The organism is Parasphingopyxis sp., assembly GCF_028279465.1.
GTDB lineage: Bacteria > Pseudomonadota > Alphaproteobacteria > Sphingomonadales > Sphingomonadaceae > Parasphingopyxis.
Genome location: NZ_JANQNS010000018.1, coordinates 115344 through 172217, shown reverse-complemented (window position 1 = coordinate 172217; position 56874 = coordinate 115344). Strand labels below are relative to the sequence as shown.

Here is a 56874-nt window from a genome sequence, read left to right as displayed (position 1 = left end):
GGCGATCTGCGCCGCGAAACCGCGATGAACGTCAAGCGGCTGATGGACCTCGCCTGCTATCGCGGGCTGCGCCATCGCAAGGGCCTGCCGGTCCGCGGCCAGCGCACGCACACCAACGCGCGCACCCGCAAGGGCAAGGCCAAGCCGATCGCCGGCAAGAAGAAGTAAGAAACAGTCCGGGGGACTGTTTCGGCTTTTTCTCCGCCGGAGGCAGCCCTCAGTTAGCGAGCCCTCAGAGGCTTCCGCTCAACGCATAGAGGTTAGGAAAGATACATGGCACGCGAACCGCAACGGGTTAAGCGCCGTCAGCGCAAGAACATCACATCGGGCGTCGCCCATGTGAATGCGACGTTCAACAACACGCTCGTCACGATCACGGACGCGCAGGGCAACGCCATCAGCTGGTCTTCGGCCGGCATGATGGGCTTCAAGGGTAGCCGCAAGTCGACGCCCTATGCCGCCCAGGTCGCCGCCGAAGATGCCGGCCGCAAGGCGCAGGAGCACGGCGTGCGTACGTTGGAAGTCGAAGTGAAGGGCCCGGGTTCGGGTCGGGAATCGGCACTGCGCGCACTGCAGGCCGTCGGCTTCACGATCACTTCGATCCGCGACGTGACCTCCATTCCGCATAACGGCGTCCGGCCGGCCAAGCGCCGCCGCGTCTGAGTGCGCAACGGGAGGCGGTGGGCTCCGCTCTCCCGAACAGATTTTGTTTTACAGGCAGAGGCCAGCCCCGCCTCCGCCGCACCGCCAAGGGGAATACCGTGTCCGTTAACATGAAAAACTGGCAAGAACTGAAGAAGCCCAATGGTCTGGAAAAGAAGCCGGGTGGCGATGCGTCGCGCAAGGTGACCTTCGTTGCAGAACCGCTCGAGCGCGGTTTCGGCCTCACGCTCGGCAACGCGCTGCGCCGGACGCTGCTGTCCTCGCTGCAGGGCGCCGCGATCACCTCGATCAAGATCGAGAATGTCCTGCACGAATTTTCCTCGCTCGCCGGCGTGCGCGAGGACGTGACTGACATCGTCCTCAACATCAAGCAGGTGGCGATCGCGATGGAATCGGAAGGCACGAAGCGCCTCCAGCTTTCCGCAACCGGCCCCGCCGAAGTGAAAGCCGGCGACATCACGACCTCGGGCGATATCGAAATCCGCAACCCGGATCTCGTTATCTGCCATCTCGACGAGGGCGCGACGCTCAACATGGAGCTGACCGCCAGCACCGGCAAAGGCTATGTGCCGGCCGCGCAGAACCGTCCGGCCGATGCGCCGATCGGCCTGATTCCGGTCGACAGCCTCTATTCGCCGGTCAGCCAGGTCGCCTACAAGGTCGAGAACACCCGCGTCGGGCAGGAGCTCGATTACGACAAGCTGACGCTGACCATCGAAACCGACGGCACGGTGACGCCGGAAGATGCGCTCGCTTATGCGGCGCGCATCCTGCAGGACCAGCTCCAGCTGTTCGTGCATTTCGACGAGGAAATTCCGGCCCCGACGCAGACGATCGGCGAACCGGCCGCGCCGGGCATGCTCGGCGGCGTTGCTGCCGAAGGCGATACGAACCAGCTCAACCGCTACCTGCTCAAAAAGGTCGACGAGCTGGAACTGTCGGTGCGCTCGGCCAACTGCCTCAAGAATGACAACATCATCTATATCGGCGATCTGGTCCAGAAGACCGAAGCCGAGATGCTGCGCACGCCGAATTTCGGCCGCAAGTCGCTCAATGAGATCAAGGAAGTCCTCGCCACCATGGGCCTGCGCCTCGGCATGGACATCCCCGGCTGGCCGCCCGAGAATATCGAGGAAATGGCCAAGAAGCTCGAACAGGAGTTGCTGGGCTAGCCTGATTGGCAAAGGGGCTTCTGGCGGTGGCCTCATCAAGCACCACCTGGATCGGGCTACCTGATACGGGCCCTTTACGAACGAAGGAACGAAGATCATGCGCCACAAAAAGGCCCATCGTAAACTCAACCGCACGTCGAGCCATCGCAAGGCGATGCTCCGCAACTTGGCGGCCGGCCTCATCAAGCATGAGCAGGTCATGACGACCCTGCCCAAGGCGAAGGAACTGCGCCCCTATGTCGAGAAGCTGGTGACGCTCGCGAAGAAGGGCGGTCTTTCGAACCGCCGCCTCGCCATGTCCCGCCTGATGGACGAGACGCAGCTTAAAAAGCTCTTCGACGTGTTGGCCGAGCGCTATGCGGACCGCGAGGGCGGCTATACGCGGATCATCAAGGCCGGCTATCGCGCGTCGGATGCGGCGCCGATGGCCGTCATCGAATTCGTCGATCGCGACGAAGACGCCAAGGGCCAGGATTCCGGTCCGGTCGAATTCGACGAAGATTTCGCGGACGAAGTCGTCGCCTAACGGACTTTGAGCAAACACCGTTTGACTATTTTCCAAGGGGATCGCGGCTGCTAGGCTTGCGGTCCCCTTTGCATTTCGAGGTATCCGATGACCGCTCGCCGCCTGCTTCTCCCGCTCGCCTGTCTCGCCATGCCGGCCATAGCCATCGCTCAAGGATCCGCGCCCATGGAAACGCCGCTCGCCTATCCCGAAACCGAGCGCGGTGATGTGGTCGAGGAACAGTTCGGCGTGGCCGTCACCGACCCCTATCGCTGGCTCGAAAATGACGTCCGGAACGACCAGAATGTCCGCGACTGGGTCACCGCGCAGAATGCGGTGACCGACGCCTATCTCGAAACCCTACCCGGGCGCGACACGATTGCGGCGCGGCTGACCGAGCTGTGGAATTACGAGCGGATCGGCATCCCCGTGAAACGCGGGGACCGCTATTTCTACACGCGCAATGACGGGCTGCAGAACCAGTCCGTGCTCTATATGCGCGAAGGGCTGGACGGCGAGCCGCGGCTGCTGATCGATCCCAATGAATGGTCGGATGACGATGCGACGGCGATGGCGCAATGGGTGCCCTCGCCGGACGGCCGCTATATCGCCTATGGCGTGCAGGATGGCGGGACGGACTGGCGCACGATCCGCGTGCTCGATGTCGAAAGCGGCGAGACGCTGCCCGATACCGTCGAATGGGCGAAGTTCACCAATATCAGCTGGGCCGAAGGCGGTGCCGGCTTCTTCTATTCGCGTTTTCCCGCGCCCGATGCGGAAGGCGAATTCCAGTCGCTGAACACAAACCAGGCCGTCTATTATCACGCCATCGGCACGGAGCAGTCGGCGGATCGGCTCGTCTTTGCGACGCCGGATCGCCCGCAGCTCAACAATTTCGCCGAAGTAACGGACGATAAGCGTTGGCTGCTTATCTATTCGTCCGAGGGCACCGATGCGCGCTACGAGGTGACGCTCGGCGATCTGACGCAAGACGATATCCCGACCCGCACGATCGTTACCGGGTTCGATTATAATTGGGATCTGGCCGGATCGAATGGCGATCAGCTCTATTTCGTGACGAACAACGATGCGCCGCGCGAGCGCATCGTGCGGATGGACGTATCGGGCGACACCCCGACGCTGACCGAGATCGTGCCGGAGGACGAAGCGACGCTCGAAGGCGCATCGCTTGTCGGCGACCGGCTGATCGCCAACTATCTCGTCGATGCGCGCAACGAAGCCCGGGTCTTCGATCGCGACGGCAACCGCGTCGCAACGGTCGAACTGCCCGGTATCGGCAGCACGGGCGGGTTCAGCGGGGAGCTTGGCGATCCGGAGACCTTCTTCTCCTTCACGAGCTTCGCCACCCCGACGGCCATCTATCGCTATGACAGCGCGACCGGCGAAGTTTCGCCCTTCGCGGTGCCCGATGTGCCGTTCAATTCCGAAGACTATACGGTCGCCCAGCGTTTCTACATATCGCGGGACGGCACCCGCGTTCCGATGTTCATCGTGCACCGCGCCGATCTCGATCATTCCGAGCCGCGCCCGACGCTGCTTTATGGCTATGGCGGATTCAACATCTCGATCACGCCCGGCTTCAGCCCGGGACGGCTGCAATGGATGGAGATGGGCGGCGTGTTCGCGCTCGCCAATCTGCGCGGCGGCGGCGAATATGGTGCCGAATGGCATGACGCGGGCCGGCTGCTGAACAAGCAGAATGTGTTCGACGACATGATTGCGGCCGGCGAATATCTGATCGCCGAGGGCATCACGACGGCCGACCAGCTTGCCGTGCAGGGCCGCTCGAACGGGGGAACGCTCGTCGGTGCAGTCGTCAACCAGCGGCCGGATCTGTTCGCGGTCGGCCTGCCGGCCGTCGGCGTGATGGATATGTTGCGGTTCGATCGGTTCACCGCGGGTCGCTATTGGGTCGACGATTATGGCTATCCGAACCGCGAGCCCGATTTCCGCAATCTGCTGGCCTATTCGCCCTATCATAATGTTCCGGACAGCGGCGATTTCCCGGCGATCATGGTCACGACCGCCGATACCGACGACCGCGTCGTGCCCGGCCATAGTTTCAAATATGCGGCCGCGCTCCAGCATGCCGATCTCGGCGATCGGCCGCACCTGATTCGCATCGAAACGCGCGCCGGCCACGGTTCTGGACGCCCGACAAGTCAGCTCATCGCTGAATATGCGGACCTCTGGGCCTTCACCGCCCGATGGACGGGATTGGACGTTCCTGAGGGCGAATAGCCCGGATTTCCGGGATTTTTATCGTTCATGTTAATCGCCTTTTAGATTAACAGCGCCCTACGAACGAGTTCAGCCCCCGCTCAGTGCGGCTCTTCTACATCTGCTTCCGGTTCTTCAGAGAACCGTGTGCAGTAAAGGAGCCGCGAAATGACTATTATCGGAAAAACCCTGATGGGCGCGACCGCTGCGACCGCACTCGCCGTCGCCGCTCCCGCCCAGGCCAGCAACAATGACGGAATCGATGGTGGCGATATTCTCGCCGGCGTGCTCGTCCTCGGTGGCCTCGCCGCCGTGATCGCCGCCGTGTCGGACGATGACGATGATCGCTACGAGCATTATGACCGCCGCTATGACGGGCCCTATGCGCGCAATCATCGCGGCCACTATTATGGCCATGGACGGCTGCGCCCCCGCCAGGCGATCAACCGGTGCGCAATCGCTGCCCAGCAGCGCGCCTCCCGCTACGGCCGGGCGCAGATCACCGAAATCACCGATGTCGATCGCGCACGTGGCGGCTATCGGGTCGAAGGCCGCGTGGTGGTCGAGGAAAACCGCTTTGGCCGGCGCGGCTACTATAGAACAGCCGGGTATGACCGGGGCCGGTTCTCCTGCCGGATCCGTTACGGTCAGATCGATCGGCTGAGAGTGAGCGGGCTCGGCTAAACCGGGACCGTTCGCAGACGAGGGCGCGGAGCAGGCATGGGCTCCGCGCCCTTTTGCTTTTGGGCGCGGCGAGCACCGCCCTGCACTGACCGCTGGACGCAATCCCGGTACGCCATTATCGCTGCCCTATGACGGACCAGCCCACAGATTCGCCGGCGCCTCCGGCCCATTCCGAAACTATCCTGATCGTCGATTTCGGCAGCCAGGTGACGCAGCTTATCGCGCGGCGGGTGCGCGAAGCGGGCGTTTATAGCGAGATCGCGCCGTTCAACAGCGCCGAAGAAGCCTTCGAGCGTTTGCAGCCCAAGGGCGTGATCCTGTCGGGCTCGCCGGCCGGCGTGCCGGAGGAGGGGAGTCCGCGCGCGCCGGACGCGATCTTCGAGAGCGGCCTGCCGATCCTCGGCATCTGTTACGGCCAGCAGGTGATGACGCACCAGCTCGGCGGGGCAGTGGAGTCCGGCGAGAGCGGCGAATTCGGGCGTGCGTTCATCGAGATTTCGGATGAATGCGTGCTGTTCGATGGGCTGTGGAAGGTCGGCGAGACGCATCAGGTCTGGATGAGCCATGGCGACAAGGTGACGCAGTTTGCCGAGGGCTTCCGGATCGTCGCGACGACGGAGGGTGCGCCCTTCGCGCTGATCGCCGACGATGAGCGGCGTTACTATGGCACGCAATTCCACCCCGAGGTCGTCCACACGCCGGACGGGGCGAAGCTGATCGCCAATTTCGTCCGCCATGTCTGCGGCTGCCGCGGCGACTGGACGATGGCCGAGTATCGGGCGACCAAGATCGCCGAGATTCGCGAACAGGTCGGCGATGGGAAGGTCATTTGCGGTCTATCGGGCGGTGTCGACAGCGCGGTCGCGGCGGTGCTGATCCACGAGGCGATCGGCGAGCAGTTGACTTGTGTCTTCGTTGATCACGGGCTGATGCGTTTGGGCGAGGCCGAGCAGGTCGTCGGCCTGTTCAAGGGCCATTACAATATCCCGCTCGTCCATGTTAACGCCGAGACGCTGTTCCTCAACGGCCTCAAGGGCGAGAGCGATCCCGAAAAGAAGCGCAAATTCATCGGCAAGACCTTTATCGACGTGTTCGAGGATGAGGCAAAGAAGATCGGCGGCGCGGATTTCCTCGCCCAGGGCACGCTCTACCCCGATGTGATCGAGAGTGTGAGCTTCACGGGCGGGCCGAGCGTCACGATCAAATCGCACCATAATGTCGGCGGACTGCCGGAACGTATGAACATGCAGCTCGTCGAGCCGCTGCGCGAGCTGTTTAAAGATGAAGTGCGCGAACTCGGCCGCGAACTTGGCCTGCCCGATGCCTTTGTCGGCCGCCACCCGTTCCCTGGCCCCGGCCTCGCCATCCGCATCCCGGGCGAGGTCACCAAGGAACGCTGCGATATCCTGCGCAAGGCCGATGCGATCTACCTCGAGGAAATCCGCAACGCCGGGCTCTACGACGCAATCTGGCAGGCCTTCGCAGTACTCCTCCCGGTGAAAACCGTCGGCGTTATGGGCGACGGGCGGACCTATGACAGCGTCTGCGGCCTGCGCGCGGTGACCTCGACGGACGGCATGACCGCCGACGTCTATCCCTTCGACGCAAGCTTTTTGACGCGCGTGGCAACGCGGATCGTCAACGAGGTGAGGGGGATCAACCGGGTGGTATATGATTATACGTCGAAGCCGCCGGGGACGATTGAGTGGGAGTGAATCGCAGCGGCCTAAAAGTCTTCGCCTAGAGGTTGTCTTTTCGTATCGGTTTTTTATCTTGAAAAAAGAGGGAGAAACGACTGATGCGAAAGATTCATAATGAAGAAATTCATATTGGGCATGGGTGCCCAAAAGGCTGGTACCACCTGGGTCCATGACTATCTGAACGATCACGACAATTCTGAATTCGGATTTGCCAAGGAGTATCATTTTTTCGATCTGTACGCGATCGATAGCTTAAAGCCGAAACAGAAGAGATTGATATCAAGCTCGCTGCGAAAGTTGAACGGTAGCGAGAGCATATCCGAGTCCACAGTATTGCATAAGCTGGCGTGGTTTAACGATCCAAGTTACTATTTTTCGTATTTTGAGAATATTCTGCGCAATCCCGAGACGGCCGTAACCGGCGACCTCACGCCCACGTATTCGGGCCTGCCCGCAAGCGTACTGAACCTCATCCATAAAAATTTTCTCGATCGGGGCATCGAAGTTTGGCCGATATTTCTGATGCGCGATCCGGTCGATCGTCTGAAGTCTCGAGTGAAGATGTATTTTCGGAAGAAAAGAATCACCCCGAGCTACGAAGAAGAGATCAAGCTGATGAAGAAGCTGTGCCGATCTGAAGAGGTGAAGGTCCGAGCATCTTACAGCGACACGTATAAGAATATGAGAGAAGTCTACGGTGAGAATTGCTTCGTCGGGTTCTACGAAACCCTCTTTTCGGATGCGGAAACGAAGCGCCTGTGCGACATTATTGGCATCAACCATCATCAACCGAATTTCGATCGAAAATTGAATGTCAGCGATAGCCCCAACATTCTGTCCGAAAACGACATCGCTTACTTCAAGGACATATATGCCGATCAATATGCGTTTGCAGGGCGAGAATTTGGGTCGGAGTTTATCGGCTCGATTTGGCGCTAGGTCGCTGAGTGAGATAACCTTCTGACCTTTGCGCGCCTACTGCGTTCTGGTAATTGATAACGCAACGGATTCAACAACAAAGGGTTGCCGACGTGATTGCCACTCTCCGCACTGCCATGCCTACCGCGCTCGTTGCCCTTACCGCCTGTTCGCAGGCGCCTGCCGATCCGGCGTCGCTGACTGAAGGGGCCTGGGCACTCGACAACGCGGCGTCCGAACTGTCTTATGTAACGATCAAGGAGGAAGAGGTTGCCGAGCTCAATTCTTTCGAGGAATTGAGCGGCTCGGTGTCGCCCGACGGGGCGGCCAATATCGAGATCGACCTCGCGTCCGTGAACACCGGCGTCGACATTCGCGATGAGCGGATGCGCGATATATTGTTCGTGGTGACGGACCATCCGACGGCGACGGTAACAGCGCAGATCGACCCTGCCTCGTTCGAAACGCTGGGCGTGGGCGAGAGCACTGGGACGACGATTGAGGGGACGCTGTCGCTCACGGGCATCGACGCGCCGGTTCGGGGCGATGTGACCGTGACCCGTATCGGTCCGGACCGCGTGCTTGTTGTCTCCGATGCACCGATCATCGTCGAGGCCCGCCGGTTCGAGCTGCTGGACGGGTTGGCGCAATTGCAGGCTATTGTCGAACTGTCCTCGATCACGCCGGTGGTTCCGGTAAGCTTTTCACTGACATTCGAGCGCTAACCCTACCGTGACGTCGACCGTCACGCATGCGATTGTGCCGCTGGCTGTTGCGGTGGCGCTGGGGCCTCAGCGTATCTCCCCAAAGTTGGCGGTCGCGGGTGCGTTTATGGCGATTGTGCCTGATTTCGACGTGATCGGGTTTTGGTTCGGGATAGAGTATGGCGACGATTGGGGGCATCGCGGGGCGTCGCATTCTTTTCTTTTTGCATTTCTTGGTGCCGGAGTGGTCTCGCTGTTGTGGCGAGAGGCGCGTTCGATCACAGGCTTTCTCTTCCTCGCGCTGGCAATAGCGAGTAACGGGTTGCTCGATGCGGTGACCAATGGCGGGCTCGGCGTGGCGCTGCTGTGGCCGATGGACAATGCGCGCATCTTCGCACCCTACACTCCGGTCCGGGTCTCTCCGATTGGCCTGGATTTCTTTTCAGAAAGAGGGCTGGTGACGCTCTGGTCGGAGATGAAGTGGGTGTGGTTGCCGTGCCTGGCGCTGGCGCTGGGCGGATGGGGATTGCGGCGTGCAGCTCGACCTCGGCCCTGATCCGCGCACGGAAATCCTCCAGCGCACGCATGACCTGCTGATCGCCCATTTCGGCCGCGTCGTCCGTCCGCCGGACAAGCGGCGCGATCCGGTGTGGACTCTGGTCCAGGGCGTTATCGGGGCGCGGACGAAGACGATCCATTCGAACCGTTCGGCCGACGAGATGCTCGCACATTTCGGGACGTGGGAGGCGGTTGCGGCGGCGTCGGAGGCGGAGCTTCTGCCATTCCTCGAAACCGCCACCTTTCCCGAGCTTATGGCCGAGCGGCTCAAGGCGTGCCTGTCGGAGATCGTCGCGCGGCGCGGCGAAGTCGATCTGCGCCATCTCTCCAACCTGCCGACCGAAGAGGCGATGGAATGGCTCGAAAGCCTGCCGGGTGTCGCGCGCAAGGTCAGCGCCGGTGTGATGAACGCGAGCACGTTCAAACGCGCCGCGCTCGTCATCGACACCAATCACCGCCGCGTGATCCAGCGCATGGGGCTCGTGCCCGCCAAAGCCGATACGGCGCGCGCCTATGACACGCTGATGCCGATCCTGCCGGCAGACTGGACGGCGGAGGATGCCGACGAACATCATTTGCTGGTGAAGCGCGTCGGCCAGCGCTTCTGCCGGCCGAAGGAAACGCATTGCGGCATATGTCCGGCGCGCCCGGAGTGCCGCACGGCGCGAAAACGCGAAATCTGAGGCCGCGACCTGTTTTCAAGGCCATGTTCCGGAACCGAAACCGTTCTGCAACATTATTACTGAAACACCGAATGCCATTTCGCTCACAGCATGCACATTCGAAAGGCAGCCAGCTCAGCCTGATCCTGCCGCAATTTCGCATAAGCTGTCGATAATGGCACAGGGGATTGCAAAACAACGCCTTTTCGGCAAACGAACGGCGAATGTTTAGGAGTGTAACGATGAAGAAACTGGTTGCAGCACTTGGCCTGGGCTTGCTGGTCACGCCCGGCACCGCGCTGGCGACAGACGATGATTTCGAATTCTGGCTGAACCCTGCGGTAGGCTTCGATCTCGACGAGGATACCAGCATGGAGTTCGAAACCGCGCAGCGCTTTCGCGATGCGGGCAACGGCCGGCCGGATACCTATTTCTTCCGGCTCTGGGTGAACCAGGCGCTCAGCGATTCCGTCACGATCCAGGGCGCCGTCGAACGCCGCCTCAACGATGGCGGGTCGGATGAGACGCGCGTGATGCAGCAGCTTTCCACGCGCCACGGCATCCTGCGGACGCGCCTGCGTCTCGAGGAGCGCTTCGTAGACAATGCCGACCGGATGGGTCTGCGGATTCGCCCGCGTATCGGCATCGCTGTACCGATCGATCCGGAAGGGCGCTGGAGCTTCGAAACCGATGCCGAGCTGTTTTTCACGCTGCGCAGCAATAATCGGGGCGGGGATACCGGGGCGACGACTTTGCGCACACAGATCGGCTTTGGCTACGATATCAGCGATCGCGTTTCGCTGAGCGTTGCCTATCTGCGCAATCAGGATTTCGAGGACAATGCGCCGGACGAAGTCGGCCATGCGCCGATTATCGGGATCGAATACGCCTTCTGATCGGGAGGTGTATTGCCTGCGCTTCCCTTGTTGGATCGATGGGCATAGCGTGACGCGATATGGTCGTCCGTCCACCCAGTCAGCCGATTAACGTAGAGCCGAAGCCGTTCGAACCGGCGTCTACGCGTCAAGTTTGTCAACTTATTCAGGTTAGATGGCGTTTAAATGAACGAGGCGGGCGGATCCCCCTTGACCCCTGTCAACCAGTGTCAACCGGATCGCTGGCAGGCCAGTGAACGAAACCGGTCTGCTCCCGCCCAAAGATGTCGAAACGGTGTTCCGCCGACTCTCGGAAGCGATGCCGGGCCGCTCGCAGCGCGCCAAGGGGCCGAAGGGCCAGCCGGACGCGTTTCGCTCCTGCATCTCCTGTATGCTCTCGGCCCAGTCGCTGGACAGCAATACAGCCAAGGCGAGCCGCGCACTCTTCGCGCTGGCGCAGACGCCGGCCGAGATGCTGGCTCTCTCCGACGAGGCGATCATCGAAGCGATCAAGCCGGCCGGCCTCTATAACAACAAGGCGCGGGCGATCCGCAAATTCTGCCGCCAACTGCTCGACGAGCATGACGGCGTGGTGCCGAATACGCGCAAGGGGCTACTCGGCATGTACGGGATCGGCCGCAAATGCGCCGATATCGTGCTGAGCTTCACCTTTGGCGAGGATACGATCGCGGTGGATACGCATGTCGGGCGGTCTGCGACCGGATCGGGCTGGCGCGCGGGCCGACCGAGGCAAAGATTGCGGAGGTGCTCGATGATCGCGCGCCGGATTGGGCCAAGGATGAGGGTCACTTCTGGCTGATCCAGCTCGGCAAGCGCATCTGCCGATCGCGCCGCCCGCAATGCGAACGCTGCCCGGTCAGTGATCTGTGCCAATATCGTGCGGAGCCGGACGATGGGTAGCGGGCAACAGGAGTATGCCGTAGCCGCTGCGGCCGACCGCGAGGCCGTGATCGCACTGTGGCAGGCATGCGGGCTGACGCGGCCGTGGAACGATCCCGTAGCCGATTTCGATGCGGCCATCGGCAATGTGACATCCGATATCCTGCTGCTTGCCGAGAACGATGTGCTCATCGCGACTGTCATGGTCGGTTTCGACGGGCATCGCGGCTGGGTCTATTATCTCGCCATCGATCCCGATCGCCGCCGGGAAGGGCTCGGGAAACGGATGATGGATGCGGCCGAGGCGTGGCTGCGCGCACGCGATGCGCCCAAAATCCAGCTTATGGTGCGCAGCGACAATGCGGACGTGATCGCTTTTTACGAGGCGCTGGGGCTGGAGCGGCAGGACGTCGCGACGCTGGGCCGCCGATTGGACGATGACGGGGCTTGAGACGGTCCCGCTGTCCGCGTAATCAGCCGCCATGAAGGTCAAATATCGCGTCGTGCATCAAACCAAATCGATCTGGGAAGCGCTGCTCCGCGGCCGGTCCTGGACCGACTGGTATCTGGCGCAATATAAGGGATTCTGGGGCTGGAAGACGCTCGGCACATACCCGACCGTCGAAGAGGCCGAACAGGCTCTGGCCGACCATGCCGGCGGCGAATTGCTGAATTGTGGCTCCCGCATCGTCTCCGAGTTCGCCGAAAAGGACTAGTATGAGCGCCACCGCGAAGATTTTGCTCCTCGGTTCGGGCGAGCTCGGCAAGGAGTTCGTGATCTCCTGCCAGCGGCTCGGCTGTCATGTCGTCGCCTGCGATTCATACGATGGCGCGCCTGCGATGCAGGTGGCGGATGAACGCGAGGTCTTCTCGATGCTCGATGGCGAAGCGCTGGGTGCGGTGATCGAGAAGCACGCGCCCGATTTCATCGTGCCCGAGATCGAGGCGATCCGGACCGAAGTGCTCGCCGATTACGAGGTGAAGGGCTTTGCCGTCGTGCCCTCGGCCAAGGCCGCGCAGATGACGATGAACCGCGATGCGATCCGCGATCTGGCGGCTGAGGAGCTCGGTCTGACGACGTCCAACTATCTCTATGCTGAGAGCCGGGAAGAGCTGCGCAAGGCGGTCGACGAGATCGGCCTCCCGCTCGTGGTGAAGCCGGTCATGTCCTCGTCGGGCAAGGGGCAGAGCACGGTGAAAGTCGCGGGCGCGATCGACGGCGCCTGGAACTTCGCCGCCGATGGGATGCGCGGCGACCGCAAGCGCGTGATCGCCGAAGCCTTCGTTGATTTCGATTATGAGATCACCTTGCTGACCGTGCGCTCGAAAGACGGGATCCATTTCTGCCCGCCCATCGGGCATCGCCAGGAGCATGGCGATTATCGCGAAAGCTGGCAGCCCGCGGCGATGTCGGACACGGCGCTGGCCGAAGCTCAGGCGATGGCCGCCAAGGTTGTGGACGCGCTCGCCGGCGACGGGCGCGGCTGGGGCATTTTCGGCGTGGAATTTTTCGTGAAGGGCGATGAAGTCATCTTTTCCGAACTGTCCCCGCGTCCGCACGATACCGGCATGGTGACTTTGGTCTCGCAGGATTTGAACGAATTCGATTTGCACGCCCGGGCGATACTCGGGCTTCCGATCCCGACGATAGAAGCGAAAGGCGCGTCCGCCAGCGCCGTGATTCTCGCGGATCGGGCGGCCGAAGACTTCGCCTTCACAGATGTGGACGACGCGCTGGGCAAGGCGGGCGATGACTGCCATAGCGACGTCCGATTGTTCGGCAAGCCGGTTACCCGGCCCGGGCGGCGCATGGGCGTTGCACTGGCGCGGGTCGATAACGGTTCTGTCGAAGATGCGCGCGCGGCGGCGGTCGAGGCTGCGGACTGCGTGAAGATTAGTTACGGAGACGCATGACGATGGACCCGATCCTGTACGGCATTCCCAATTGCGACAGCATCAAGAAAGCGCGCAAATGGCTCGAGCGGCGGGCCGTCAACTATGCCTTTCATGACTATAAAAAGGCCGGGATTACCGAGGAAAAGCTGCGCGAATGGTCGGGCGAAGTCGGCTGGGAAGTGCTGCTCAACAAGCGCGGGACGACATTCCGCGAGCTGCCGGACGAGATGAAGGCCGATGTCGACGAGGATATCGCGGTCGCGCTGATGCTCTCCCATCCCTCGATGATCAAGCGCCCGGTGCTCGAAAGCGAAGGCCCGCTCATCGTCGGCTTCAAGGGCGGCGAATATGAAACGGCGCTGGGGCTGGAGCCGGAATAGGCCGATGCCCCTGGTTTCGCATAGCTGGCCAAGCGCCTGACGGACGGCTAAAACGCCGCCATGTCGACAACCTACACTCTCGATACGAAAACCGATCGCGCGCATCCGACGCCCAAGCCGATGAAGCGGTTGACGGTGCCGGCAATCCGCGGCCGCAAGACCGACGGCGAAAGCGGCGAGCCGTTGGTGATGCTGACCGCCTATACGGTGCGCACGGCACAGCTTCTCGATCCGCATTGCGATATGCTGCTCGTCGGGGATTCGCTCGGGCAGGTGATCTACGGCCTCGATTCGACGATTCCTGTCAGCCTCGACATGATGATCGCGCATGGTTCGGCCGTGGTGCGCGGCAGCTATCACAGCCTTGTCATCGTCGACATGCCGTTCGGCTCCTATGAGCAGAGCCCGGACCATGCGATCCGCTCGGCGACGCGTGTCATGAAGGAAACCGGCGCCGCCGCGATCAAGATGGAAGGCGGCGAGGCGATGGCCGAAACGGTCGCGTTTCTCTCGCAGCGCGGCATTCCCGTGATGGGCCATGTTGGGCTGACCCCACAGGCCGTGAATGTGCTGGGCGGGCATAAGGTCCAGGGCCGCGACGAAGCGACGGCGGCCAAGGTGTTGGCCGATGCCAAAGCGATCGACGAGGCCGGCGCCTTCTCCATCGTCATCGAGGGGGTGATTGAGCCGATCGCAATCGAAACGACCCGGGCCGTATCCTGCCCGACGATCGGCATCGGCGCTTCGGCGGCGTGCGACGGGCAGGTGCTGGTCACCGAAGACATGCTGGGGATGTTCGATCGTGTGCCCCGTTTCGTGAAGAAATATGACGATATGGCCGCGCAGGTCACGCAAGCCGTCGAACGCTATGCCGCCGAAGTCCGTAGCCGGGCCTTCCCCGAAGAGGCGCAAACCTACCAGCCCAAAAAATAGAAAAACCGCGCACCGTCGTGGTTCACAATTACTTTCCCTTGGCAATGCGCGCCGCTAAGGTCGGCCGCCATAACGATCTGGAGACGAACGTTGGCGATTGCGCCGCAAGATAACACCGCATTCATGCGCGAGGTGGACGAGGAAGTCCGCAAGGAACAGGCGGTCTTTTTCTGGGAACGCTGGGGCAAATGGATCGCGGGACTGGTGATCATCGGCCTCGCGGCCTTTGGCGGCTGGCTTTACTGGTCCAACCAGCAGACGGCGGCGGCCGAAGCCGAGACCGAACAGCTTGCCCAGCTGCTCGAAGATCTGAACGAAGGCACGCCCGACGATGTCGACGAAACGCTCGCTGCGCTGGCGGAATCGCGCCGGCCGATCATCCGTGCCGAAGCGATGCTGACTCAGGCGGCGCTCGCGCTTCAGAATGGCGATGAGGAGACCGCGGTCGAGCGGTTTGGCGCCATCGCCGCCGATGACGGGTTGCCGCAGCAGTTTCGCGATCTCGCGCTGATCCGGCAGACGGCCATCGAGTTCGAGGATATGGAGCCGCAGGCGGTTATCGACCGGATGGCGGGCCTCGCCCAGCCCGGCAATCCGTGGTTCGGCAGCGCCGGCGAACTGACGGCCGTCGCCATGATGCGGCAGGGCAATAATGACCAGGCTGGTGCGATGTTCGCGCAAATCGCGAATGACGAAATGGTGCCGCAGACGCTTCGGACACGTGCGGTTCAGATGGCCGGTGTATTGGGCGTGGATGCCGTGCCGGACGAGCCGGTCGAAATGGTAGAGGAACAGGCTGTGACGGACCCGTTAGCGGCGCCGGTTGCAGCGGAGGAAGCGACCCCATGATGCGTATTGTAATTCCCATTTGCGCGGCGCTCGCGCTGAGCGGCTGCGGCCTTTTCCGCGGCGATGGCGATGCGACGCCGACGATCGGCAACCGCACGCCGATCCTCGTGTCCGAGAATGACGTGCAAGCTGATCCGCAGATCGCGACGGTGCCGGTCGTGATACCGGCACCCGCGCCCAATGCCGGCTGGGTCCAGCCCGGCGGCAGTGCCAGCAAGTCGATCGGCCATCTGGCGCTCAGCAGCACGCCGACCCAGGCATGGTCGGTATCGATCGGCGATGGCGGCGGCTCGCGCGCGCGGCTCGCTGCGGCGCCGGTCGTGAGCAACGGTCGCGTCTATACGATTGATACCGAAGCGACGGTCCGCGCCTTCGATGCGCAGACGGGCGGCGAAGTCTGGTCGATGCGGTTCGGGACCGAAATCGACGGCGATTCCGCGCTGTTCGGCGGCGGTGTCAGCGTGTCGGGTGACCGGCTCTACGTCACTAACGGCGTTGGCTATGCCGGTGCGCTCAATATCGCCGACGGCAGCCAGATCTGGAAAGTGCGGCCCGGCGGTCCGCTGCGCGGCTCGCCGACGATCGCCAACAACAATGTCTACGTGCTGACGCAGGACAATCAGATTTTCGCGCTCGACCCGGCCAATGGCGAAACACGCTGGAGCGTATCGGGCACGCTCGAAGTATCCGGCGTGTTCGGCGTCGCCGCGCCCGCTTCGGCGCAGGGCACGCTGGTGGCGGGTTTCTCCTCGGGCGAGCTGATCGCCTATCGCTACGAGAACGGCCAGATCGTCTGGCAGGACGGGCTCAATCGCACGAGCATCTCGACCTCCGTCTCGACCTTGTCTGATATTGACGCCAGCCCGGTGATCGATGGCGGTTTCGTCTATGCGGTGGGCCAGGGCGGGCGCATGGTCGCGCTGCGGCTGATTACCGGCGAACGTCTTTGGGAGCTTAATGCGGGCGGCCTTTCGACCCCGTGGATTGCGGGCGACTGGATGTTCGCCGTGACCGACGATGCGCGGGTGGTAGCCGTCGCGCGGGCCAATGGGCGCATCCGCTGGATCAGCCAGTTGCAGCGCTATCGCGACGAGGAAGACCGCAAGGGCCCGATTTTCTGGCGCGGGCCCGTGCTGGCCGGTGGTCAGCTCATTCTGGCATCGAGCCGCGGCCATCTGGTCTTTATCGATCCGGCAACCGGCGGGGTGAATCGGATCGAAGAGCTCGACGAGGGCGTCGATTTGCCGCCGGTCGTCGCCAATAACACGCTGTATCTGCTCGACAATGACGGCGAGCTGAGCGCCTGGCGCTAACCGCCGGGAAAGGCTCATACGCCATGGAGCGGCTGCCCGTCATCGCGATTATCGGCCGCCCCAATGTCGGCAAGTCGACCCTGTTCAACCGGCTCGTCGGCAAGAAGCTGGCGCTGGTCGATGATCGGCCCGGCGTTACCCGGGACCGGCGTGAGGGCGATGCGCATCTGTTCGGCCTCGATTTCCGGGTCATCGATACGGCCGGCTATGAAGACGAAGACCCGAAAAGCCTGCCCGGGCGCATGCGCCAGCAGACCGAACGGGCGATCGCGGAAGCCGATGCGGCGCTGTTCCTGTTCGATGCGCGCGCGGGCCTGACGCCGCTCGACGAGGAAATCGCCCGCTGGCTCCGCGGTACGGAAACGCCGGTAGTGCTGGTCGGCAACAAGGCTGAGGGCAATGCGGGCGAGGCAGGGCTTTACGAAAGCTATGGCCTTGGCCTGGGCGATCCGGTGGCGCTGAGCGCTGAGCATGGCGAAGGCATGGCCGATCTGTTCGCGCGGCTGCAGCCTTATGTCGAGCGCGAGGCTGGCGCCGAGGCGGACGGCGAACCGGAGGAGGGCGGACCGCTCAAACTGGCGATCGTCGGCCGGCCCAATGCCGGTAAATCGACGCTGATCAACAAGATGTTGGACGACGACCGGCTCATTACCGGGCCCGAGGCGGGCATCACGCGCGATTCCATCGCCGTGCCCTGGGAATGGCAGGGGCGGCCGGTCGAGCTTATCGATACGGCCGGTATGCGCAAGCGTGCGCGAGTGAAGGACAAGCTTGAGAAACTGTCGGTTGCCGATGGGCTGAGAGCGGTCGATTTCGCCGAAGTCGTCGTGCTGCTGCTGGATGCGACAAAGGGTCTGGAACTGCAGGACCTGAAGATCGCCGATCATGTAATTAGCGAGGGCCGCGCGATCATCGTCGCGATCAACAAATGGGATGTCGCGGAAGACAGGAAAGGGCTGTTCGAAGGTATCGAGACCGCGCTTGGCGAGGGGCTGGCGCAGGTGCGCGGCGTACCGCTCGTCTCGATATCGGCGGTGACGGGGAAGGGCATCGATCATCTGATAGAGACCGCCTTTGCGACGCGCGAAGCCTGGTCACGGCGCGTGCCGACGGGCGAACTCAACCGCTGGTTTCGCGATGCGATTGAGCGCAATCCGCCGCCCGCGCCCAAGGGCCGCCGGATCAAGCTGCGTTACATGACGCAGGCGCGCACGCGGCCGCCCAGCTTCGTGCTGTTCGGGACGCGCGTCGATCATTTGCCGAAAAGCTATGAGCGTTATCTGTTGAACGGCATCCGCAACGAGTTGGGCTTCGGCGCCGTGCCGGTGCGGCTGACCGTGCGCGCGCCGAAAAATCCCTATCAGGACGGCAGCGATGGCCGATAGCGGCGGTTCCGATGCCCGCGCGGTCGATATCGATGCGCGCGGGCTGAAATGCCCATGGCCGGCGCTACGTCTCGCTCGCGCCATGCGGCAAACCGATCGCGCGGTAATCGTCGCGGACGACCCCATAGCCCCGGCGGAGATTGCGTCGCTGGCCGGCGAACAGGGCTGGGCGGTGGACGCAATCGAGACGAGGATCGGCCCCGGCTGGCGCGTTTCGCGATAGCAAACCCGTTTTTCGCTCGTTTGGCCGCATAATCGGCCGTCTGCTGCCGTTCAAACCTCCCGATAAACCAGTTGTTTACGCTCGCTCTGTATGGCCTGTACGGGGTATGTGATGAAGGGCGCAGATGGTGTCGTTCGAAAAGGACAATCTGGTCGACTGGACCGAGTTCAACGCGGTTCGCGAACAATTGGGCGCGAATTTCGCGCGCATTCTGCGTTATTTCCGCGAAGACGGCGTCAAATCGGTCGAGGCGATCGAGCAGGCCATGCGCCAGCGTGAAAGCGCGGCGCTCGTCGTGCCGGCCCATACGCTGAAGGGCGAAGCGCTGCAGTTCGGCGCCCGCCCGCTCAGCGAGATCGCCGAAAAGATCGAGATGACGGCGCGCCATCTCGTCGAAATCCAGCAGACCCCGGAAGAGCTTGTACCGGACGCCGCGCAGCTGCGCCCCGTATTCGAAGCGACGATGGCGAGCCTCGAAGAGGCGACGAACCCGCTGGTTCAGCGCCGCCATGCGGAGGAAGAGCCGGCGGTCGCCAATCAGAAGTTCGGCCGGCTCTAGGCCTACCAGCCCGCCAAAGCGCCTAAATCAGCCCTCTTGTGCCGGTTCCGACTGAAGCTGGCAGTAATTCTCGATCCCCATCCGCTCGATCATATCGAACTGCTCCTCAAGCGTGTCGACATGGTCTTCCTCGCTGTCGAGGATCGCTGCGAAGAGATCGCGGCTGACATAGTCGCGCACCTTCTCGCAATGCTCGATCGCATCGCGCAGCAGCGGGATCGCGTCATGTTCGAGCGCAAGATCGGCCTTCAGTATCTCTTCGACGCTCTCGCCGACGCGCAGGCGGCCGAGCAGCTGGAAATTGGGCAGGCCGTCGAGAAACAGGATGCGTTCGGCCAACTGGTCCGCATGCTTCATTTCGTCGATCGATTCATGGCGTTCGAACTCGGCGAGCTTCTTTATGCCCCAATTGTCGAGCATCCGGTAATGCAGCCAATATTGGTTGACCGCGGTGAGTTCGTTCTTCAGCGCCTCGTTGAGGAATTCGATGACCTTTTCGTCACCCTTCATGCCGGATCTCCTTGTTTCGATCCCGGCTATATAGCGATGCAGAAGGCTTTGGAGAAGCCCAAAAACCCCGGTTTTCCAATAGTTTCAGATGATTCTGCTAGGCAGTTGCAGCTTCGGAACGAATAATCTCTCTTGCGAACGACACGCATTGACCACAGCGCGCCTTGCAGCCCATTTGCGCATAGGCGGAGCATGGGGTGGACGCGCCTTTTTTGGCGGCGTCCCGCAGATCTTTTTCGCGAATCGCGTTGCAGATGCAAACAACCATGGGGGTTTGCTACGCCTATTGAGATTAATTCGCAATAGTAAAAATGAACGTCCGGTTATTTCCGGATCGGCTGGATTTCGCGGCGGGCGAGGGTTCGCCAGAGCCATTCGAGCGGCCCGAAGCGGAACCGGTCAAGCCAGGGTTTCGACCAGAGCAGCATCAGCGCCCAGACGCCAAGCACGACGAGATAGAGCGCGGGCCGGCCGAGTTCGCCGAACAGCGCCAGCCCGTATCCGTAGAAGATCGTCGTGCAGACGATGCTGGTACCAAGATAGTTGGTAAATGCCGCTCGCCCAGCAGCTGCAACCCGATCGATCAGCCTGCTTTCGCGAAATGCGCGGATCGCAAGAATGAGCAGCGATGTGTAGCCGATCGCCAGCAACAATCGCGGTAAGGCGGACCAGCCTTGGGTGACGTTCAAGGCCCACACGATGTCGAAACCCTTCGCGTAGACGATGGCGCCCAGCGCCGCGCTGATCGGCAGGCCGATAGCCGTGAACCAAAGGCCAATTTTTCTGTAGCGGGCGGCATCCCATTCGCCGAGCAGAAAGCGGTTCTTGTAGAGCCCCATCCCGATCATCATCAGCGGAATCGTCTCGAGCGGCGCAAGAATGAGATTCTGCAGCGGCATCCACCATCGGTTCTCGATCTTGTCGGCAAGGATTTCGCTATAGCTACCCAGATAGACAGCGATCTCCCGCGCGACGCCGTCGCCGATGATGCCCATATCGGTAAGCACGATGTCATATTCTGCGAGCGCCTCGGCGCTGGCACCCGGCGAGGTCGCTTCCGCCTGCAAGACAAACAGGCTGCTAAGCCCGATTGTCAGAAGAAGACCGCCGATCGCATAGATAATGACACCCCATTTTATCAGCGTCTTTGCCTGCCAGCGGCGGCAGAGAAAGACGATGCATCCGGCGCCCGCATAGAGAAACAGAATGTCGCCCCACCAGAGAAACAGGAAGTGCAGGAGCCCGAACAGGGCGAGCCACGCCATGCGCGAATAATGGATGGCGGCCGGCGATTGCGCATCACGTTCGGCGCGTTCCGCAATCAATGTCATGCTGGCGCCGAACAGCAGCGTGAAAAGCGCCCGCAGCTTGCCGTCGACAAGTATGAAGCCGGCAAGCCAGGCCGCCACGTCGCCGGACGTTTCGCCGCCATACACCGCGGGACTCACGACGGCCATGTCGGGCATGCCGAAGGCTACGATATTGATCAGCAATATGCTCATCACCCCAAAGCCGCGCAGGGCGTCCATCGTGATGTAGCGATCGGCGATCGGAGAAGTCGTGGCCATATATGCCCTAGCGTATTATTGTAGTAATACGCCAAATCACAAATTTGTCCAGCGCTACGGCACTATTTTCGGATCGGCTGTATTTCCCGCCGGGCGAGGGTTCGCCAGAGCCATTCGAGCGGGCCGTAGCGGAACCGGTCGAGCCAGGGCTTCGACCAGAGCAGCATCAGCGCCCAGACGCCGAGCACGACAATGTAGAGCGCGGGCCGGCTCAGCTCGCCATAGAGTCCGAAGCCATAGCCGTAGAAGATCGTCGTGCAGACGATGCTCGTGCCCAGATAGTTGGTGAAGGCGGCCCGCCCGACGGCGGCGACACGGTCCATGAAAGCGCTGCCGGCCGAAGATTTCACCCAATAGAGGATGAGCGCGGCATGGGCGAGGATGATCGCCGGATTGACGAGCACCTGCCCGGTAAAGTCGAGGGCGAAGGCCGTGATCGGGTCGAAACCGCTTGCGATGATACCGAATGCGAGAGCCATCATCAGCGGCAGGCCAATCAGATAGCCGATCTTTATGCAGCGGACATAGGCGGCCCGCTCCCACTGGCCGGTCAGGAAGCCGCTTTTCAGCCCTGCCATGCCGAGCAACATAAGGCCGAGCGTCTCGATAGCGGCGGTAAAATTCGCCATGATCGGTTCGGTGATTCCGGGCCCCAACCGATAGGACAGGATACCGACATAGTCGCCGCGATAGCGCGCAAGATCTTCGGCGAGCTTGTCGGGTGGTATCGGGCCGAACTGCGCCTCGAATTCCGTCCATTGCCGAATGAGTTCTGCATCGGCGCCCGGCGCTGCAGCGGCCTCGCGCAACATCCAGAGCGACCAGGTCAGCAATCCGAACAGGATGGCGTGCATGACGATCAGGATGAGACCCAATACGACCAGCCGGTGCGTTTCCATCTTGCGGAAGAAGAAGGCGATCGATCCGATGATCGCGTAGAGCATCAGGATGTCGCCATGCCAGATCGCATAGGCATGCAGCGCGCCGAAGAAGAGCAGCCAGGACATGCGCGAATAATGGGTCAGAGCCGGGTTTTCGTCCTTCGCCTCGGCGCTTTGGATTACGATTAGCATGGACGCGCCGAACAGCACCGAGAAGAGTCCGCGCATCTTGCCGTCGGAGAAAACGAAATTGGTCGCCCAGACCGCGATATCGGCAGGACTGTCTCCGCCATAGGCGATGGGCGTGAAATAGGCTCCCGGTGGCATCGCGAAGGCGACGATGTTCATGAGCAATATGCCCATGACCGCGATGCCGCGCACGACATCGAGGCTGACAAACCGGCTGTCCATCGGACCTGCGCTGCCCATAGTCTCTCCCTACTGAGCCTATGTGTATTAGTTATATACTACAGCCAGGAACTGATCGCGTCGAGCGGTTTCTTGTTCAGCGCATGGACGGGGACGGTTGCATCCTCCGCCGGTTTTCCAGCGACGACGATCATCATCGGCTTTTCATTAGCCGGCCGTTCGCAGACCTCGTTGAGAAACTTCATCGGGTTGGGCGTATGGGTCAGCGTGGCGAGTCCGGCATCGTGAAGCGCGGCGATCAGGAAGCCGCTGGCGATACCGACCGATTCCGTGACATAATAGTTCTGCTTGTCGTCCCCCGGATTGGGACCGCCGCGCCGCTGCCCGAAGATGACGATCAGCCAGGGTGCGATCTCAAGATAGGGCTTTATCTCGTCGGTGCCGAGCGGGGCGAGCGCTTCGAGCCATTCGTCGCTCGCCTTGGTCTCGTAGAAGGTCTTCTCCTCCGCCTCCGCGGCCGCGCGGATTGCCTTCTTCTTTTCCGGCGAAGAGACGACGGCGAAGTGCCAGGGCTGATGGTTTGCGCCATTGGGCGCGGAGCCCGCCGCGAGGATTGCCTGCTCGATCACTGCGCGCGCCACCGGCGCATCGCTGAACTGGCGGCAGGTTCGCCGGGTCTTGATAGCCGCATAAAAGGCTTCGGCCCGGGCAATCCGCTCGGCCTCGGAATAGTCGGGCAGCTCTGAATAGGGGACGGTGTCATGCTCTGTCATGGCCTCGCGCCTTAGACGCTCGTTTCGGGTCCGCATAGGGGCGGGCCGGATATTGACATAAATGTCAGCAAAGCGCATTTTCACGACATGGCTACGGCACCAGAAACCATCGACATGCCGATCCCGGTACATCCCGATCGGCCAAAGCTGCGCAAGCGGCCGATGAAGGCACTGCATCATTTTCGCGAACTGCTGAAAGACAAGGAAGATACCGAACAGGTTTTCTGGATCTTCGAGGCGCTGCCCCGCCAGTCCTTCCGCGACGATGCCGTGCGGTTCGGTCAGAGCGAAGCGGGACGCGCCATCTATGCCAGCGAACGCTATCTGCCCGCCATTCTCGACGATCATGAGCGGCTGCGCGCCATGCCCGAAGGCAGCGTCGCCCATGCCTATTGCGATTTCATGGAGGCCGAAGGGCTGACCGCCGAAGGGCTTGTCGAAGAGGGCAAGAAGATGGGCAAGCGGCGCTATGACGATCTCGTCCAATGGTATGGCAACCGGAACCGCGACACGCACGACCTGCTGCACGTCCTGACCGGCTATGGCCGCGACGGGCTCGGCGAACAGTGTGTGCTCGCCTTCACCTATGGCCAGGACCCTTCGCTCGCCCATCTATTCATCGCCTATGCGGGCGGCATGAACATGAAGAAGGTGACAGGCACCAAGGCGCCGATCTTCCGGGCCATCAACCAGGCCAAGCGGCATGGCAAGGCCGGCCCGCGCATATGGGAGATGCCGATCACCGACCTTCTCGCCGAACCGCTGGATGCGGCCCGTGAGCGGCTCCATATCGGCGCGCCGACCCATTATCACGAGGCGCATCGCGTTCTGCGCGAAGAGGGACGCGATCCCTATGATATACTCGGCAAGAATGCGGCGCAGAACGGAACCGAAGCCGCGCAGGCCGCCTAGCGCAAATTAGAGATCTTGCATGATGCAATCGCCGCCATCGGTGGCGAGGTGCAGCAGGCAGCCGACGGCCACGGCCCGTATCTTCCAGTTCGGTATCGCCAGCATCGCCAGATAGGCGAAGCCCGCCCACATCGTATGGAGCGGGTGGAAGCCGATGCTGCAGCGATCGGGGTCGTAGATCGGATCGGCGAGCAGGTGATCCGCGTCTATTGCTATCGTCGCCGCCATGATCAGCCCGGCCCGCCACCATCTGTCGCGCCAGAACAACCAGCCCAGGATAAAGGGCGCGATAGCGTGGCCGCTGACATGCAAAAGCGGCTGGAGGAGGTCGAGCATGGGTGAGCGCTCTAGCGGCCCATCAGTTCCGGGAAAAAGCGTTCGTTGGCCGCGCGGAGATCGGCGAGCGGGATATCCGTGCCATTCACGCGGACAGCATCGCCGTCGACAGTGCCGATCTTCGTGAACGGCACCGCGTCGCGGTCGAGCGGCCCATCGGCGGGATAGGTCACCAGATAGCGGGCCTGCGTTTCGTTAAACGCGAATTCCGTGTTCATCGCGTCGAGATCGACGCCGAGATTGCCAGCGAGCGCCATTTCCGCGACCGCGACGAGCAGCCCGCCATCGGAGATATCGTGCACGGCGGTGACCGCGCCCTCATGGATCAGGCGGCGGACGATATCACCGTTAAGCTTTTCGTCCTTCAGGTCCACGCGCGGTGGTGGCCCGTCTTCGCGGCCGTGGATTTCGCGCAGCCAGAGCGACTGCCCGAGCTCCGCATAATTGGCGCCGATCACGGCCAGATGCTCGCCCTCGGCCTTGAATGCGAGCGTCGCCATCTTGTCGATATCGTCAAGCAGGCCGACACCGCCGATGGCGGGCGTCGGCAGTACCGGCGTCGCCTTGCCGTCTGCGCCGGTGGTTTCGTTGTAGAGCGAGACGTTGCCGCTCACGATCGGCATATCGAGCGCCGCGCAGGCTTCGGCCATGCCTTCGATGCACCCGACGAACTGCCCCATGATCTCCGGTTTTTCCGGATTGCCGAAATTCATGCAGTCGGTCGTCGCCAGCGGTTTCGCGCCGACGGCGGTGATATTGCGATAGCATTCGGCGATCGCCTGTTTGCCACCCTCGACCGGATCGGCCTTGCAATAGCGCGGCGTGCAATCGGTGCTGATCGCGAGCGCCTTGTTGGTGCCATGGACACGGACGACCGCCGCATCGCCGCCCGGGCGCTGGACAGTGTCGGCCATCACCATGTGATCATATTGTTCCCAGACCCAGCGGCGCGAGGCGAGGTCGGGGCAGGCCATAAGTTTCAGCAGGTCCGCGCCGATATCGTCACTTTCGGGAATATCGGTCAGCGGCTCGGGCGTGGGTGTGGGGACATGAGGCCGGTCGTAATTGGGCGCATCGGCGGCGAGGGGGCCGAGCGGAATATCGCAGACGGTTTCGCCCTGGAACGTGAGCACCATGTGCCGCGTATCCGTGACCTCGCCGATCACCGCGAAATCGAGCTCCCATTTCTCGAAGATCGCGCGCGCCATGTCCTCGCGGCCGGGTTTGAGCACCATGAGCATCCGCTCTTGGCTCTCGCTCAGCATCATCTCATAGGGCGTCATGCCCTCTTCGCGGCACGGCACCTTGTCCATATCGAGTATGATGCCGACCTCGCCATTGGTCGCCATCTCGACCGAGGAGGAGGTTAGCCCGGCGGCGCCCATATCCTGGATCGCGACGATCGCATCCGACGCCATCAGTTCGAGACACGCCTCGATCAACAGCTTCTCGGTGAACGGATCGCCGACCTGCACGGTCGGGCGCTTCTCTTCGCTATCTTCGCCGAACTCGGCGGAGGCCATGGTCGCGCCGTGGATGCCATCGCGTCCCGTCTTGGAGCCGACATAGACGATCGGATTGCCGACGCCCGAGGCGGCCGAATAGAAGATCTTGTCGGTATCGGCGATGCCCACCGTCATCGCGTTGACGAGAATGTTGGTGTCATAGGCCGAGTGGAAATTCACCTCGCCGCCGACGGTCGGCACGCCGACGCAATTGCCATAGCCGCCGATCCCCGCGACGACTCCCGACACCAGATGCCGCGTCTTGGGATGATCGGGTCGGCCGAAGCGCAGCGCGTTCATATTGGCGACCGGCCGCGCGCCCATGGTGAAGACGTCGCGCAGTATGCCGCCCACGCCCGTCGCCGCGCCCTGATAGGGCTCGATGTATGAGGGGTGGTTATGGCTCTCCATCTTGAAGATCGCGGCCTGCCCGTCGCCGATATCGATGACGCCGGCATTTTCGCCCGGCCCCTGAATGACCTGCGGGCCTTCCGTGGGCAATTTCTTCAGGTGCCGGCGCGAAGATTTGTAGCTGCAATGCTCGGACCACATGACCGAGAAAATGCCGAGCTCGACAAGGTTCGGCTCGCGGTCGAGTGCGGCGAGGATGCGGACATATTCCTCTTCGTTGAGGCCATGCTCCGCGACGATTTCGGGCGTGATTTCGGACATGCGAAGCGCCTTAGCGGTGGCGGCGCATTCCCGCTAGAGTGTTGCGGCCCTTAGCTGGGCATGACCGCGCCGTTTGCGGCCCCGCCCGTCCCAAATCAGTTGATCGTCAGCGTTGACGGCGAGCGCTCCAGCGCATCGCTTGACGTCTGCAAGGCGATCAGCTGGCTGATCAGGCTGATCACTTGGATCGACCGGTCGCCGCCCGGTTCGGGCGATGCGCCGATATACCAGTCCTGCCCGCGATGCTCGACATGGATGGAATGGGTGCCCGGCGATCCGGTCGTCACATCGAAGATCAGACGATTGCGGTCATCCCGCAGGCCGCGCCCCGAGCGCACGATCTCGCCCAGATAATAGATTACGCCTTCCACCGAGCGCAGCTCGTAATCATCGGGCGACAGCCTTGCGCCGCCGCATACGCCGTTGGCACCGGTGGTGACCTGCAGTTCCTGCGGGACGCGTTCGCGGATTTCGAACTGCGCTTCGCCGTCGCTATTCTCGCCAACGGTGACCCGGTAATTGCTGTCGAGATTTTCGAGTACGGCATTGACCGCGCTTGCCTGCGCAGGCGTGAACGTCGCAATCGGCGCATCGTTCGCTTCGCGCGCCGCGCCGGACTGGAAGCCGAGACCGAACACATCGCTCTGCGAGAGAAGGCCGGACTCCGCCGTACCATCGCTCTCATTGCGCAGGTCGTTGGCATATTCGACACCGTTACAGGTTACGCTTTCGATCAGCAGCGCGGCGAGTTGATGCTGGTTCCAGCCCTGGCCGAGAAAGATGGCGACGACATTGGGTTCGATCGGCCGCAAGATGCCACCTGCGAACTGGTTCGTATTGAGCGGCACGATCTGAAAGGATGGCGAGGAGCTGATATTGAGCGAGACCCCGGCATCGGCGTCGATATCGTCGATGATACCGCCCAGATCGGCACTGACTCCACTGCGGATCGAGATATTGCCGCTCACCTGGCTCAGCGTCGAATAATGGGTCGGCTCGCGATAGCGCGCGCGCACGATATTGAGCAAGATCATCTCGTTTCGGGTATCGGCGATCACCCGATTATAATCGGTCGCGAATTCCGTCATCGGCGTCTGCATAGAAGCGCATCCGCCCACCGCGATGATCGAGGCCAGCGCGATTGCCCGGCCCAAAGTCTTTCCCATAGCTGCCCCCTATGTTTCGCCCGGGATCGTATGATGCCGATCCGGGAAAAGGCAAGGTGCACGATAAAAAAGAGCCGGCAGCGTCTGCGCTACCGGCCCTCGTAATTGATGGGATTTGCTTGGCTTAGCTGTCGCAGGTCTGCAGACCGCCGCCGGCGCGGGCGAACTGGATGCTTGCCGCATCGCTTGCGCCAACCAGCGTATAGCCTTCGCCGGAATAGGTGGGCGTGGCGGCCGGTTCGGCTGCTTCTTCGCCTTCGGCCGGTTCAGCCATCGCTTCGTTCGGCAGGATGGTCTGCACCGCGTCCTGCTCCATGGCGACGCCAACCTGGCTGTCGTTCGTGTAGAAGCTCACATAGACGACGCTGTTGTCGTCACAGCGGAAGCTGGCTTCGCGCGTGCGCATCGGCGGCAGCTCCTCCGGAGTGAGTTCTTCGATCTCCTCGGCTTCGGGGTCGGACATTTCGCCGACGACTTCGGGTTCCGGCTCGCTGCAACCAGCGAGAGCGATAAGGGCCGCGAGCGGGGCGACCGCGAGTGGGGATATGGCTTTTTTCATGATGGCGCGGCTTTTCGCGGCTGCAGCATGGTTCGTCAACCGAATTTTTATAATGAAATGATGACAGGTCGAGCCAGTTCGACGAACGGCATCGTACCGGGCCCGTTTCGGGCCGTAATTATCGAGTTGTCCGGACAATATGCGCGATCACCGACCAGCGCGCGCATTTCTCTTCGAACGGCATTGCAGCATAGGCCGGGCTCGACGAGGGCAGGTCGATCAGCCGGTAAGCGTCGCCGGCATCGCCCAGCTGTTTGCGTCCCGTCTTTGCCGACTTCTTTCCGTTGAAAGCTATTGCCGACAGAGCGGGCAGGGAAGTCGCCAGCGCCCGCAGATCGTTTTCGCGTGCGTCGCGGATCGCGCTGTCCAGACTGCCGGACCGATGCGCATCGGCGATCACGTCCCACAGGCCGATATTGTGGTGCAGCAATATGGCGAGCCGATCCGTATAGTCCCGTTCGCGCAGCTCGACGCCCAAGGCGGCGCCGACAAGATCCCAGAAGCGGTTTTGCGGATGGGCGTAATATTGCGCCTGGCGCAGCGATTCCTCGCCGGGCAGGCTGCCGAGGATCAGCAGCCGGACCCGGTCGTCGATGATCGGGGCGAAGGAGGATTTGCGTGTCACGGCTCCCGTCGATAGGCGCGCCGGCCCCATTCCGCCAAGCCCGAGCTTTGCCGCCTCCAAGCCAAGATTGCTTGCCCGGCGAAAGCCCGCTGGGGTAGATGCGCGGCATGACTATAGTTCCCAACCCGCTCGCGCTGATCGGCAATACGCCACTCGTCCGTCTGAAAGGTCCGTCGGAGGACAGCGGCTGCGAGATTCTCGGCAAATGCGAATTCGCAAATCCGGGCGGCTCGGTGAAAGACCGGCCCGCGCTCTACATTGTCGAGGAGGCGGAGGAGCAGGGGCTGCTCAAGCCCGGCGGCACGATCGTCGAGGGCACGGCCGGCAATACCGGCATCGGCCTCGCGCTCGTCGCCAATGCCAAAGGCTACAAGTCGATCATCGTGATGCCGGACACGCAGAGCAAGGAGAAGATGGATACCCTGCGCGCGCTCGGCGCCGAGCTCGTGCTCGTGCCCGCCGCGCCCTATTCGTCGCCCTGCCATTTCGTCCACCAGTCGCGGCGTATTGCCGAAGAAACCGACAACGCACTCTGGGCCAATCAGTTCGACAATATTGCCAACCGCCGCGCGCATATCAAAACGACGGCGAAGGAAATATGGGAGCAGACCGAGGGCAAGGTTGACGGATTTACCTGTGCGGTCGGAACCGGCGGGACGCTCGCCGGGGTCGGCATGGGGCTCAAGGAATTTTCCGAGGATGTCCGGATCGCGCTGAGCGATCCGCATGGTGCCGCGCTCTACGAATATTATGCCAATGGCGAGCTGAAGTCCGAGGGCTCCTCGGTGGCCGAGGGTATCGGTCAGGGCCGGGTCACTGCCAATCTCGAAGACGCTCCCGTCGATACCCAATACCGCATCTCCGATGCCGAGGGTCTGGAATGGGTCCATCGCCTGTTGTCGGAAGAGGGGCTGTGCCTTGGCCTGTCGTCTGGCATCAATGTCGCCGGTGCGATGGCGCTGGCGAAAGAGATGGGCCCAGGCAAGACGATCGTGACGATCCTTTGCGACAGCGGTTTGCGCTATCTTTCGACGCTGTATAATGCCGATTGGCTGGCCGAGAAGGGACTTGCCGTCCCGCCATGGCTGGCCACGGAGAATGACAGTGAACGACGAGCCTGTTGAGACTTTCGACGATACGCGTCAGGAGCACGCGAACCGCGTCCGTATCGGCGCGACGGGTCTTGCATCGATTGTCGTCATCGTGCTGCTGGCGGCAAGCTTCTCGGGCACCGCGAGCAACGAGCCCGAGCTGACGCCGGAAGCGATGGCCGAACAGGCCGAGCAGGCGGACACCGAACTCGCAGCCGAAGAGGAACAGCCCCAGGAACCGCTCGCCGAGCTCGGCGTGGCGCCGGGAACGGGGCCGGTCGAAGAGACCGAAGTCGAACCGGTTCCCGAATTTGACGACGGCGAACCTGCCGAAAACTAGGCGATGTGAATCAGACGGCGCGAATCAGGCCGGTCAAGCCGTTGAGATTCGCCGATTCGGCTTACCAAGCCCCTATCCCGCGTCTGCGCGGGAATTGCACGTCTCTCGCGCGTTCGAAACGCATCGGCAAACAGCTTCAAGACAAAAGAAGAACATCGTTGCTTTTGTGGGCCTTTCGTCTATCCATAAACCGCAAGGTGGGCAAAATTCCCTTAAAATACCCATGAAATGGTATTGATACCCATCGTTAACCTTGATACGCAAATCGTCCTGTAAGGGGCAGGGCGCTCCCGAACACATAAGATTCGACGTTGAATTTTCATGATTCAGCGATGGGCAGCGCTTTGCGCCGAGGGAGAGGATCGGCGTGGAATTTTCAATTCCTTTCGGTGGACAGGCGCTGAACGCGGTAGACGGGAAGGGACGCGTGTCCCTGCCGGCCGATCTGCGCGCCACCGTCGAACGCCGCGCCGCGCAGGCCAAGGCCGCGAACATGCCGGTCGACGACAAGCTACTCTATATCGCTGAAGACGAAGAGCTGCCCTGCCTCACGGGCTTCGACGAGACCGAGTATTTTGCGTTGGCCGGCCAATTGCGGGAGCAGCGCGCCCGCGAAACAGCCCATAGCGGCCGCAAAAGCCTGATCCGGCGCGACGGTGGCGGCACGGAGACCTTCTCGCCGCTCCAGCCGGTGACGTTCGACAAGGCGGGCCGGATGGTGCTGACCAGCTTCCTGCGCAAGGCCGGGGGAATCGAGGATTTCGCCTTCTTCACCGGCAACGGGCCCTATTTCGATATCTGGTCCCCGACCCGTGCCCATGCGCATTGCATGGCGATGGGCGACAAGCGGCTCCTGCGCATCCTCGAACATCTGTGTAGCGAGAAGGGGGTGTCGCTATGAGCGTTGCCGCCGACTCCCGTCCCGATCCACGCCACGAACCCGTGCTGCTCGAAGAGGTCATCGCCGCGCTCGATATCGTGACCGACGAGATTCACGTCGATGCGACGTTCGGTGCGGGCGGTTATTCGCGCGCGATGCTCGCCGAGGGGGCTGAGGTTTACGCCTTCGATCGCGATCCGGACGCCATTGCCGAGGGTGCGGAGCTGGCCGAAGCGAGCGATGGCGGGCTCCATCTCGTGCCGCGCCGCTTCTCCGAAATGCGCGAGGCGCTCAAAGAGCACGGCTTGGATGCTGTGGATGGCGTCGCGATGGATATTGGCGTGTCCTCCATGCAACTCGACCGGGCCGAGCGCGGCTTTTCCTTTCAGGCGGATGGGCCGCTCGATATGCGGATGGAGCAGGACGGCGAAAGCGCCGCCGATTTCGTCAACAGTGCCGATGAAGCGCTGATCGCCGATACGCTCTATGCCTATGGCGAGGAACATCGCTCGCGCCGCATCGCGCGCGCGATCGTCGCGGCGCGGCCGATTGAGACGACTGGCGAACTCGCTGCCGTGGTCCGTAAGGCCGTCGGCCATCGGCCCGGTGCGCCAAAAGACCCGGCGACGAAAACCTTTCAGGCGATCCGCATCCATCTCAATCGCGAGCTGGACGAACTGCGCGACGGGCTGGCGGCAGCAGAGGCCGTGCTCGCTCCGGGCGGGCGGCTGGCCGTCGTCACCTTTCACAGCCTCGAAGACCGGATAGTGAAACAGTTTCTGCGCGAACGGAGCGGCCGCACGCCCGGCGGCTCGCGCCATCTGCCGGACACGGCCGAAACCGCCCCGGCGCCCAGTTTCGACAAGCCCGCCAAACCGCAACGCGCCGATAAGGCAGAAGTCGCGCGCAATCCCCGTTCGCGGTCCGCCACGCTGCGCAGCGCCCGGCGCAACGAAGCGCCGCCCTGGCCCATGGAAAGGAGGGTCACCGCATGACCATCACCCGCAAATTCCGTTCGGTCGCTTGGGCCGCCGCGGTCTCTTCCGCGGCGCTCAGCTGCTATCTGATTTCACACCGCGTTGCCGCCGAACGCAACGCGCTGGAGGCCGTTGAACGCGACATCCAGCTGGCGCGCGAGGACATCCTCTCGCTCAATACCGAGTTCCAGACGCGCAGCCGGATGAGCCAGATCGAAGTCTGGAACCGTCGCGATTTGATACTGTCGGCGCCTGCTCCGGAACAGTTTCTCGCTAGCGAGATCCAGTTAGCCAGCCTGATTGAAGGACCGGCTGCCGAAGCGCCGATCCAGCAGGCGTCGGTGGCTGAAGAGCAGGATGAGAGCAATCTCATAGACGAGGATGTCTTCGACGCGCCTGATACGGAGACGGGCGGCCCACAAATCCAGCAGGTGGCCTATATGGTTCCCGAAGGCCCGGATGGTCAGCCGACGGCCTTTCTCGATGACGAGCTGCGCGGCGCGATCGCCAGCGAAGCCGCGCGCGAAGATGCGGGCGATGCGGGGGACAACGCGGATCGATGAACCCGCCCGTCGCCAAACCGGCTGAAGTGCGCAAGGTAAGCCTGCGGCGGCAAATGCAGCCCATCGTGCAGCAGCGGCTGATGATCGCCATGCTGCTGCTCCTGTTCGGGGTCGTGGCCGTGTCGGTGCGGATCGGCTGGCTGACAGCGTTCAGTGGCGGCGAAGCCTATGCCGCGAGCGGCGATCCCAATCTGCCGCCGCGCGCCGATATCGTCGACCGCAACGGCGTGACGCTTGCGCGCACCATCGACGCCTGGTCGATCGCCGTCCATCCTGACCGGGTCCTCAGCGATCCCGAAGAGCTGGCGCCCCGTCTTCACGAACTCATGCCCGAGCGGACGACGGAAGAATATGTCGAGATTCTGACCTCGGGCCGGACTTTCTCCTATCTGCGCCGCCGCGCGCTGCCCGAACTCGTCGCGCAGGTGAACGCGCTGGGCGAGCCCGCCATGGAATATCTGCGCGAGCCCGAACGGCTTTACCCGCAAACCAATCTCGCCGCCCATGTGCTGGGCTGGGTCAATCTCGACGGCGAAGGCGTGACCGGGATGGAGGCTGTGCTCGAAGAGCGGCTGATGGATCCGGCGCGCCGCAACGAACCCGTGGCGCTCTCGATCGACAGCCGAGTGCAGGCTGCGGTGCAGAGCGAACTTGCCGCCGCGATGCGCCGCTTCAATGCGATCGGCGCGGCCGGGATCGTGCTCGACGCGCATACCGGCGAGTTGCTGGCGCTGACCTCGCTGCCCAATTTCAACCCTAATGCCGCCAACCAGTCGAGCGACCGCGCGCGCTTCAACCAGGCGACGATGGGCTTTTACGAGCTCGGCTCGACCTTCAAGCCGATCACGATGGCCGCCGCGATCGAAGAGGGTGTCGTCACCGATATCTCCCGCCGCTATAATGCCGAGGAACCGCTGCAGATCGGCCGCCACACGATCAACGACGATCACCCGCAGCGCCGCTATCTCAATGTGCCGGAAACGCTGGTCCACAGCTCGAACATCGTCACCGCGCGGATTGCCGACGAACTGGGCGCGGAGCGGATGCAGGCCGTGTTCCGCGATCTGCACTTCGACGATCCGATCGATTTCGAACTGCCTGTGCGCGGCCGCCCGATCTGGCCTGACTATTGGGCACGCACGACGATTATGACCGCGGGCTATGGCCATGGCATCGCCGTGACGCCGCTGCATCTCGCCAACAGCTACGCGACGCTCGTCAATGGCGGGCTCTATCGCCCGCTGACCCTGATGCGGCTGTCGCCCGACGAAGTGCCCGCGGGCGAGCGCGTGTTTAGCGAGGAAACCAGCCGCCAGATGCGCGGGCTGCTGCGTCTGATCGTGCAGGAAGGCACGGGCCGCAATGCCGATGCCGAAGGCTATCGCGTCGGCGGCAAGACCGGCACGGCCGAGAAAGCCGGCGGCGGCGGTTATCGCGAAAACGCGCTGATCACGACATTTGCTGCGGCCTTCCCGATGGACGATCCGCGTTATGTCATCCTCGTCATGCTGGACGAACCGCGCGGCGATGCGGGCACGGGCGGCGCATCGTCTGCCGGCTGGACAGCCGCGCCTGTTGTGCGTCAGGTCGTCGCCCGCATCGGCCCGCTGCTCGGCGTCATTCCAAGCGAAACCGAGGATATCGATACCGCCCATCTGCGCGCCATGCTCTGGCGCGCGCCATCGGAGCGGTCATGAAGCTCGCCGCGCTCCTCGGATCGGACACGCATGACAGTCCTACGGTCACCGGCTTTGCGATCGACCATCGCAAGGTCGCGCCGGGCACCATCTTCGGCGCGTTTCAGGGCGCGCGGTTCAACGGCGAGGACTTCATTCCCGATGCGATTGAGTCCGGCGCTATCGCCATCGTCTCCCGGCCTGAAGCACAAGTCGATGGCGTACCGCGCGTTACCGACGAAGAGCCGCGCCGCGCCTTTGCCCAACTCGCCGCCAAATTCTTCGCGCCCTTTCCCGACATCAGCGTGGCCGTCACCGGCACCAACGGTAAGACATCCACGGTCGAACTGACGCGCCAGCTTTGGCGCATGGCCGGGCATAATGCCGCCTCGATCGGTACGCTCGGCGTGACCACGGCCGACGACCAAACCAAAACAGGCCTGACGACACCCGATATCGTCACCTTCCTTTCCAATGCGGCGGGGTTGAAGCGCGAGGGAGTCACCCATCTCGCCTTCGAAGCCTCAAGCCATGGGCTGTCGCAATATCGCACCGAAGGGCTGCCCGTCGGCGCTGCCGCCTTCACCAATCTCTCGCGCGACCATCTCGATTATCACGGCACGATGGAGGCCTATCTCACGGCCAAGCTGCGGCTCTTTACCGAAGTTGTGGACAAGGACGGCACGGCGATCGTCTGGGCGGACGATCCGGTCAGCGAAAAGGTCGTCGCGGCGATTGAGGGGCGGGGCGTGCGCGGCATGTCGGTCGGTAGAAAAGGCGAGGCGATCCGGCTCACCGGCCGTACGCCGACCCAGTTCGGCCAGACGCTGGAGGTGGAGGCCGAGGACAAAAGTTTCACGATCGAGCTGCCGCTGATCGGCGCCTATCAAGCCAACAATGCGCTCGTCGCGGCGGGTCTGGTCTGGGCGACGGGCGGCGATCTTGCCCAGACGCTCGGCAATCTTTCGCGTGTCCAGCCCGTGCGCGGGCGGCTCGAACGCGCGGTCATCACCAAGGCCGGCGCGCCCGTCTATGTCGATTATGCGCATACGCCCGACGCGCTGGAAGCGGCGATCGACGCGCTGCGCTGGCACGCCAAGGGCCGGCTGATCACGGTCTTCGGCGCGGGCGGCGACCGCGATGCGGGCAAGCGGATGCTGATGGGGGAAGTCGCGGCGAAACTGTCCGACCATGTCATCGTCACCGACGATAATCCGCGTTCGGAGGAACCGGCTGTGATCCGCGCAGCCATCCTCGCCGGCGCGCCCGGTGCGCGGGATATTGGCGGGCGGCGCGAAGCGATTGCGGCCGCCATCGCTGAAGCCGGCGCGGACGATATCATCTTGCTCGCCGGCAAGGGCCATGAGCAGGGTCAGGAAATCGGTGATCGCATGCTGCCGTTCGACGATGTCACAGTCGCGCGGGAGTGTGCGGCATGAGCGCGCTCTGGACCTCGGGCGAGATCGCCGCCGCCATTGACGGAGACGCATCTGGCGATTTTGCCGTAAACGGTGTTGCGTTCGATAGCCGCGAAGTCGGCGCGGGCGATCTTTTTATCGCGCTGAAGGGCGAAACGACCGACGGGCACAAGTTTCTCGACGGGGCATTCGGGAATGGCGCGGCCGGAGCGATCGTTAGTCAGGATTGCGCCCATCCCCATATCCGGGTTCCGGACACGATGGAGGCGCTCAACGCACTCGGCGCGACGTCGCGCGCGCGGACCGATGCGAAGATCGTCGGGGTGACGGGGTCGGTTGGCAAGACGGGCGTGAAAGAAGCGCTGTTTGCCGCGCTCGACCGGTCTGCCCAAGGCTCGGTGCATCGCTCAGTCAAAAGCTATAACAACCATACCGGCGTGCCGCTCAGTCTTGCGCGGATGCCGGCTGCCGCTCGCTACGGCGTGTTCGAAATGGGCATGAACCATGCCGGCGAACTTTCTGCCCTCACCCGGATCGTCCGGCCGCATGTCGCGATGATCACGGCGATTGCGCCCGCGCACATCGAATTCTTCGACAGTATCGAGGGGATCGCCGACGCCAAGGGCGAGATCTTCCAAGGGCTGGAGCCGGGCGGTGTCGCGCTCGTCCCGTTCGACAGCCCGCATCGCGACCGGCTGATCGGCTGGGCAGAGCCCTATGCCGAAACGATCTGGACTTTCGGGAAAGGCGAGGGTGCCGATATCCGTGCCGTCGAGGCTGTGCGCGCGACGACCGGCACGATCGTCAGTGCCGTGCTACCGGAGGGCGAACTGACCTATACCGTTGGCCTACCCGGCGATCATTGGGTGTCGAACTCGCTGGCCGTGATCGGCGCGGTCGAGGCGGTCGGCGCGGATTTGGCGCAAGCCGGGCTCGCGCTCGCCGAACTGGCCGGGCTGCCGGGCCGCGGCGCGCGCTCGGCGATTCCGCTTGAAGACGGCGAAGCGCTGCTGATCGACGAAAGCTACAATGCCAACCCGGTGTCGATGAAGGCGGCGCTGAAAACGCTGGCGGAAGAACCGGTCGAGCGGCGGATCGCGGTGCTCGGCGCGATGGGCGAATTGGGCGAGGATAGCGAACGATATCATGCCGAGCTGGCCGGTCCGATAACCGATGCCGGCGTCGCTTTGGCCGTGCTCGTCGGCGAACCGATGCAGGTGTTGGCAGACGCGCTTGGCAATAGCATCGACATCGTTCATGTGCCCGACGCGGCGGCGGCGCTCGAGAGTCTCGAGGGGAAGATTCGCACGGGCGACGCGCTGCTCGTCAAGGGGAGCAACTATATTGGACTGGCCCGCGTCGTTGAGGCGCTGGCCGGTGGAAAGACGCCATGTTCGAACTGATCGCCGCCTATTTCGACTATGCCGGGCCGCTCAACCTGTTCCGCTATCTGAGTTTTCGCGCAGGCGGCGCGACGGCGACAGCCTTGCTGATCGGCCTGCTGATCGGGCCGCGCTTTATCGGCTGGCTGCGTATCAAGCAGGGCAAGGGCCAGCCGATCCGCGACGATGGCCCGATCACGCATCTCAAAAAAGCCGGCACGCCGACCATGGGCGGGCTGATGATCCTCGCCTCGGTGACCATCTCGCTGCTGCTCTGGATGGACCTGTCGAACAAGCTGGTCTGGGCCTGCCTGTTCGTGACACTCGGTTTCGGTCTGATCGGTTTTCTCGACGACTATGACAAGGTCACCAAGCGCCATCATGCCGGGATATCCGGCAAGCTCCGGCTGTTCGCCGAATTCGCGATCGCGGGTTTCGCCTGCTGGATCATCTTGGGCGAAACCGGCACCGATCTCTATCTGCCCTTCATCAACGGTCCCATCGCCGATATCGGCTATGCCTATTATATCTTCGCGATGCTCGTGATCGTCGGCGCGGGCAACGCGGTGAACCTGACCGACGGGCTGGACGGCCTCGCGACCATGCCGGTCATCATCGCCTCGGTCGCCTTTATGATGATCATCTATCTCGTGGGTCGCGAGGATTATGCCACCTATCTCGGCATTCCGCACGTGCCCGGCGCGGGCGATCTCGCGATCATCTGCGCTGCGATCGTCGGTGCGGGGCTCGCCTTTCTCTGGTTCAACGCACCGCCGGCCGCCGTCTTCATGGGCGATACGGGTAGCCTTGCGCTTGGCGGCGCGCTCGGCGCCATCGCCGTGACCGCGCATCACGAAGTCGTGCTCGGCATCGTCGGCGGGCTGTTCGTGCTCGAAGCGCTATCCGTCATCATCCAGGTCTTCTTCTACAAGCGCACCGGCAAGCGCGTCTTCAAGATGGCGCCGATCCATCATCATTTCGAACAGATGGGCTGGTCCGAACCGACCGTCGTCATCCGCTTCTGGATCATCTCCTTTGTGCTGGCGCTCGCCGGCCTCTCGACGTTGAAGCTGAGATGACGCCTGCCCGCGCCTTTGCCGGAAAACGCTATGCCGTGCTCGGTCTCGCGCGGACCGGCATTTCGGTCGTCGACTATCTGTGGTGTTCGAGCGCGAGCGTGACGGCATGGGACGATCGCGAAGAGGCGCGCGAGCAGGTCGCGAACAAGGCGACGCTGGCCGATCCCCTGGAACTCGAACTCTCCAAATTCGACGGCGTGGTCGTATCGCCGGGCGTCCCGATCAACCGCCACCCGATCGCCGACAGGGCGCGCGAGGCCGAGGTTCCGCTGATCGGCGATATCGAACTGTTTGCTCAGGCAAGGTCCGAACTGCCGTCGCATACCGTTGTCGGCATCACCGGCACCAACGGCAAGTCGACGACGACAGCGCTGATCCATCATATCGTCAAGACGGCCGGTATCCCGACCCGACTCGGCGGCAATATCGGCAAGCCGATCCTCGGTGAGCAGGAGCTCGAAGAGGGCGGCGTCTATGTGCTCGAACTCTCCTCCTTCCAGATCGACCTGACACAGCGTCTCGACTGCGAAGTTGCGGTCCTGCTCAACATCACACCCGACCATCTTGACCGTTACGAAAATTTTGACGCCTATGCGGCGGCCAAGGCACGGCTGTTCGAGATGCAGTCCGCCGATCATGCAAGCATCATAGCGATCGACGACGAGCCGAGCCGGAAGATCGCCAGCGAAACCGATGGCGTCGTCATCCAAGTGTCGGCCGGCGGCTGCATGGATCAGTCGAACTGGCCCTCGCTACAGGGCCCGCACAATGCGCAAAACGCCGTCGCCGCGATGAGCGTGGCGCGCCGGCTGGGCATAGGCGAAGAGGCGATCGAAGAGGGGCTGCGCACTTTTCCCGGCCTGCCGCACCGCATGGAGCGGGTCGCGGACAAAAATGGCGTGCTGTTCGTCAATGACAGCAAGGCGACCAATCCGACATCGACCGCGCCGGCGCTTGCCGCCTATCCGGCGATCCACTGGATATTGGGCGGGCGCGCCAAGTCCGACGATCTCGACGCTTGCGAGCCTTACTTCGGAAACATCCGTGCGGCGTACACAGTCGGCGAAACCGCCGACATGTTCGAAAGCCTGCTCGAACCGTGGATGCCTGTGCGCAATTGCGGAACGATCCGCAAAGCGACCGTGCTGGCGGCAAAGGCCGCGCGGTCGGGCGAGACCGTGCTGCTGTCGCCGGCCTGCGCATCGTTTGATCAGTATCGCGATTTCGAAGAGCGGGGCGACGATTTCCGCGCCGCAGTGGGGAGCCTGTGATGACCATGGAGTCCACGATCGCCAAGACCGCCGCGCCGGCTGCCCAGCGGCGGGCGCTGGGCGATTATATCAGCCGGTCGCACAAGGGGCCGCTCGGCGAATGGTTCTGGGAGATCGATCGCGTCCTGCTGCTGCTCGTCACGATCCTAATCGCGATCGGCCTGATCGGCGTTGCCGCGGCATCGCCGGCGGCCGCCGAGCGCTATTCGGCCGACTCGTTCCAGCTGCCGCAACTCTATTTCTTCTACCGTCAGCTGATCTGGCTCGGCGCGGGTATTCCGATCATGCTGGTGATCTCGACGATGCCGAAGGAGTTCGCCAAGCGCTTCGCGCTCGCCGGGGCCGTCTGTTTCTTCATCCTGCTGCTGCTCGTGCCGTTTCTCGGCAATGAGGTAAACGGCGCGCGGCGCTGGATCGGCTATGGTGTGGCGACGCTCCAGCCGTCCGAATTTTTGAAACCCTTCTTCATTGTCGCGACGGCCTGGCTGCTCTCTCTGCGCGTGACGCAAGACCCGACCCTGCCAGTCGTCTGGGCGACGGCGATCCTGACCGGCGTCATCGCGCTGTTGCTGATGCGCCAGCCGGATTTCGGCCAGACGGTCATCTTCGGTAGCGTGTGGATCGTAATGCTGATGATTTCGGGCGTTTCGACGAAGATATTGGGTGGTATCACGGCGCTTGGCGTCACCGGCATCGGCGCCGCCTATTTCTTCTATCCGGTGGCGACGACGCGCATCAATAATTTCCTCTTCGCCGATGGCGACAATTACCAGGTCGACAATGCGATGCGCACGCTGACCAATGGCGGATTTCTCGGCGTCGGCCCCGGCGATGGCGAAATGAAATACCGGCTGCCCGAACCGCATACCGATTATATTTTCTCCGTCATCGGCGAAGAGTTTGGTCTGATGGCTTGCATGGCCATCGCGCTGATTTTCGGCGCGATCGTCGTGCGGGTGTTCGTGAAGCTGATCGACGAGGAGAATATCTTCTACCTGCTCGCCTCGGCCGGGCTGGCGACGCAATTCGCGATCCAGGCGCTCATTAATATGGCAGTAAATCTGGATATGGCACCATCCAAGGGCATGACGTTGCCCTTCATCTCTTATGGCGGCTCGTCGCTCATCGCGCTGTCCATCGGTTTCGGCCTGCTGCTCGCTTTCACGCGGCGTAATCCCCATCTGCCCGCGCTGGAAAGGCGGCTCTAGATGGGTGCGCGGCACTTCGTTCTCGCCGCAGGCGGTACGGGCGGGCATATCATCCCGGCCTTCGCGCTCGCGACCGAGCTCAAGAAGCGCGGCCATTATGTCGCGCTCGTTACCGACGAGCGTGGCGCGGCGATTCCCGGTACGTTCGAGGGTGAAGAGAAGCATATCCTGCCCACGGGCCGGGTGACGAAAAACCCGCTGGGCTGGTTCGGCGCGGCGAAGAATATCTGGCGCGGCCGGGCCATGGCGCGGCGGCTCTATGAGAGCTTCGCGCCCGAAGCGGTCATTGGCTTTGGCGGCTATCCGGCGCTCCCCGCGCTGCTCGGCGCGCTGGCCGAAAACATCCCCTGCGCGATCCACGAACAAAATGCCGTGCTCGGCCGGGTCAACCGGTTGCTGGCGGGGCGGGTCAATGCGATCGCGGCCGCGTACAAGGAAGTCGGACGGCTCAAGGACAAGCATCTCGGCAAGACGCATCTGATCGGCAATCCGGTGCGCGAGGAAGTCGCGGTCCTGCGCTCCCAGCCTTTTCCGGCGCTCAGCGAAGACGGCATCTTCCGGGTGTTGGTGACGGGCGGCAGCCAGGGCGCCAGCATCCTGTCGAACATCGTGCCGGATGGGCTGGCGCTGCTCCCGCTCTCCTTCCGCCGCCGGATGCAGGTTACCCAGCAATGCCGCGAAGAGGATATCGAGCGGGTGCGGGATCGCTATGCCGATCTCGCCATCCCCGCCGATCTCGCCACCTATCTGCCCGATTTGCCCGAGCGGCTGGGCTGGGCGCATATCGTGATCGCGCGCGCGGGTGCGTCGACCATCGCCGAACTCACCACTGCGGGCCGGCCTGCGATCCTCGTGCCGCTGCCGATCGCGACCGACGATCATCAGACGGCCAATGCGCGAGAGATGGCGGCGAGCGGCGGCGCGCGCGTCATCAAACAAACGCAATTCACCCCGGCCGAACTTGCCAAGCAGATGCAGAAGCTCGGCCTCGAACCCGAAGCGCTGATGAATGCGGCCGGCCGCGCGCGCAGCGCCGGCTACCCGAATGCCACGCGCGATCTCGCCGATCTCGTCGAACGGCTCGGGCAGGGCGGCGACGGGGCGATGCTTGTCGGTTCGCCCAAGGCGCTGAAACCTGCGGTGGGAACGGCATCGTGAAGGGGTTCGGCACCGATATCGGCACGATCCACTTCATCGGGATCGGCGGGATCGGCATGTCCGGCATCGCCCGGGTCATGCACAATCTCGGCTATAGCGTGCAGGGATCGGATATCGCCGAAGGCGCGGCTGTCGAAGCGCTGCGCGAGCGCGGCATCGCGGTCTCGGTCGGCCATGATCCGGACAATCTTGGCGATGCGGCGGTGGTCGTGACGTCGACCGCGATCCAGCGCGGGAACCCGGAAGTCGAAGCGGCGCTCGAACGGCGCATTCCCGTGGTGCGGCGCGCGGAGATGCTGGCCGAGCTGATGAAGCTCAAGGCCACGGTCGCGATCGCCGGCACCCATGGCAAGACGACGACGACCTCGCTCGTCGCCGCGATGCTCGATGCAGGCGGGCTCGACCCGACGGTTATCAATGGCGGCGTGATCAACGCCTATGGCGCGAACGCCCGGGTCGGCGAGGGCGACTGGATGGTCATCGAAGCCGATGAGAGCGACGGCAGTTTTCTGAAGCTCGACGGCACGATCGCGATCGTCACCAATATCGATCCCGAACATCTCGATCATTATGGCAGCTTCGAGAAGGTCAAGGACGCGTACATAGAATTCGTCGAGAATGTGCCCTTTTACGGCGTGGCGCTGCTCTGCCTCGACCATCCCGAAGTGCAGGCGATAATCCCGCGCGTCCGCGACCGGCGGATCGTTACCTATGGGTTTGGCGCGCAGGCCGATATCCGCGCGGAGAATGTCGCGGCCGTCGATGGTGGCAACCGGTTCGATGTCGTGATCCGCGATCGCGACGGCGAGACGCGGCGGATCGAGGGGATCATGCTGCCGATGGCCGGGCGTCACAATGTTCAGAACGCGCTGGCCGCGATCGGCGCCGCGCTCGAACTGGATATCGCTGACGATGTGATTGCCGGCGGGTTCGCCGAATTTGGCGGCGTGAACCGTCGCTTCACCAAGGTCGGCGAGGTCGGTGGCGTGACGGTGATCGACGATTACGGGCACCACCCCGTCGAAATCCGCGCCGCGCTGGCCGCCGCGCGGGAGGCGGCCGCCGGCAAGGTTTTCGCTGTCGTTCAGCCGCATCGTTACACCCGGCTCCGCGACCTGCTCGAAGATTTCGAAACCGCCTGCAACGATGCGGACGCAGTCTATGTGACGCCCGTCTATCCGGCCGGCGAAAAGCCTATCGACGGGATTTCAGGCGAGACGCTGGTCGGCGGCCTCAAGGAACGCGGGCATCGCGCGGCGCATAATGTCGCCGACGAAAACGCCCTGGCGAGTGCGCTCGCCGGCGAAATCGAAAGCGGCGACATGATCATCTGTCTCGGCGCGGGCGACATCACCGGCTGGGCTGTGCGCCTGCCGCAACGGTTGAAGGAGGCGCGGGCATGAACATGTCCGATACACTGACGGGGCTCCCCCCGCTGGACGGCACGGTCAAGCGCGGCGGCAGTCTCGCCGATTTCACCTGGTTCCGCTGCGGCGGCCCGGCCGAATGGCTGGTTAAGCCGAGCGATATCGAAGACCTGTCGCAATTCCTCAGCCAGCTCGATCCGGCGATCCCGGTACTGCCCGTCGGCGTCGGGTCGAACCTGATCGTCCGCGATGGCGGCGTGCGCGGCGTGGTCGTGCGGCTGCCCAAGAGCTTTGCCGATATCAAGATCGAGGACGATCATCGCGTCCGCGCAGGCGGTGCGGCGATGGGCATTACCGTTGCGAGCAAGGCGCGCGATGCCGGGATCGCGGGTCTCGAATTTCTGCGCGGCATTCCGGGCACGACCGGTGGCGCGGTGCGGATGAATGCCGGCGCTTATGGCTGCGAGGCAAAGGACATCTTGATCGAGGCGACGCTCGTGCTCCGCGATGGGACGGTGGAAGTCTGGCCGCTCGAAAAATTCGACTATAGCTATCGCCATTCGGCGGTGCCGCAGGGGGCGGTCGTCGTCGATGCACTGTTCCAGGGCGAACCCGGCGACCCTGAAAAGATCGGCGCGGAAATGGACCGGATCGCCGGCGAACGCGAAGCCTCGCAGCCGCTACGCTCGCGCACCGGCGGATCGACGTTCAAAAACCCGCCCGGCCACAAGGCCTGGGAGCTGATCGATGCCGCCGGATGCCGCGGCCTCACCATCGGCGGCGCGCAGGTTTCCGAGAAGCACACCAATTTCCTGCTCAACATTGGAGGCGCGACCGCGGCCGATATCGAGGCGCTGGGCGATGAAGTGCGCCGCCGCGTCTTCGAACATTCGGGCATCGAGCTCGAATGGGAAATCCGCCGCGTGGGGGATCCGGAATGACGGAAGCGCTTACCATCGCTGTGCTGATGGGCGGCTGGTCGGCCGAGCGCGAGGTCTCGCTGATGAGCGGCGAGGGCGTCGCCGAGGCGCTCGAAAGCCTCGGCCATACCGTCATGCCCGTCGATATGGATCGCAATGTCGCAAGCATACTCGCCGGCATTCAGCCCGATGTCGTGTTCAACGCGCTCCATGGTACGCCGGGCGAAGATGGTTCGGTGCAGGGCATGCTCGATCTGATGCAGATTCCTTATACCCATTCGGGCATGGCGACTTCGGTCGTCGCGATCGACAAGGTGCTGACGAAACAGGTGCTGATGCCGCACGGCATTCCGATGCCCGGCGGACTGATCGTCGAGAGCGAAAGCCTTTACACGGCCGATCCGATGCCCCGGCCCTATGTGCTGAAACCGGCCAATGAAGGCTCTTCGGTTGGCGTCGCTATCGTCACGGAAGAGGGCAATTACGGATCGCCGATCGGCCGCGATACAGCCGGCCCATGGCAAGAATTCGAAACGCTTCTCGCCGAGCCTTTCATTCCGGGCCGCGAATTGACGACCGCCGTGATCGGCGACGAGGCGCTCGGCGTCACCGAGCTCGTCCCAAAGAGCGGCTTCTACGATTACGACGCCAAATATACCGACGGGATGACCGACCATATTTGCCCGGCCGATATCCCCGAGGACATCGCCGAACGCTGCGTCGAACTCGCCCTGATGGCGCACCGGTTGCTCGGTTGCCGGGGCACCAGCCGATCCGATTATCGATGGGACGAAAGCCGGGGCGAGGCCGGGCTCTACCTGCTGGAAGTCAATACCCAGCCCGGGATGACGCCGCTCAGCCTCGTTCCCGAACAGGCCAAGCATAAGGGGATGAGCTATCCCGAGCTCGTCCAGCGGATAGTGGAGGAAGCGCTATGAGCCAGAGGAAATCCCGCCGGACCGCCGCGCCGAAACGGCGCGCGACCGTCAAGCGCAAGCCCGCAAAGAAGGCGCAGCGCCAGCCCATGTCCGCCCAGCTCGCGACCGTCTTGCCGGTGCAGGAAGACACTATCCGCCGCTCGATCAACTGGACGATGATCGCGGTTCTCGGGCTCGCCGTGCTGGCCGGCGCGATGATGCTGCGGCTGCCGCATATGGCGGCCTGGCAGATTGGCGAGGGTATCGGAAAGCTCGGATTCACCGTCGAGCGGGTCGAGATCAATGGCATCGATCAGATGGAACGGCTGCCGGTCTATGCCGTGGCGCTCGACCAGCCGTCCATGGCGATGCCCAATGTCGATATCGCGGCGATCCGGCAGCGGGTTGAGGCGCTGAGCTGGGTGCAGGAAGCGCGCGTCTCGCGTCGCCTGCCGGATACGCTGGTGGTGGCGATCACCGAGCGCACGCCGGTTGCGATCTGGCAGCATGAGCAGCAGCTCTATCTCGTCGACACCGAGGGCGAAGTGCTCGAAGAAGTCGCGCTCGATGCGATGCCGGATCTGCCGCTGATCATCGGCCCGCAGGCCAATCGCCAGGTCGCCAATTTCGAGGCGCTGATGGATCGCGCGCCCGCACTCCGGCCGATGCTGTCGGGGGCGACCTGGGTCGGCAATCGCCGCTGGGACCTGCGCTTCCAGTCGGGCGAAACGCTCGCCCTGCCTGAAGGCGAGGAGGATGCGGGACGCGCGCTGCTCAATTTCGCCCGGATGGACAGCCAGAATGGCCTGTTGGGTGAAGGCTTCCGGCGTTTCGACATGCGCGTGCCGGATCGGTTCGTCGTGCGCGTCGCCCGCGACGAAGAGCGCCCGGCCGCGCCCGTCGAAAGCGGCGAAGCCAGCGAAGCCGAAACGGGCTGAGGAGAGGGGAGAGGACATGCCACAGAGCCGCAACGATAATCTGATCACCGTACTCGATATCGGGTCGTCGAAAATCTGCGCGATGATCGTCCGCAATCCGGACGGCAGCGATCTGCAGGTGCTTGGGACGGGCCAGCGCGAGAGCAAAGGCATCCGCCGCGGCTATATCGCCGATATGGAGCAGACCGAGGCCGCGATCCGCGCAGCCGTCGAACAGGCCGAGCGCATCGCGGGCATCAATATCGACAGCGCATGGGTTGGCTTTTCGGCCGGTGGGCTCGTCAGCAAGGTGACGACGATCGAGGCCGATCTCGGTGGTTACCGGATCGAGGACGCGCATATCCGCGATCTCCACCTGGCCGGGCTCGATGCGATCGACCCGGAAGATATGGAGGTGCTGCACGCCCATCCGACGCTCTACACGCTGGACGGACTGGAGGGCGTGAAAAATCCGCTCGGCCTGCATGCCGATCAGCTCGGCGTCGACATCCATGCCGTACTCACCGAACGCTCGCCAATGCGCAATCTCGATCATTGCGTGCGCAGCGCCTATCTCGGCGTGGACGGGATCGTCGCTTCGCCGGTTGCCACGGGCTATGCCTGTCTCAGCCAGGAAGAACGCGAGCTTGGCGTCGCGCTGGTCGAGCTTGGCGCAGGTGTCACTAATGTCTCGCTGTTCGCCGGCGGCATGCTGGTCGGGCTGACATCGATCCCGATCGGTGCGGCCGATATCACCGATGCGGTTGCGACCGAGTTCGCCATGCGCCGCGCCCAGGCCGAACGGATCAAATGTTTCCATGGCTCGGCGACGACGAGCCCGCGCGACAATCACGACATGATCGATATCACGAGCAAGCTCGACGAGGATAGCGGCGAGGCGCCGCGCATCACGCGCGCGCAATTGATCTCCGTTATTCGCGAACGGCTCGAAGATCTGATGGCGCAGGTCGGCAATGCGCTGGACGAGATGGGCTTTACCGGTCCGGTCGGCCGGCAGGTCGTGCTGACCGGCGGCGGGGCCGAGCTGAAAGGCATCGCCGATTTTGCGCAAGGCGCCCTCGGCCGCACCGTCCGCACGGGCCGGCCGATCGCGCTGGCCGGGCTGCCCGAGGCGCATTCGGGACCGGCTTTTGCGACGCTCGCGGGGCTCGCCCGCTTCGCCGCGGAAGGGCCGCAGGACCTGCGCGCCATGCAGGATCAGGTGCAGCTTGTGCACCGCACGGCAAAGGGCGGTTTGTGGAGCCGATTCATGGCTGCGTTCAGGAGTGAGTATTGAGCGATAAAGCGAGCTTTATCCACGAGTCGCGGCACTTTTTCGCTGGCAACGGCGAGTCATATTGGTGTAGTAATTGTTAATGCTTTGAACAGGATGCGAAATCGCAAGGGGAGACCACGTCATGAGCATCGAATTCACCCGTACCGAAGTCAGCGAATTGCGGCCCAAGATCACTGTGATCGGTGTCGGCGGCGCGGGCGGAAATGCGATTGCCAACATGATCGAAGCCGAGGTGCAGGGGGTCGATTTCATCGTCGCCAATACCGATGCGCAGGCGCTTAATCACAGCTCCGCCGATACGCGGATTCAGCTCGGTCCGAAGATCACCGAAGGGCTGGGTGCCGGTTCGCGTCCCGAGATCGGCCGCGCGGCCGCCGAGGAAACGCTGGCCGCGATTGACGATGCGCTCGAAGGGTCTCACATGTGCTTCATCGCCGCCGGCATGGGTGGCGGCACGGGTACCGGCGCGGCGCCGGTTATCGCCGAAGCGGCCCGGAAAAAGGGCGTGCTCACCGTCGGCGTCGTGACCAAGCCGTTCAGCTTCGAAGGATCGCGCCGGGCCAAATCGGCCGATGCCGGCATCGAAGAACTGCAGAAGCATGTCGATACGCTGATCGTCATCCCCAACCAGAATCTCTTCCTGATCGCCAATCCGGACACGACGTTCAAAGACGCGTTCAAGATGGCCGACGAGGTGCTGCAGCAGGGCGTGCGCGGCATTACCGACCTGATGGTCATGCCCGGCCTCATCAATCTCGACTTTGCCGATGTCCGCTCCGTCATGGAGGAAATGGGCAAAGCAATGATGGGCACCGGCGAAGCCGAGGGCGACAATCGCGCCCGCGAGGCGGCCGAGAAGGCGATTGCCAATCCGCTGCTCGACGGTGTGTCGATGCAGGGCGCGAAGGGCGTCATCATCTCGATCACGGGCGGCGAAGATATGCGCCTGATGGAAGTCGACGAGGCAGCCAATCACATCAAGGAACTGGTCGATCCCGATGCCAACATCATCTGGGGTTCGGCGTTCAACGACGATCTCGACGGCAAGCTGCGCGTATCGGTCGTCGCGACAGGGATCGAAGCCGAAGCGGCGGGCGAAGCGCAGCCGATGCCGGCCAAGGTGTTCAGCTTCCCCTCGGCCCGCGACAAGGCTGAAGAAACCGAAACCGAGACGGCCGAGGCGATGGACGAAACGGTCGAAGAGGCCGTGCCGCTCGCCAAGGACGAGCCGGAAATCGAAGAGCTGACCCCGCCCGAAGCACCGGAAATTGCAGCAGAATCCGAAGCGGAAGAAGTTGCGGAAGAGCCTGTCGCAGAAACCGAAGCGCCGGCCGAGCTGGAACCGGCGGTGACACGCATGTTCGATGATACGACGCCGGTACCGACGGTAACCGAGCGTCCGGCAGGCCCGACCTTTACCGTGCGTTCGGCGGGCGAAGACGCGAAGGAAATCTCCGCGCCCGAGCCGGTCGCTGTGGACGATGACGAAGACGAGTTGCTGCTCGATGCGGGCAATATCGTCTCGTCCGGCGATACCGAACCGAAGCCCGCCGCGGCGAGCAAATGGATTGCCGAAGATGCCAAGCCCGAAGAAACACCGGCCGCGAAACCGGGCCGGGCCGGCGGCACGCTGTTCGAGCGGATGTCCAACATCGCGCGCGGCGCGGCCAAGGTCGAGGGCGAAGAGAAGAAAGCGGCCTCGGGTGGTAGCTCGGGCAGCGGCGATTCGCTCGATATCCCGCGCTTCCTGAACCGGCAGAACAACCAGTAGTCGGGCAATAGGCGATCAAGGCCGCGCCCGCTTCCGGCGGGGCGGCCTTTTGCCGTCATTTCGCCGCCGGGGCGATGCGCTTTATCGTGTCGGCGCGCAATCTAGCCCGTGCTTTCGGAACAACCGGCGTCTATGAACGCCATAGATGTCCGGTATTTCCTCCCCCGACCGCAGAAAGTTTCGCGCGCGCCTGCTTCTGGCTCCGCTCTTGCTGGCGGGCACAGGTATGCCGGCATCGGCGGCCGCGCAGAGTGCCGAGGCCTTTCCCTTCATGGAGCGGGCGCAGAATACGCAATCGGCGGTCCAGCAGCTGAACCGCTATCTCACCCGGCTTGCCGACAATCCGAACGATGCGCGCGCGCTGGTCGGCGCGGGCATGGCGGCGCTGGCGCTCGACGATCCGCAGGCCGCGCTCGGCTTTTTCGTGCGCGCCAACGAGCTCAGTCCGCGTAACGGGCGGGTGAAGGCCGGGCTCGGCGGTGCGCTCGTGCGCCTCGAACGGCCGCTCGAAGCGATGCAGCAGTTTCGCGAGGCCGAACGGCTCGGCGTGCCGCTGATCGAATATGCCGGAGACCGGGGTTTCGCCTACGATCTGCTCGGTCAGCCGGCACTGGCGCAGGCCGATTACCGGCTCGCGCTCGGCCGCCAGCCGACCGATGCGCTGCGCAAAAGACTGGCGCTCAGCCTCGCCATTTCGGGCGACCGGGCCGGAGCGCTGGAAGTCCTCGATCCACTCCTCCGCGCGCAGGATATGACTGCCTGGCGGACGCGCGCCTTCGTGATCGGGCTGACCGGCACCGATGTGCGCGAAACCATCGAGGCGGCCGCCATTGCCCTGCCGCGCCGCGAACTCGAAATCCTCACTCCCTATCTCGGACGGCTGCCTGAGCTTAGCGATGCGGGCAAGGCGCAGGCCGTGCATTTCGGCAATTTCCCGGCCAGCGGCAGCGGCCCGCGCTATGCGCTGTCCGATTTCCCCGATCTCGCCGCCGCCGGTACGCCGGGCGCGGGCCTCGTGCCGCAGGGCGAGGCGCTGGGACAGCGCAGTGAGGCCCAGCGCCGCCGCGAAACGCGCCGCGAGCAGCGCCGCCGTGAACGCCGCGAGTCGATCGCCCGCCGTGTCGCCGCGCGCGAGGGTGCATCGCGCCGGCGTCCGGGGCGCAGCCAGCCTGTCCAGGTGGCACAGGCCGAACCACCTCCGCCTCCTCCGCCCCCTCCTCCGCCGCCACCCGCTCCGGCTCCAGCACCAGCGCCCACCCCGTCGCCGCCCGCACCGGCACCTGCTCCGCCGCCACCGCCGCCTACACCCGAGCGCGAGGCGGTTGCGGCGCGGCCCGGCTTCTCCGAGCCGCCAGCCGGACCTGTCGCCGGTGCACAGCAATCACCGGCGGAGGAGCAGTTGGATGTGATGCCGTCCCGTTTCTCGCTCGCGGACCTCGAAGCCGATCTGCGTGCGCGGGCCGCGCGGGAAACAGCCGCCGAGGCGGAAGACACCACCGAACCGGCCGAACAGCCGGAATCGCTCTTGCCAGCGGCGCTGGCTGCACTCACGCCTGAACCGCCACCGCCACCGCCACCGCCACCGCCACCGGCTTCAGCATCGGCAGCCCAAGCGTCGGCGCCCGAACCGGCAGCACCAGAGCCCGCGGCCGAAGAACAGGCCAAGCCCGCGCGCAACTGGGTGCAGCTCGCCACCGGCCCGACCCAGGACGGGCTGCGCTTCACCTATCGCCGCTATGCGCGCGCCAATGCGATCTTCGCCGACCGGGAAGGCTGGTACACGCCGCTCGGCCAGACCAATCGCCTGCTGGTCGGCCCCTTCGATAGCGGTGCCGAGGCGCAGCAATTCATCAACACGCTCGCCGAGGCCGGCATCGAATCGCTGCGCTGGCGCAGCCCGGACGGGCAGGCGATCACGCGGCTTTATCGCGAAGGCGCGTCGCCACAGCCGACCGCAGCGGCGATGGCAGCGGGCTCAACGATGGCCCCACCCGATGAGGCCGAAGCGGCCGCCGAGGCCGCGCCCTCGCACCCCGCCCGGCACTGGGCGCAGGTTGCGATCGGCCAACAGCAATCGGCGCTGCGCTTCACCTATCGCCAATTTTCGCGCCGCGCACCGCAGGCATTCGAAGGCAAGACCGGCTGGTTCACGCCATTGAACGCCACGAACCGCTTGCTCGTCGGGCCGTTCGACAGCCGCGCCGAAGCCCGGGCCTTTCTCAACGCCATCGCCGAAGAGGGCGATATTCAGGGCCTGACCTATCGCAGCGCCGAGGGGCAAGAGATCACCCCGCTCAATCCGCGATGAGCCGCGCGCCTTACGCCTCGGACCCGGCGCGTTCGCGGGGCAGACTGCATGATGAAGGGCGGGACGAAACCCGCGGTCCGCGCGATGCGTTTCAGCGCGATCGGGACCGGATCATCCATTCGGTCGCGTTCCGGCGGCTGCGCGGCAAGACGCAGGTGTTCGTCGCGCCGGACGGCGATCATTTCCGCGTCCGCCTCACGCACAGTCTGGAGGTCGCCCAGATCGGCCGGACGATCGCGCGGGCGCTGGGCCTCAACGAAGACCTGACCGAGGCGCTGTGCCTCGCGCACGATATCGGCCATCCGCCCTTCGGCCATGCGGGGGAAGATGCGCTGAAGGTCGCGCTCGCAGATGCGGGCGGCTTCGATCACAATGCGCAAACGCTGCGCATGCTGACCCGGATCGAACGCCGCTATCCGCGCTTTGCAGGCCTTAATCTGAGCTGGGAGACGCTGGAGGGCTTGGCCAAACATAACGGCCCCGTCACCGACCCGCCTTGGGCGCTGGCCGATGTCGATGCCGATCATGCACTGGAGCTGGGCAGTTATCCGAGCATCGAAGCGCAGGTCGCGGCGCTGGCCGACGATATCGCCTATGATAATCACGATATCGACGATGGGCTGCGCGCCGGACTCTTCACTCGCGATGCACTGCTCGAACTGCCGCATATCGCCGAGATGTGGGATAGCGCGGCTGCGCGTTTTCCGGATGCCGGGCCCGATCTTCTGGCGTCCGAGCTGATCCGCGAACAGATCGGTCTGATGGTCAACGATCTGATCGCCGAAACACGCCGCCGCATTGCCGAAGCCGGGATAGGCAGCCCCGACGATGCGCGCCGGATTGGCACAGCGATGGCGGCATTCTCGCCCGATGTCGCGACGCACGAGCGCAGGCTGAAACGCTTTCTGTACGCGAATATGTATGAGCATCCCAAGCAGGAGGCGGTAGCCGATGCGGTGCGCACGGTCGTCGCGCGCCTGTTCGACGCCTATAGCGGCGATCCGGCGCTTATGCCTGAGAACTGGCGGAAAACGCTGCCGAAAGCCGACCCCGATCGCTCCCGGCATATCGCGGATTTCATCGCTGGGATGACCGACGGTTTTGCGATCGCCCAATATCGTGCTGTGGTCGGCCCGGTGGAGTTACCGCACGGGTTTTGAACCAAACTGGACCACAATCTCCGCTTGCGCGCCGAAACTCTGCTAATACCGATTCGGGATTTGGCAAAAGGGGAGTGGGCGATGGCAGAGTGGGAAAATCTCATCGTGGCGGCCAAAGACGCGGATATCTCCGCACCGAAGCTGCGCGCGATAACCTTGGCGCAATGGGCGCTTGAATCCGGTCGCGCGACCTCTCGCCTCGCCAAAGATCATCATAATTATGCCGGCCTCAAATGGCGGCCCGAAATGGAAGGGTTCGCGGAATCGGTTTCGTACGAAGCGCATGACGGAACCGACGATTATTGTGCATTCGCCTCGCCCGAGGCATTCATCAAGGGGTATTGGCGGTTTATAGGTCGTTCGGTTTACGAGGGATGGCAAACCTATGCCGAAGATCCCGCAGGCTATATCTGCTTTCTGAAATCCCGCGGCTATGCGGGCGATCCGCATTATCTGAGCCGTGTCTTGAAGCTACTACCGGAAGCGGAACAGCTGCTCGAAGATGCTGAGACTGGCGTTCCCGCTGCGCCGGTAGAAACCAAGGAAGATGTCGATCGTCCGCCACGTGCCGAGATCGAGGCTGGCATACATGCGGCCGGCATCGCCGATCCGCTTTTCATCACCGAAAAGACGGTGAAGCAAAAATTCAAGGGCAAGCGGCCGAACGGCCTGGAGGGCGCGATCGTCCATTTCGATGCCGGGCGGAGATTGCCGACACGGGGCCCCGATGATCCGGAATTTGGCGCCCTCGGGACGCTCCGATACGCTCAGAAGGCTGGCTATGCCTATGCGACAATCAGCCGGTCGGGCCGCATCTATCTGCCGGCCAATATAGACTGGGAGCAATGGGGCTCGCATGCTGGGAAAAGCAAATGCCCGGCAACCAATCGCAACTGGGTCAGCCAATTCTATGTCGGCTTTGAGGTCAATTGTCCGGGCTGGGTCTATCCGACTGCCGACACAGACCTCTTCATTCCCTGGTTCGAAGCCAAACGGAAAAGCAACGGCAAGGTCATTACCGATGGCCAGGGCCGCGCCACTCCAGACAATGATAGCGGCGAACACTATTCGGCCGCGCAGGTTCGGCATATCGGCAGCCAGACGGGCAATATGCGCACTGGATATTATGTTCCCTATACTGCCGAACAGATGGAGGCGCTCTTCGCCGTCATGCTATGGCTCAAGCGCCGCAATCCGGACGTTTTCAGTCTTGACCGCGTGTTCGGCCATGACGAGGTCGCGCCCACCCGAAAGAGTGATCCCGGCGGTTCGCTTGGCGCTGCCGGTGAGCCGGCTATGCCGATGGCGGATTTCCGCGCCAAACTGCACGAACTTTGGGACATTCAAGGCTAGTCTTTTCGCGTCCGGTGTACGGCTGACGGATATGCTGATGGACGAGCGGTCGAGCTATCCCCTATAGCGCCCGTTCTGCACTATTGGGTGGCGATAGCGTGACGATTTACAAGCGGTTTGCCGACATTCTCGGCGATATCATCGACAAGCTCGAAACGGCCAGCAAACTGCCTGCGGGTCTAGACCCCAAGAATGTCGCGGTCGAGCCGCCGCGCGATCCTGCGCATGGCGATCTGGCGACCAATGCGGCGATGGTGCTGGCCAAACCGGCGCGCATGAATCCGCGCGCGCTGGCCGAACTGATCGCGCCGAAGCTGGCCGAGGTCGATGGCGTAGCGGAGGCGGATATCGCGGGACCGGGCTTCATCAATATCCGGCTCGACGATGCGGCCTGGCGCGATGAGCTGCGCCGGATAGGCGAGCTTGGCGCGGATTATGGCCGCTCGGATATGGGCGCGGGGCGCACGGCGAATGTGGAATATGTGTCGGCCAATCCGACCGGGCCGATGCATATGGGCCATGTGCGCGGCGCGGTCGTCGGCGACGCACTCGCCAATCTGCTCGAATATGCGGGGCATGCCGTTATCCGCGAATATTATGTCAACGATGCCGGCGGGCAGGTCGATACGCTCGCGCGCTCGGTGCATCTCAGATATCGCGAGGCGCTGGGCGAGGATATCGGCGAGATACCCGAAGGCCTCTATCCGGGCGATTATCTCATTCCCGTGGGCGAGGCGCTGGCGGAAGAATTTAGCGAAGACTATGCCCGCGAACATGAAACCGTCTGGCTGATGCGGTTCCGCGAACGCGCGGTGGCTGCGATGATGGACCGGATCCGCGCGGATCTGGCGCTGATCGGCATTCATCACGATCTCTTTTCGTCGGAAGCCGAGCTGGTCGCGGCGGGCAAACCGCAGGCGGCAGAAGAGGAGCTGCGCAATCGCGGGCTGATCTATGAGGGTATGCTCGAAAAGCCGAAGGGCAAGGCGGATGAGGATTGGGAGCCGGTCGAGCTGCCGCTGTTCCGCTCGACCGATTTCGGCGACGATCAGGACCGGCCGATCAAGAAATCCGACGGGTCATGGACCTATTTCGGCAACGACATGGCCTATCATTATCAGAAGGCGGAAAAGGCCGATATCCTTATCGATATCTGGGGCGCCGATCATGCCGGCACGGTCAAGCGGATCAAGGCGGCGGTCGAAGCGCTGACCGGCGGCGAGACGGAATTCGATGTGAAGCTCGTCCAGATGGTCCGGCTGCTGCGCGATGGCGAGCCGGTGAAGATGTCGAAACGCTCGGGTAGCTTCGTCACGCTCGCCGATATGGTCGAGGAAGTCGGCAAGGATGTCGTGCGCTTCACGATGCTGACGCGCAAGGCCGATGCGCAGATGGACTTCGATTTCGCGAAAGTCGTCGAGGCCTCGAAGGATAATCCGGTCTTCTACGTTCAATATGCGCATGCCCGGATCAGTTCGGTCCATCGCAAGGCGGCGGTCGAGGGGATCGCGCTCGATGCGGATGCCGATCTGGACCTGCTGGACGCGGAGGAACTCGCACTGGTGAAGCGCGCGGCGCAATTCCCGCGGATCGTCGAGGCGGCGGCGAGCGCCTATGAACCCCACCGCATAGCCTTTTACCTGTTTGATATTGCTGCGGAATTTCACGCGCTTTGGAATCGCGGCAATGACCATGCGGAGAAACGGCTATTGGTGGTTAACGACCCGGATTTGACCCGCGCACGGCTGGCATTGGCGGCCGGAATCGGGCAAATTATCCGAAATGGCCTCTCGATCATGGGGGTTGAGGCCGCCGAGGAGATGGAGTGATGAGTAACGAGGACGCGCTGGACGCCCGCGACGAAGAGCGGCTGCCGTGGCTCGAGGCGGTCGAGGAAGATGACGAAGAGGGTGTCGGCCTGTTGACACTGATCGGCGGCGTTCTCGTCGTGCTGATCGCCATCGCGCTGGTGGTTGGCGGCATCTTCTGGCTGCGCGATCGCGACGCCGCGCCGCCGGACGGCGCCGAGCTCATCGCCGCGCCCGAAGGCGATTATCGCGTGCGGCCAAGCGAAGCGGGCGGCATGGAAGTGGAAGGCGAGGGCGATGCCGCGTTCGCCGCCAGTGAGGGCGGCAGCCCAGAAGGCCGGATCGATCGCAGCGCCGCGCCCGAAGAGCCCGTCGCCGGCCGCCGGGTCGCCGCCGGTGAAGATGAGCCCGTGGCGAGTGGGTCGAGTGCTCGAATACCCGCCAACAACCGCCGGCTCGCCGAGTCCGCGCCGCAGCCCGAAAGTAGCAGCGGCGGGGCGTCATCGGGAGCCGCGACGGCCGCCAGCGGCCGACTTATCCAGCTTGGCGCATTTTCGAGCGAAGCCGCCGCGAACAGCGCCTGGGCGCAGATCGCGCGGCAGAATAACACATTGAATTCGTTGGACCATTCGGTCTCTTCCGTGCAGGCAGGCGGGCGCACGCTTTACCGCCTCCGCGCCGCCGCCAGCTCGCGCGAAGCGGCCCGTTCGCTGTGCAGCCGCTTGCGCAATGCGGGGCAAGCGTGCAGCGTGGTCGTGAACTGATATCGGCCCCACGGGCGTAAACGAAAGTGTAAACAAGAGAGCGCGATGAAGCCCGTCGTCTTTGGCATTGCCGCGGAAACGCTGAATGACGAAGAACGCGCCCTGTTCCGCGACAGCGAACCGGCCGGCTATATCCTCTTCGCTCGCAATATCGTCGACCGCGACCAGCTCCGCGCGCTGACCGATGAGCTGCGCGAGATTTCCGGCCGCGAGAATGTGCCGATCTTGATCGATCAGGAAGGCGGGCGCGTCA

At 63.2% G+C, this 56874-nt stretch carries 59 protein-coding genes (2 of these 59 running past the window's edge); 49 read left to right on the top strand and 10 right to left on the bottom strand.

Annotation, left to right across the window (positions count from 1 at the left end):
• The 24 genes from rpsM to Q0974_RS14945 form a co-directional block, all read left to right on the top strand.
• Nucleotides 1-168 carry the end of a 30S ribosomal protein S13 gene (gene rpsM, locus Q0974_RS15055; protein ID WP_299329295.1) on the top strand. The gene continues 201 nt to the left of window position 1, outside the view, so only the last 168 of its 369 coding nucleotides appear in the window; its start codon lies beyond the left edge, outside the window; it ends in the stop codon at nt 166-168.
• A 105-nt stretch (nt 169-273) separates the two neighbouring features.
• Nucleotides 274-663 carry a 30S ribosomal protein S11 gene (gene rpsK, locus Q0974_RS15050; protein ID WP_299329293.1) on the top strand — a complete coding sequence of 130 codons (390 nt, stop codon included), beginning with the start codon at nt 274-276 and terminating at the stop codon, nt 661-663.
• A gap of 98 nt (nt 664-761) precedes the next feature.
• Complete coding sequence (locus Q0974_RS15045; RefSeq protein WP_299329292.1) at nt 762-1835, top strand: DNA-directed RNA polymerase subunit alpha; 1074 nt, start codon at nt 762-764, stop codon at nt 1833-1835.
• A 97-nt stretch (nt 1836-1932) separates the two neighbouring features.
• Nucleotides 1933-2361 (top strand): 50S ribosomal protein L17, encoded by a 429-nt coding sequence (gene rplQ / locus Q0974_RS15040; protein WP_299329290.1) that lies wholly within the window; start codon nt 1933-1935, stop codon nt 2359-2361.
• A gap of 165 nt (nt 2362-2526) precedes the next feature.
• Nucleotides 2527-4602 (top strand): prolyl oligopeptidase family serine peptidase, encoded by a 2076-nt coding sequence (locus Q0974_RS15035; RefSeq protein ID WP_299329288.1) that lies wholly within the window; start codon nt 2527-2529, stop codon nt 4600-4602.
• A gap of 147 nt (nt 4603-4749) precedes the next feature.
• The gene (locus Q0974_RS15030; RefSeq protein ID WP_299329286.1) at nt 4750-5265 is read left to right on the top strand and encodes a hypothetical protein; all 516 of its coding nucleotides are present in this window, start codon (nt 4750-4752) and stop codon (nt 5263-5265) included.
• A gap of 128 nt (nt 5266-5393) precedes the next feature.
• Nucleotides 5394-6980, top strand: a complete 1587-nt coding sequence (gene guaA, locus Q0974_RS15025) for a glutamine-hydrolyzing GMP synthase (RefSeq protein ID WP_299329284.1) — start codon at nt 5394-5396, stop codon at nt 6978-6980.
• Between the two features lie 99 nt (nt 6981-7079).
• A complete protein-coding gene (locus Q0974_RS15020) occupies nt 7080-7904 on the top strand; it encodes a sulfotransferase (RefSeq protein WP_299329282.1) in 825 nt (274 codons plus the stop codon).
• A gap of 92 nt (nt 7905-7996) precedes the next feature.
• Complete coding sequence (locus Q0974_RS15015) at nt 7997-8608, top strand: YceI family protein (protein ID WP_299329280.1); 612 nt, start codon at nt 7997-7999, stop codon at nt 8606-8608.
• A gap of 7 nt (nt 8609-8615) precedes the next feature.
• Nucleotides 8616-9143: a metal-dependent hydrolase gene (locus Q0974_RS15010; protein ID WP_299329278.1), complete on the top strand. Its 528-nt coding sequence runs from the start codon at nt 8616-8618 to the stop codon at nt 9141-9143.
• Nucleotides 9121-9828, top strand: a complete 708-nt coding sequence (locus tag Q0974_RS15005) for an endonuclease III (RefSeq protein ID WP_299329276.1) — start codon at nt 9121-9123, stop codon at nt 9826-9828. The genes Q0974_RS15010 and Q0974_RS15005 overlap by 23 nt, the downstream gene beginning before the upstream one ends.
• 221 nt (nt 9829-10049) lie before the next feature.
• Nucleotides 10050-10703 carry a DUF2490 domain-containing protein gene (locus tag Q0974_RS15000; RefSeq protein WP_299329275.1) on the top strand — a complete coding sequence of 218 codons (654 nt, stop codon included), beginning with the start codon at nt 10050-10052 and terminating at the stop codon, nt 10701-10703.
• A gap of 232 nt (nt 10704-10935) precedes the next feature.
• Nucleotides 10936-11502: an endonuclease III gene (locus Q0974_RS14995; RefSeq protein WP_299329273.1), complete on the top strand. Its 567-nt coding sequence runs from the start codon at nt 10936-10938 to the stop codon at nt 11500-11502.
• On the top strand, nt 11448-11603 hold the full coding sequence (locus Q0974_RS16290) for a hypothetical protein (RefSeq protein ID WP_366943606.1): 156 nt from the start codon (nt 11448-11450) through the stop codon (nt 11601-11603). The genes Q0974_RS14995 and Q0974_RS16290 overlap by 55 nt, the downstream gene beginning before the upstream one ends.
• Complete coding sequence (locus Q0974_RS14990; protein WP_299329271.1) at nt 11596-12033, top strand: GNAT family acetyltransferase; 438 nt, start codon at nt 11596-11598, stop codon at nt 12031-12033. The genes Q0974_RS16290 and Q0974_RS14990 overlap by 8 nt, the downstream gene beginning before the upstream one ends.
• Nucleotides 12034-12064: 31 nt before the next feature.
• Nucleotides 12065-12298: a hypothetical protein gene (locus Q0974_RS14985; RefSeq protein WP_299329269.1), complete on the top strand. Its 234-nt coding sequence runs from the start codon at nt 12065-12067 to the stop codon at nt 12296-12298.
• Nucleotide 12299: 1 nt separating this feature from the next.
• Nucleotides 12300-13496, top strand: a complete 1197-nt coding sequence (gene purT, locus Q0974_RS14980; protein WP_299329267.1) for a formate-dependent phosphoribosylglycinamide formyltransferase — start codon at nt 12300-12302, stop codon at nt 13494-13496.
• A 2-nt stretch (nt 13497-13498) separates the two neighbouring features.
• Complete coding sequence (locus Q0974_RS14975; RefSeq protein WP_299329440.1) at nt 13499-13858, top strand: ArsC family reductase; 360 nt, start codon at nt 13499-13501, stop codon at nt 13856-13858.
• Nucleotides 13859-13918: 60 nt separating this feature from the next.
• A complete protein-coding gene (panB, locus tag Q0974_RS14970) occupies nt 13919-14791 on the top strand; it encodes a 3-methyl-2-oxobutanoate hydroxymethyltransferase (RefSeq protein WP_299329265.1) in 873 nt (290 codons plus the stop codon).
• A 123-nt stretch (nt 14792-14914) separates the two neighbouring features.
• The gene (locus tag Q0974_RS14965) at nt 14915-15640 is read left to right on the top strand and encodes a tetratricopeptide repeat protein (protein ID WP_299329263.1); all 726 of its coding nucleotides are present in this window, start codon (nt 14915-14917) and stop codon (nt 15638-15640) included.
• On the top strand, nt 15637-16953 hold the full coding sequence (locus tag Q0974_RS14960) for a PQQ-binding-like beta-propeller repeat protein (protein ID WP_299329261.1): 1317 nt from the start codon (nt 15637-15639) through the stop codon (nt 16951-16953). The genes Q0974_RS14965 and Q0974_RS14960 overlap by 4 nt, the downstream gene beginning before the upstream one ends.
• Nucleotides 16954-16976: 23 nt before the next feature.
• Nucleotides 16977-18338 (top strand): ribosome biogenesis GTPase Der, encoded by a 1362-nt coding sequence (gene der / locus Q0974_RS14955; protein ID WP_299329259.1) that lies wholly within the window; start codon nt 16977-16979, stop codon nt 18336-18338.
• On the top strand, nt 18328-18561 hold the full coding sequence (locus Q0974_RS14950) for a sulfurtransferase TusA family protein (RefSeq protein WP_299329257.1): 234 nt from the start codon (nt 18328-18330) through the stop codon (nt 18559-18561). Before der ends, Q0974_RS14950 begins: the two co-directional genes overlap by 11 nt.
• A gap of 124 nt (nt 18562-18685) precedes the next feature.
• Nucleotides 18686-19120: an Hpt domain-containing protein gene (locus Q0974_RS14945; RefSeq protein WP_299329255.1), complete on the top strand. Its 435-nt coding sequence runs from the start codon at nt 18686-18688 to the stop codon at nt 19118-19120.
• Between the two features lie 27 nt (nt 19121-19147).
• Here Q0974_RS14945 and bfr read toward each other — a convergent pair whose 3' ends face one another.
• From bfr to Q0974_RS14920, 5 genes are all read right to left on the bottom strand, one after another.
• Entirely contained in the window at nt 19148-19630 is a 483-nt protein-coding gene (bfr, locus tag Q0974_RS14940) for a bacterioferritin (RefSeq protein ID WP_299329253.1), read from the bottom strand.
• A gap of 97 nt (nt 19631-19727) precedes the next feature.
• Nucleotides 19728-19898: a (2Fe-2S)-binding protein gene (locus Q0974_RS14935; protein ID WP_299329252.1), complete on the bottom strand. Its 171-nt coding sequence runs from the start codon at nt 19896-19898 to the stop codon at nt 19728-19730.
• 55 nt (nt 19899-19953) lie between these two features.
• Nucleotides 19954-21198: a DUF418 domain-containing protein gene (locus Q0974_RS14930; RefSeq protein ID WP_299329250.1), complete on the bottom strand. Its 1245-nt coding sequence runs from the start codon at nt 21196-21198 to the stop codon at nt 19954-19956.
• A 62-nt stretch (nt 21199-21260) separates the two neighbouring features.
• Nucleotides 21261-22508, bottom strand: coding sequence for a DUF418 domain-containing protein (locus Q0974_RS14925; RefSeq protein WP_299329249.1), 1248 nt, complete (start codon nt 22506-22508; stop codon nt 21261-21263).
• 38 nt (nt 22509-22546) lie between these two features.
• The gene (locus Q0974_RS14920; RefSeq protein ID WP_299329247.1) at nt 22547-23221 is read right to left on the bottom strand and encodes a nitroreductase family protein; all 675 of its coding nucleotides are present in this window, start codon (nt 23219-23221) and stop codon (nt 22547-22549) included.
• Between the two features lie 87 nt (nt 23222-23308).
• On the opposite strand from Q0974_RS14920, the gene Q0974_RS14915 reads away from it, so the two are divergent.
• On the top strand, nt 23309-24133 hold the full coding sequence (locus Q0974_RS14915) for a Coq4 family protein (protein WP_299329244.1): 825 nt from the start codon (nt 23309-23311) through the stop codon (nt 24131-24133).
• A 6-nt stretch (nt 24134-24139) separates the two neighbouring features.
• Here the strand turns inward: Q0974_RS14915 and Q0974_RS14910 are convergent, their stop codons facing one another.
• The 5 genes from Q0974_RS14910 to Q0974_RS14890 form a co-directional block, all read right to left on the bottom strand.
• Nucleotides 24140-24469 (bottom strand): DUF6122 family protein, encoded by a 330-nt coding sequence (locus tag Q0974_RS14910; protein ID WP_299329242.1) that lies wholly within the window; start codon nt 24467-24469, stop codon nt 24140-24142.
• Nucleotides 24470-24480: 11 nt separating this feature from the next.
• Complete coding sequence (gene purL, locus Q0974_RS14905) at nt 24481-26646, bottom strand: phosphoribosylformylglycinamidine synthase subunit PurL (protein WP_299329240.1); 2166 nt, start codon at nt 26644-26646, stop codon at nt 24481-24483.
• Nucleotides 26647-26741: 95 nt separating this feature from the next.
• Nucleotides 26742-27812, bottom strand: coding sequence for a hypothetical protein (locus tag Q0974_RS14900; RefSeq protein WP_299329238.1), 1071 nt, complete (start codon nt 27810-27812; stop codon nt 26742-26744).
• A 124-nt stretch (nt 27813-27936) separates the two neighbouring features.
• Nucleotides 27937-28371, bottom strand: a complete 435-nt coding sequence (locus tag Q0974_RS14895; protein WP_299329237.1) for a hypothetical protein — start codon at nt 28369-28371, stop codon at nt 27937-27939.
• A gap of 118 nt (nt 28372-28489) precedes the next feature.
• A complete protein-coding gene (locus Q0974_RS14890) occupies nt 28490-28996 on the bottom strand; it encodes a DNA-deoxyinosine glycosylase (protein WP_299329235.1) in 507 nt (168 codons plus the stop codon).
• 107 nt (nt 28997-29103) lie between these two features.
• Here Q0974_RS14890 and Q0974_RS14885 point away from each other — a divergent pair, with 107 nt between their 5' ends.
• The 24 genes from Q0974_RS14885 to nagZ form a co-directional block, all read left to right on the top strand.
• Nucleotides 29104-30120: a cysteine synthase A gene (locus Q0974_RS14885; RefSeq protein ID WP_299329234.1), complete on the top strand. Its 1017-nt coding sequence runs from the start codon at nt 29104-29106 to the stop codon at nt 30118-30120.
• Nucleotides 30101-30427, top strand: a complete 327-nt coding sequence (locus tag Q0974_RS14880; protein ID WP_299329232.1) for a hypothetical protein — start codon at nt 30101-30103, stop codon at nt 30425-30427. Before Q0974_RS14885 ends, Q0974_RS14880 begins: the two co-directional genes overlap by 20 nt.
• Before the next feature lie 367 nt (nt 30428-30794).
• Nucleotides 30795-31328 carry a hypothetical protein gene (locus Q0974_RS14875; RefSeq protein ID WP_299329230.1) on the top strand — a complete coding sequence of 178 codons (534 nt, stop codon included), beginning with the start codon at nt 30795-30797 and terminating at the stop codon, nt 31326-31328.
• Nucleotides 31325-32302 carry a 16S rRNA (cytosine(1402)-N(4))-methyltransferase RsmH gene (gene rsmH / locus Q0974_RS14870; RefSeq protein ID WP_299329228.1) on the top strand — a complete coding sequence of 326 codons (978 nt, stop codon included), beginning with the start codon at nt 31325-31327 and terminating at the stop codon, nt 32300-32302. Before Q0974_RS14875 ends, rsmH begins: the two co-directional genes overlap by 4 nt.
• Nucleotides 32299-32847: a hypothetical protein gene (locus Q0974_RS14865; RefSeq protein WP_299329227.1), complete on the top strand. Its 549-nt coding sequence runs from the start codon at nt 32299-32301 to the stop codon at nt 32845-32847. The genes rsmH and Q0974_RS14865 overlap by 4 nt, the downstream gene beginning before the upstream one ends.
• Entirely contained in the window at nt 32844-34544 is a 1701-nt protein-coding gene (locus Q0974_RS14860; protein ID WP_299329225.1) for a penicillin-binding protein 2, read from the top strand. Before Q0974_RS14865 ends, Q0974_RS14860 begins: the two co-directional genes overlap by 4 nt.
• The gene (locus tag Q0974_RS14855) at nt 34541-35962 is read left to right on the top strand and encodes a UDP-N-acetylmuramoyl-L-alanyl-D-glutamate--2,6-diaminopimelate ligase (protein WP_299329223.1); all 1422 of its coding nucleotides are present in this window, start codon (nt 34541-34543) and stop codon (nt 35960-35962) included. The genes Q0974_RS14860 and Q0974_RS14855 overlap by 4 nt, the downstream gene beginning before the upstream one ends.
• Entirely contained in the window at nt 35959-37344 is a 1386-nt protein-coding gene (gene murF, locus Q0974_RS14850) for a UDP-N-acetylmuramoyl-tripeptide--D-alanyl-D-alanine ligase (protein ID WP_299329221.1), read from the top strand. Before Q0974_RS14855 ends, murF begins: the two co-directional genes overlap by 4 nt.
• Nucleotides 37332-38402 carry a phospho-N-acetylmuramoyl-pentapeptide-transferase gene (gene mraY / locus Q0974_RS14845; RefSeq protein WP_299329219.1) on the top strand — a complete coding sequence of 357 codons (1071 nt, stop codon included), beginning with the start codon at nt 37332-37334 and terminating at the stop codon, nt 38400-38402. The genes murF and mraY overlap by 13 nt, the downstream gene beginning before the upstream one ends.
• Nucleotides 38399-39673 (top strand): UDP-N-acetylmuramoyl-L-alanine--D-glutamate ligase, encoded by a 1275-nt coding sequence (gene murD, locus Q0974_RS14840; protein WP_299329218.1) that lies wholly within the window; start codon nt 38399-38401, stop codon nt 39671-39673. The genes mraY and murD overlap by 4 nt, the downstream gene beginning before the upstream one ends.
• Nucleotides 39673-40881, top strand: coding sequence for a putative peptidoglycan glycosyltransferase FtsW (locus Q0974_RS14835; protein WP_299329216.1), 1209 nt, complete (start codon nt 39673-39675; stop codon nt 40879-40881). Before murD ends, Q0974_RS14835 begins: the two co-directional genes overlap by 1 nt.
• Nucleotides 40882-42039 (top strand): undecaprenyldiphospho-muramoylpentapeptide beta-N-acetylglucosaminyltransferase, encoded by a 1158-nt coding sequence (gene murG / locus Q0974_RS14830; protein ID WP_299329214.1) that lies wholly within the window; start codon nt 40882-40884, stop codon nt 42037-42039.
• Nucleotides 42036-43442 carry a UDP-N-acetylmuramate--L-alanine ligase gene (gene murC, locus Q0974_RS14825; protein WP_299329213.1) on the top strand — a complete coding sequence of 469 codons (1407 nt, stop codon included), beginning with the start codon at nt 42036-42038 and terminating at the stop codon, nt 43440-43442. Before murG ends, murC begins: the two co-directional genes overlap by 4 nt.
• A 2-nt stretch (nt 43443-43444) precedes the next feature.
• Entirely contained in the window at nt 43445-44347 is a 903-nt protein-coding gene (murB, locus tag Q0974_RS14820; protein ID WP_299329438.1) for a UDP-N-acetylmuramate dehydrogenase, read from the top strand.
• Nucleotides 44344-45264 carry a D-alanine--D-alanine ligase gene (locus Q0974_RS14815; RefSeq protein WP_299329211.1) on the top strand — a complete coding sequence of 307 codons (921 nt, stop codon included), beginning with the start codon at nt 44344-44346 and terminating at the stop codon, nt 45262-45264. Before murB ends, Q0974_RS14815 begins: the two co-directional genes overlap by 4 nt.
• Nucleotides 45261-46181 carry a cell division protein FtsQ/DivIB gene (locus Q0974_RS14810; protein WP_299329209.1) on the top strand — a complete coding sequence of 307 codons (921 nt, stop codon included), beginning with the start codon at nt 45261-45263 and terminating at the stop codon, nt 46179-46181. Before Q0974_RS14815 ends, Q0974_RS14810 begins: the two co-directional genes overlap by 4 nt.
• A 16-nt stretch (nt 46182-46197) precedes the next feature.
• Nucleotides 46198-47457 (top strand): cell division protein FtsA, encoded by a 1260-nt coding sequence (gene ftsA, locus Q0974_RS14805; RefSeq protein ID WP_299329207.1) that lies wholly within the window; start codon nt 46198-46200, stop codon nt 47455-47457.
• Nucleotides 47458-47578: 121 nt separating this feature from the next.
• Nucleotides 47579-49228 (top strand): cell division protein FtsZ, encoded by a 1650-nt coding sequence (gene ftsZ / locus Q0974_RS14800; protein ID WP_299329206.1) that lies wholly within the window; start codon nt 47579-47581, stop codon nt 49226-49228.
• A gap of 145 nt (nt 49229-49373) precedes the next feature.
• The gene (locus Q0974_RS14795; protein ID WP_299329204.1) at nt 49374-51536 is read left to right on the top strand and encodes a hypothetical protein; all 2163 of its coding nucleotides are present in this window, start codon (nt 49374-49376) and stop codon (nt 51534-51536) included.
• The gene (locus tag Q0974_RS14790) at nt 51533-52696 is read left to right on the top strand and encodes a deoxyguanosinetriphosphate triphosphohydrolase (protein ID WP_299329202.1); all 1164 of its coding nucleotides are present in this window, start codon (nt 51533-51535) and stop codon (nt 52694-52696) included. The genes Q0974_RS14795 and Q0974_RS14790 overlap by 4 nt, the downstream gene beginning before the upstream one ends.
• Nucleotides 52697-52777: 81 nt before the next feature.
• A complete protein-coding gene (locus Q0974_RS14785) occupies nt 52778-54049 on the top strand; it encodes a glucosaminidase domain-containing protein (protein WP_299329201.1) in 1272 nt (423 codons plus the stop codon).
• 98 nt (nt 54050-54147) lie between these two features.
• Nucleotides 54148-55878 carry an arginine--tRNA ligase gene (gene argS / locus Q0974_RS14780; protein ID WP_299329199.1) on the top strand — a complete coding sequence of 577 codons (1731 nt, stop codon included), beginning with the start codon at nt 54148-54150 and terminating at the stop codon, nt 55876-55878.
• Complete coding sequence (locus Q0974_RS14775; protein WP_299329197.1) at nt 55878-56621, top strand: SPOR domain-containing protein; 744 nt, start codon at nt 55878-55880, stop codon at nt 56619-56621. The genes argS and Q0974_RS14775 overlap by 1 nt, the downstream gene beginning before the upstream one ends.
• A gap of 45 nt (nt 56622-56666) precedes the next feature.
• Nucleotides 56667-56874, top strand: the 5' end (the start) of a protein-coding gene (nagZ, locus tag Q0974_RS14770; RefSeq protein WP_299329195.1) for a beta-N-acetylhexosaminidase. Its footprint extends 800 nt past the window's final position; the window shows 208 of its 1008 coding nt (coding positions 1-208); the start codon lies at nt 56667-56669; its stop codon lies beyond the right edge, outside the window.

What these genes read in the sequence shown, in the direction of transcription:
- rpsK (WP_299329293.1), top strand. Translation starts at nt 274, where the DNA reads ATGGCACGCGAACCGCAACGGGTTAAGCGCCGTCAGCGCAAGAACATC.
- rplQ (WP_299329290.1), top strand. Translation starts at nt 1,933, where the DNA reads ATGCGCCACAAAAAGGCCCATCGTAAACTCAACCGCACGTCGAGCCAT.
- Q0974_RS15035 (WP_299329288.1), top strand. Translation starts at nt 2,527, where the DNA reads ATGGAAACGCCGCTCGCCTATCCCGAAACCGAGCGCGGTGATGTGGTC.
- Q0974_RS15030 (WP_299329286.1), top strand. Translation starts at nt 4,750, where the DNA reads ATGACTATTATCGGAAAAACCCTGATGGGCGCGACCGCTGCGACCGCA.
- guaA (WP_299329284.1), top strand. Translation starts at nt 5,394, where the DNA reads ATGACGGACCAGCCCACAGATTCGCCGGCGCCTCCGGCCCATTCCGAA.
- Q0974_RS15020 (WP_299329282.1), top strand. Translation starts at nt 7,080, where the DNA reads ATGAAGAAATTCATATTGGGCATGGGTGCCCAAAAGGCTGGTACCACC.
- Q0974_RS15000 (WP_299329275.1), top strand. Translation starts at nt 10,050, where the DNA reads ATGAAGAAACTGGTTGCAGCACTTGGCCTGGGCTTGCTGGTCACGCCC.
- Q0974_RS14990 (WP_299329271.1), top strand. Translation starts at nt 11,596, where the DNA reads ATGGGTAGCGGGCAACAGGAGTATGCCGTAGCCGCTGCGGCCGACCGC.
- Q0974_RS14985 (WP_299329269.1), top strand. Translation starts at nt 12,065, where the DNA reads ATGAAGGTCAAATATCGCGTCGTGCATCAAACCAAATCGATCTGGGAA.
- purT (WP_299329267.1), top strand. Translation starts at nt 12,300, where the DNA reads ATGAGCGCCACCGCGAAGATTTTGCTCCTCGGTTCGGGCGAGCTCGGC.
- Q0974_RS14975 (WP_299329440.1), top strand. Translation starts at nt 13,499, where the DNA reads ATGGACCCGATCCTGTACGGCATTCCCAATTGCGACAGCATCAAGAAA.
- panB (WP_299329265.1), top strand. Translation starts at nt 13,919, where the DNA reads ATGTCGACAACCTACACTCTCGATACGAAAACCGATCGCGCGCATCCG.
- Q0974_RS14965 (WP_299329263.1), top strand. Translation starts at nt 14,915, where the DNA reads ATGCGCGAGGTGGACGAGGAAGTCCGCAAGGAACAGGCGGTCTTTTTC.
- Q0974_RS14960 (WP_299329261.1), top strand. Translation starts at nt 15,637, where the DNA reads ATGATGCGTATTGTAATTCCCATTTGCGCGGCGCTCGCGCTGAGCGGC.
- der (WP_299329259.1), top strand. Translation starts at nt 16,977, where the DNA reads ATGGAGCGGCTGCCCGTCATCGCGATTATCGGCCGCCCCAATGTCGGC.
- Q0974_RS14950 (WP_299329257.1), top strand. Translation starts at nt 18,328, where the DNA reads ATGGCCGATAGCGGCGGTTCCGATGCCCGCGCGGTCGATATCGATGCG.
- Q0974_RS14945 (WP_299329255.1), top strand. Translation starts at nt 18,686, where the DNA reads ATGGTGTCGTTCGAAAAGGACAATCTGGTCGACTGGACCGAGTTCAAC.
- bfr (WP_299329253.1), bottom strand. Translation starts at nt 19,630, where the DNA reads ATGAAGGGTGACGAAAAGGTCATCGAATTCCTCAACGAGGCGCTGAAG.
- Q0974_RS14935 (WP_299329252.1), bottom strand. Translation starts at nt 19,898, where the DNA reads ATGGTTGTTTGCATCTGCAACGCGATTCGCGAAAAAGATCTGCGGGAC.
- Q0974_RS14930 (WP_299329250.1), bottom strand. Translation starts at nt 21,198, where the DNA reads ATGGCCACGACTTCTCCGATCGCCGATCGCTACATCACGATGGACGCC.
- Q0974_RS14925 (WP_299329249.1), bottom strand. Translation starts at nt 22,508, where the DNA reads ATGGGCAGCGCAGGTCCGATGGACAGCCGGTTTGTCAGCCTCGATGTC.
- Q0974_RS14920 (WP_299329247.1), bottom strand. Translation starts at nt 23,221, where the DNA reads ATGACAGAGCATGACACCGTCCCCTATTCAGAGCTGCCCGACTATTCC.
- Q0974_RS14915 (WP_299329244.1), top strand. Translation starts at nt 23,309, where the DNA reads ATGGCTACGGCACCAGAAACCATCGACATGCCGATCCCGGTACATCCC.
- Q0974_RS14910 (WP_299329242.1), bottom strand. Translation starts at nt 24,469, where the DNA reads ATGCTCGACCTCCTCCAGCCGCTTTTGCATGTCAGCGGCCACGCTATC.
- purL (WP_299329240.1), bottom strand. Translation starts at nt 26,646, where the DNA reads ATGTCCGAAATCACGCCCGAAATCGTCGCGGAGCATGGCCTCAACGAA.
- Q0974_RS14900 (WP_299329238.1), bottom strand. Translation starts at nt 27,812, where the DNA reads ATGGGAAAGACTTTGGGCCGGGCAATCGCGCTGGCCTCGATCATCGCG.
- Q0974_RS14895 (WP_299329237.1), bottom strand. Translation starts at nt 28,371, where the DNA reads ATGAAAAAAGCCATATCCCCACTCGCGGTCGCCCCGCTCGCGGCCCTT.
- Q0974_RS14885 (WP_299329234.1), top strand. Translation starts at nt 29,104, where the DNA reads ATGACTATAGTTCCCAACCCGCTCGCGCTGATCGGCAATACGCCACTC.
- rsmH (WP_299329228.1), top strand. Translation starts at nt 31,325, where the DNA reads ATGAGCGTTGCCGCCGACTCCCGTCCCGATCCACGCCACGAACCCGTG.
- Q0974_RS14865 (WP_299329227.1), top strand. Translation starts at nt 32,299, where the DNA reads ATGACCATCACCCGCAAATTCCGTTCGGTCGCTTGGGCCGCCGCGGTC.
- Q0974_RS14860 (WP_299329225.1), top strand. Translation starts at nt 32,844, where the DNA reads ATGAACCCGCCCGTCGCCAAACCGGCTGAAGTGCGCAAGGTAAGCCTG.
- Q0974_RS14855 (WP_299329223.1), top strand. Translation starts at nt 34,541, where the DNA reads ATGAAGCTCGCCGCGCTCCTCGGATCGGACACGCATGACAGTCCTACG.
- murF (WP_299329221.1), top strand. Translation starts at nt 35,959, where the DNA reads ATGAGCGCGCTCTGGACCTCGGGCGAGATCGCCGCCGCCATTGACGGA.
- mraY (WP_299329219.1), top strand. Translation starts at nt 37,332, where the DNA reads ATGTTCGAACTGATCGCCGCCTATTTCGACTATGCCGGGCCGCTCAAC.
- murD (WP_299329218.1), top strand. Translation starts at nt 38,399, where the DNA reads ATGACGCCTGCCCGCGCCTTTGCCGGAAAACGCTATGCCGTGCTCGGT.
- Q0974_RS14835 (WP_299329216.1), top strand. Translation starts at nt 39,673, where the DNA reads ATGACCATGGAGTCCACGATCGCCAAGACCGCCGCGCCGGCTGCCCAG.
- murG (WP_299329214.1), top strand. Translation starts at nt 40,882, where the DNA reads ATGGGTGCGCGGCACTTCGTTCTCGCCGCAGGCGGTACGGGCGGGCAT.
- murB (WP_299329438.1), top strand. Translation starts at nt 43,445, where the DNA reads ATGTCCGATACACTGACGGGGCTCCCCCCGCTGGACGGCACGGTCAAG.
- Q0974_RS14815 (WP_299329211.1), top strand. Translation starts at nt 44,344, where the DNA reads ATGACGGAAGCGCTTACCATCGCTGTGCTGATGGGCGGCTGGTCGGCC.
- Q0974_RS14810 (WP_299329209.1), top strand. Translation starts at nt 45,261, where the DNA reads ATGAGCCAGAGGAAATCCCGCCGGACCGCCGCGCCGAAACGGCGCGCG.
- ftsA (WP_299329207.1), top strand. Translation starts at nt 46,198, where the DNA reads ATGCCACAGAGCCGCAACGATAATCTGATCACCGTACTCGATATCGGG.
- ftsZ (WP_299329206.1), top strand. Translation starts at nt 47,579, where the DNA reads ATGAGCATCGAATTCACCCGTACCGAAGTCAGCGAATTGCGGCCCAAG.
- Q0974_RS14795 (WP_299329204.1), top strand. Translation starts at nt 49,374, where the DNA reads ATGTCCGGTATTTCCTCCCCCGACCGCAGAAAGTTTCGCGCGCGCCTG.
- Q0974_RS14790 (WP_299329202.1), top strand. Translation starts at nt 51,533, where the DNA reads ATGAGCCGCGCGCCTTACGCCTCGGACCCGGCGCGTTCGCGGGGCAGA.
- Q0974_RS14785 (WP_299329201.1), top strand. Translation starts at nt 52,778, where the DNA reads ATGGCAGAGTGGGAAAATCTCATCGTGGCGGCCAAAGACGCGGATATC.
- Q0974_RS14775 (WP_299329197.1), top strand. Translation starts at nt 55,878, where the DNA reads ATGAGTAACGAGGACGCGCTGGACGCCCGCGACGAAGAGCGGCTGCCG.